Raw genomic sequence first — 54,761 nt, forward strand, 5'->3', positions numbered from 1 at the left:
CTCTGAACCCTGCCAGTAACAAGACTGGCGGAAAAAGGGTTCACCGAGACGTCGTTCACCGCACCGATAACGCTCCAGTTAGTGAGACTGGTCAAAGGGTGCACTCTGTCAAGATAATCTTGGTGGAAATGCCTTTCTGTGGCCGCGTCTATTCAGATATGCCCAGGACCTACTCTCTCTTGTGACAAGGCTAATCCTTTATGCAAGTCACCCGACTGAGATGAGATCGTCATGCCCAAGTTCCACATCCCCGCGAATACTGACCTGACCGTGCAGCGAGATCGCATCTACGCTCCACTTGCCCGACCTAAGGCACCAAAGTCCTAAGGTACGATTGTCAGTAATTTCTCATGCCGATAAATGAATAGATCTGGCGCTTCGCGCGCAAGATCCGCATCTTCGCATGAAATACCCCCATCCAGAAAGTTCTGATCTGACAGCAGATTTGCGTCTGCACAGATAGATCTTCGCGCCTTCAGCTAAGCATTCGGCTGCTGAAAGGATATTCACATTCCGCTGATGAAAAAGGGAAAATCATCATGACTGATAACTCCGATAACTCCGATAACCCGCCCAAGACGTCTGGCCTCGGCCCGAGGCAGTCCACCGTCCTGCCCGGCAAGAGGCTGTTGGGTGACCATCTCCCCGGGGCAAAGCGCATTTTCGCCAAGGACCTTCCGCCGATTGGTCTCCCCAATGCTTCGCGCCTTCAGTCGCCGATGGTCTCCCCCGGAATCGGTCTGTCGCGGCATGATCGCGTCACCGTTACCCAGGAGCCCAAGTCCAACGTTACCCAGGAGCCCAAGTCCAACGAGGACTTGGCCATGACGCAGCTTTCCGGACCGAAGAAAATCCCCCCCAGGAACCCGCCGCGCAAGCACGTCGACGCGGAGAAGGAACGGGAGAGGAAGTTCCTTGAGCTCCTGGGCTTGGAAACGCTTCCGGAAGAGTTCACCCGGCCCGCTTACCACACTAAGTATCTTGATGATCCGACGCCGCACGTCGCACCGAAGGACAACCCTGCTGCCACTTCCGCTAAGGAGGCTCCGGGGAAGCGCATCGTGAAGGAGAACCGGGAACTTAAAGGGGTTCAGCGCATTCCCCGCCCCAATACCCGGCTCCCCCTCCCGTCCCGTCAGAAGGAGGCTACCGCTAAAGCGCACCTCAAAACTGATCGATCCTTGCTTTGTGGCCCCGACAAGATCACGCCGTCGATGAATAAGAATGACTGGACGGAACTGTACAAGACGAGTCTGTGCACCTTGGCGGCGCGGGGGTGGCCGGCGTGGCTGATCCGCTGCGCGGCTGAGATGTGGGCATGCCACAGCTTTCCCCACGGGTTGCCGGGAGAGGACATCGACGCGCTTGTGGCACAAGCGATTGAAGTCGTTCGTATTGTCGATTGCCGCCAGATCACGGAACCCGACAGCGCTAATTTTAAGGCTCTGAGCCATCCCGAGCGCTTGGCCTCACTGGAACGGTTTGCCCAGGTGGCCTTGATGATGAAGTGTAAGCCGTGGATGGTCCGCGCCATGACCCGTGCCGAGGCTGTGTTTCGCTTTGACGATAGCACTCTGCGTGAAGACGTCGAGTTCATGCTCGACGAGGTACTGAACAGGCCCGCCTGACACCAGCACACCGCCGCCGACGATGTCGGCGGCGGTTGTCCGATCATGTTTGGCGCTAAGCCTTTGGCATGATCCGCAACTGCTTCTTCAAAACGCCTCGGATAATCATCAGGAATACGAAATTCAACTCTCCGGTTTGTAGTTGAGATTCTGATTTCAGATGAGGCGAGCGAGGCAAGAAAGAAAACTCAAAGAAAACTTTGAGTTTTCCTCGCCTCGTTCTCGAACTTACCGAGGCCATTTGAGGCAAGGCATCTCTACCAATCGCTAAATTGGAACGGAGAAATGGACGATCGTCGCAAAAACTACCTGTATGTCGTCATCCTCCACAGGTTCCTGCACCGGGTTACCGGTCAGCTCCTCCTTGCCCCTGCTGTCCTCAACGCGCATATGCGGAATCTCCCGAGGCGCATATCGGCGGCGGAGTTCTTCTTTGGGCCTGATAACCCGGTGGAAACGGTCGATGGAGTAACATTCAGCCCGGGCCAGGACGATATCGTGGAAGAAGACGGTCTGCGGAAGGCGAATCTCTGGGTGCGGCCCGCCATCAGACCGACGGAGGGAAGTGCCCGACCATTCCTTGATCACATCAGCTACTTGTTCGAGTGCGGCAAGGTGATCGACGCCGTGTTGAACTTCCTGGCCTTCCTCGTCCAGCACCCAGGCGAGAAGCCGGCATGGGCCGTACTGCTGATTGGTGGCCAGGGCATCGGCAAAAGCCTCCTCGGCGGCATGCTGGCCAAGTTGTTTGGTGAGCGGAACGTCCAGGTCATAACCGCCGAACAGTTGCGCTCAAGCTTCAACCCCTGGATCTCCAAAGCGCATCTCGTCGTGGTGAATGAAATCCCCGGCCCCGGGGACCGTCAGGCTGCCGCCCAGCTGAAGTCCTACATCACCGATCCCACCATCACGGTGAACGAGAAGAACATTCCCACCTATTCGATCCGAAATCGCGCCAGCTTCTTCCTCATTTCCAATGAGGATGATGCCGCGCGTCTGGACCCGGATGACCGGCGCTTCCTGGTCTGGAAGAGCAAGGCGCAGAAGAAGCCCGGCAGCTACTACAAGTGGCTGATGCGCTGGTTCAATCAGGGTGGCGCCGAGCGGGTTCTTCACTTTCTCATGACCCGCGACCTGGCGGATTTCAATCCACACGCTGCGCCACCCCGTACGCGTGCCCGTGGCGAACTGGCGATGGACAGCAGGGATGATGTGCAAGCGTATCTGCAGAATGCGTTCGACGCCGGAGAGCCGCCGTTCAAGCATGACCTTGTAGTGGGCAACCATGTGATCAACCACCTGAACGAGGTGCGCAGGATGAAGGTCACTCCCAAGGCGCTGAGCAAATTTTTCCGCAGCATCGATGCGGTCGAAGTCGGCCAGAAGCGGATGCTGGATGGCACCAAGCCCAGGGTCTGGGCAATCCGCCAGCATGAAAGGTGGAAGGCTGCCAGTGAGGAAGAGATCGCCGAGGCTTACCGCACGCCAGATGGGCTCAGTCTGGGTCCCCCGCGCGGCCCAGCCGGCCGGATAGGCATCGCTGGTCGGCGGCCCAGGCCCTAGCGGTGCCCAGGACACGACGAACCACCCCCACCCCTCACTCCGCGATCAGCCAAAGACATCATGACAATCGCCAAGATCACGCTTGAACTGATGAATAACCCGCCGGCCATTCCTGTCGGCAAGCGTCGGGTCCGTGTGTACGACTCTGAGATCAAGGGACTGTCGGTGGAATTCCGGCCCAAGAAAAAGGCCAGTTTCCGCTTCCGGTATTTCGATCAGTACCACAGGGAGCAGATGATCGGTCTCGGCCGCTTCGGTGCCGTAACTATCACCCAGGTCCGTGAACGGGCGCAGGCCCTGCGGGCAGGCGTCTCGCTAGGCCAGGACCCGGCGGCGGAGAAGCGTCAGCGCCGTGCCATTCCCACCGTCGCCAAAATGATTGAGGAGACTGTCCTGCCCGAGTTGGCGCATCAGCGTGGGGCCGGGAACCACCGTGCCTATGCTGCCCGCATCGTCCAGGCATTCGGGAAGCTGCGCCTGGACGAACTGACGCCGACCGACATCATCAGTTGGAGGCTGCGGTTGGTGAAGGAAGGGTTGGCCAATGCCACGGCCAACCGTCACATCGCCTTTCTTAGGATGGCATTCAACAGGGCGATTGAGCGGGGGCTGTTTTCCGGCTCGAACCCGGCGAAAACTCCCAGGGCACTGCCTGAAAACAATCGCGAACAGTACCTGACCGTGAAGCAGGTCCAGGCCCTCGTCGGGGCGTTGGACCTGGAACCGAACCGCGATGCCGCCGGTGCCATCCTGCTGCTTCTGCTGACGGGGGCACGGCGCAACGAGGTCACCCAGGCGCGCTGGAGCGACGTCAATTTCGAACTGAACCTGTTGACGGTTCAGCGCTCGAAAAGCGGCCGACGGCATCACATCCCGTTGTCATCGCCCGCCGTGTCGTTGCTTCGGATGCAGCAGCAGCGGACCGGCCAGCTGGAGCACGTTTTTCCGGGGCGTGTCCCGGGCAAGCCCATCACCAGCCTGCGCGGCGCCTGGAGCCGGGCGAGGCAGATGGCGGGCCTGTCTGACGACTTCGTCCTGCATTCGCTCCGGCATACTTATGCGAGCTGTCTGGTCAACCGTGGTCGGTCGTTGGATGAGGTCGCCGTCGTCTTGGGCCACAGCCAGCTCTCGACCACCCGCCGCTACGCCCATCACGCCCCGGACCGCCTGGTCTCTACCGCGACGCTCGCCGCCGAGACGTGGGGTTTCCTGCCGGCCATGGAGCCGCGCACCAACATCAACTGAGGAGGTAATATCTTGCGGGGAGAGTGTCCCACCGTTGCCACTGCGTCGGGCCAGCACATCAGGTTGATGACGCCCGCCGAGGTTGCCAGCCTGCTGGACGTGTCGAAAAAGACGCTCGAACGTTGGCGCATGACGGGTAAGGGGCCGAAGTTCTGCCGGGTGTCGAAGAAGACCATTCGATATCCGGCCGATCTGTTGGCGACCTACCTGACTGCGCATACCGTGTCCAGCACCGCCGCCTGACCAGCAGCACGAGAACGCCCCCTTCGCGACTACCATCCGAACTGCGCCACCCGATGGCCTGATCCGCGCGCAGTTCGGAACGACCCTTCGAGACTCAGGCCATACATGTCGCGTCACACCCGGTAGATGGCGCGAGTTCCTTCTACGGCCCTTCCCCGATCCAAAGGGGAAGGGCCGTTTTCGTTCACCGAGGGGCACCCCGAACCTATGTCGGGTTGCTCGTCCCGCTGGAGGAAACTGCTAAAGTCGCCAGATCGGTCTCCGCGTTGACAGGCGCCCCCGCTTCCCGGCGCTCCGAATAGCGGTCCACCAGCATGCCGGCATGCGGGCGCAGCAGCACCGTGAAGCGCACCAGTTCCTCCATGACATCGACGATGCGGTCGTAATAGGCTGAGGGCTTCATACGGCCGGCTTCGTCGAATTCCTGGAATGCCTTGGCGACACTGGATTGGTTCGGGATGGTGACCATCCGCATCCAGCGGCCCAGGACGCGCAGCGTGTTCACAGCATTGAAGCTCTGCGATCCGCCGGACACCTGCATCACGGCCAGGGTGCGGCCCTGGGTGGGGCGGATGCCGCCCATAGCCAGCGGGAGATGGTCGATCTGGGCCTTCATGATGCCGGTGATCTGGCCATGGCGTTCAGGACTGCACCAGACCTGGCCCTCCGACCAGATGGAATGCTCCCGCAACTCGCGCACGGCCGGATGGTCGTCTCCCTTCACCTGGTCGGGCAATGGCAGGTCGGATGGATCGAAAATCCGCGTCTCAGCCCCGAAATATTCCAGCAACCGGGCCGCCTCCTCCACCGCCAGGCGAGAGAAGGAGCGCTCCCGCAGCGAGCCGTAGAGCAACAGGATGCGCGGCTTGTGGTCCAACGGCCCCAGACCCAATGCTGGCTGTTGGTGGGCATAGGCGGGATCAAGGGCCGGCAGATGAGCCGGATCAGCGAGGGGGCGCAGGCGCAACATGCTTCACCCCTTGGCCGGTGCAGTGGCCGGATACCAGCGCCGGCCCAGCCACAGCGCCAGTTGCACCATCAGGATCAGCACCGGCACCTCCACCAGCGGCCCGATGACGGCGGCGAAGGCCACGGGAGAGGCCAGCCCGAAGGCGGCGATGGCGACCGCGATGGCCAGTTCAAAGTTATTGCCCGCCGCCGTAAAGGCGACGGAGGTGGCGCGGGGATAGTCCGCATCGATCAGCCTGCCCATGGCGAAGCTGACCAGGAACATGATGAAGAAATAGAGCGTCAGCGGCACGGCGATGGAAAGCGCATCCAGGGGCAGCCGGACGACGTCGCCCCCCTTCAGGCTGAACATGGCGACGATGGTGAACAACAGGGCCGCCAGCGTAATCGGGGAAATACGTGGCAGGAAACGGTTCTCGTACCAGCCCTCGCCCTTGGCGCGGATCAGCACCCGGCGGGTCAGGAAGCCGGCCAGGAAGGGCACGCCCAGATAGATCAGCACCGCCTCGGCGATGGTCCAGAACGACACGTCGATGACGCTGCCCTCCAGCCCCAACAACGGGGGCAGGAAACCCAGGAAGAACCAGGCGTAGACGCTGAAGAACAGGATCTGGAAGATGGAGTTGAACGCCACCAGCCCCGCCACATACTGGTTCGACCCGCAGGCGAGCTGGTTCCAGACCAGCACCATGGCGATGCAGCGGGCCAGCCCGATCAGGATCAGGCCCGTCATGTAGTCCGGCTGGTCGGCCAGGAAGATCACCGCCAGCGCGAACATCAGCACGGGCCCGATGATCCAGTTCTGGACCAGCGACAGGGCCAGGATGCGCTTGTCGGCGAAGACCTGGTGCAGTTCCTCGTACCGGACCTTGGCCAGCGGCGGGTACATCATCAGGATCAGGCCGATGGCGATGGGGATGTTGGTCGTGCCCACCGACAGCCGGTCCAACGCCGCCGGCAACCCCTCGAACAGGCTGCCCAGGCTCACGCCCAGGGCCATGGCGGCGAAAATCCACAGGGTCAGGTAGCGGTCGAGGAAGGACAGGCGGCGCGGCGCCACCACAGCCTGGTCGGTCATGGGAGGGTCTTTCCGGGCGGGATCAGGAGGCGGGGCGGGCGACGCGGTTGCCGGCGGCGTCCACGACGGCCTCGCCGTCTTCCTTGGCAAAGGCGGCCTTCTGCGCGTCGGGCAGGATGTCCAGCACCAGCTCCGACGGCCGGCACAGGCGCACGCCCAGCGGCGTGACCACGATCGGCCGGTTGATCAGGATCGGGTGGGCCATCATCGCGTCCAGCAGCGCCTCGTCCGTCAGGGCCGGATCGTCCAGCCCCAGTTCGGCATAGGGCGTGCCCTTCTCGCGCAGCAGGTCACGCACCGGCATGCCCATGCGGGCGATCAGATCGAACAGCGTCTCCCGCGTGGGCGGGGTCTTCAGGTACTCGATGATCGTGGGCTCCACCCCGCTGTTGCGGATCATGGCCAGGGTGTTGCGGGAGGTGCCGCAGTCGGGGTTGTGGTAGATGGTGATGTCGGTCACGACAGGGCTCCCTGCTGCGCCATCTCCAGCAGCTTGCGCTTCAAGGCCAGCTTGTCCAACGATGCGAAAGGCAGGCTCGTGAACAGTTGCAGGCGGCGCTGAATCTGGCGGTAGATGTCGGCGGTGAAGGCGGCCTTCTCGGCATCGCTGCCCGTGGCCGAGGAAGGGTCGGCGAAGCCCCAATGCGCCGTCATCGGATGGCCGGGCCAGATGGGGCATACCTCGCCGGCCGCGTTGTCGCAGACTGTGAAGATGAAATCCATCTGCGGGGCATCCGGGCCGGCGAACTCGTCCCAGGTCTTGGAGCGCAAGTCCGCCGTGTCGTGGCCCAGATGGTCCAGCAGGTCCTTCACATAGGGGTTGATGCGACCCGAAGGCTGGCTGCCGGCGCTATGGGCGCGGAAATGCCCCTTGCCTTCCTGGTTCAGGATGCATTCGGCCATGACGCTGCGGGCACTGTTGTGCGTGCAGAGGAATAGCACATTGAAAACGCGCTCGGACATGATCGCTCCTTCAGCGGGCGTCGGTTGGGTCAATCCAGGCAATCGCCCGTACAGGCCGGGACCTGGATGCCACCGCAGATCTCCGGTCGGCCCTGGCAGCAATCCTCCATCAGGAAGGCCACCAGCTTGCGCGTGCCCTCATAGTCGGTCGCGTAGAAGATCTGCCGCTGCACCCGCCAGGATCGCAGCAGGCCCGCCCGCTCCATGATGCCCAGGTGATGGGAAAGCGTGGAGGCGGGAACGCCGACCTGGCCGGCGATTTCGCTGGCATGCAGGCCGTTGGGTCCCGTCTGCACCAGCAGGCGGAAGATGGAGAGCCGAGTTTCCTGGGCAAGGGCCGCGAAGGCCTCGATGGCGTGTTTTGATTCCATGATTCGATAATTATAGAATTGACTCTGGGTGTCAAGTGATGTCACAAGCCACGGCGTGGGCGGCATGCTGGGTATTTGCAAAATAATGGCCGCTCATGTGTCACGTAAGTGAAACATAAAGTGCCTCCTTCCCTGTGGGGTGGTGAGAGCTGGGTCAATCCACCCCACTACTTTCCCCAGTATCGATGCCAATGCACGGATTTTCTATTCAACGGCAGATCGGAGCGTGAAAATGAAAACGAAGCAGATTCTCCTTTCGACCATGATCGGCATGGCCTGCGTCATGGGCGTCGCTGGCGCGGCGGCTGCCCGCGACCAAATCCGCATCGTCGGCTCGTCCACGGTGTTTCCCTTCACGTCCACGGTGGTCGAGCGCTTCAGCCAGACGAGCAAGTTCGGCGCGCCGATCCTTGAAGGCACTGGTACCGGCGGCGGCATGAAGCTGTTCTGCTCGGGTGTGGGCACCGACTTCCCCGATGCCACGGGCGCCTCGCGTGCCATGAAGGCGTCGGAGTTCGACACATGCCAGAAGAACGGCGTGACCCAGGTCACCGAACTGATCATCGGCTATGACGGCCTGACCTTCTCGCAGTCGAAGAAGGGCACGGCGATCAGCCTCAGCAAGGCCCAACTGTTCCAGGCCCTGGCCAAGGAGGTCGAGGTCAACGGCCAGATCGTCGCCAACCCTTATAAGAAGTGGTCGGATATCGACAAGTCGTTCCCGGCGACGGAGATCGAGGTGATGGGGCCGCCGCCGACTTCAGGCACGCGCGACGCCTGGGTCGAACTGGTCATGGAGACGGGTTGCAAGGAGTTCCCCACCATCAAGAACCTGGACAAGGCCCGTCACGATACGGTCTGCAAGACCATGCGCGAGGACGGCCTGTTCATTGAGGCGGGCGAGAACGACAACGTCATCGTCCAGCGCCTGGAAACCAACCCGAAGGCCTTCGGCATCTTCGGCTACAGCTTCCTGGAAGAGAACATCGACAAGCTGCGCGGCGTGCCCGTCAATGGTGTGGAGCCGACCTATGACACCATCGCCGGCCAGACTTACCCGGTCGCCCGCCCCCTGTTCATGTATTTCAAGAACCAGCATGTCGGCGTCGTTCCCGGCCTGAAGGAATTCCTGGCCGAATACGCTTCCGAGCGTGCCATGGGTGACGAGGGCTACCTGGCCGACAAGGGCCTAGTGCCGCTGCCGGACGCCAAGCGCAAGGCCTCCGAGGCCGCAGCGCTGAAGCTGACCCCGATGGCCAAGCCGGCTTCCTGATCCGAGTCACAGCATTGGGCAAGACCCTTCAGGTGTTTTGGAAAGCACCTGAAGGGTTCGGGCCGTGGCGTAGTGCCACGCGCCCGAATTGCCCAATTGCCCCGGGTGCTGCAATTCACTAGCTTTTCGCCATGCTGATCCAACGTCGAGCATATAGGTCCCAGCGCGGGCTCCGAGGTAGTGATCGCCGTCCCCGGCGGTTGCTGACGCTTGTGATGCTATTCGTGCTTGGGCTTTCCATGTGGAGTGCGCCCGTCGCCTCTGCCCGGTTCGCGTTGGAAGACGGCATAGCCTCCCGGTCGATGGCAGCGTCCCATCAAGATGGCTGCGACGATGATTGCTGCGGCCCGATGCCGATGCGGTGCGCGGCCCCTTGCGCGCTGCTCTGCCTGATGCTGCCGGCGCGCACGGTTGCCGGCCTGCTGGTAGAACCGCTCCAGGGGGAATGGGACGGGCCGATGGCAGACCTTCGGACCGGCCGGGAGATTGAAGTTGATGATCCCCCTCCCCGTGGGTGAGGCGGCCTGATCGTTTACGACTTCAATGCTTGAAACTGGAGAATGAAGATGAAGCGTTTTGCCCTTCTCGTGGCGGCCACCTTGCTGGTCGCCACGGCGACCGCCTATGCCGCGGCCCCGGACGTCATTGTGCAGGCGGTGGAAACCTGCTGCGACCTGGTCCTGGCCTGTTGCGGTGCCGGCGGGGATTGCTGCTAACCAGCCGATGACGGCCTGAATAGCTGGGGGCGTCCATCCGCGAGGGTGGGCGCCCCTTTTTCATGAAGCCCCACGTTCCTTCGACATTTCTGGAAATCGCAAAGCGTCGGCCCCATATTCCGATACATCGCCTTGGCCCCGAGAGCATCCCATGGACCTGGAAACCGCATCCCGCTGCTTTGCCGAACTGGGGCACCCGTCGCGCCTAGCCGTCTATCAGCGGCTGGTGCAGGCGGGGGATGACGGCATGCCGGTGGGGGCGATCGCCGAGGAACTGGGGATCGTGCTGTCCACGCTCTCCCACCACATCAAGCAACTAGTCCATGCCGGTCTGGTGGAGCAGGTCCGCGACGGGCGGACCCTGATCTGCCGCCCACTCTATCCCCGCATGGATGCCCTGGTGGCCTTCCTGACGGAGCAGTGCTGCGCCCGGCCGGTGGCCCAGGTGTCCGCCGAGACGTCCTGCTGCTAGTGCCGCCACATCTTGTAGGCGGATATCATCAGGATGGCCGCCAGCGCCGGCAGGAGGATGCTATCCGGCACGATGCCCAGCATCCTGCTGCCGATGAATGCGCCGGCGATTGAGCCGAGCGCCATGATGGCGACGAATGCGCGGTTCCTGCCGATCACCGCGAAGCTGTCATCACGGGCATAGCGGGCGAACCCGACCAGCATGGTGGGCAGGCTGATCACCAGTGACAGACTGCCCGCCAGCTTCACGTCGATGCCGAACAGCAGCACCAACGTCGGGATCAGCAGTTCACCGCCCGCCACGCCCAGCAGGGAGGCGACCACGCCGATGCCAAATCCGGCGACAAGCCCCGCGGCGATCAGCCCGATGCCGGTCAGCAGGGGCTCCCCGCCCGTGAACCCATGGCCCAGCAGCAGCACCAGGGCGATGGCCATCAGCAGGATGGCGATCACGCGATGCAGCGCCGCCCGGTCAAGCCGTAGGGCCAGGCCGGCGCCGACATAGGCGCCAACCAGGCTGCCTGCCAGCAGGTTGGCGACGACGGGGATATTCGCGCCGATCTCCGTCCAGGGAACCGTGCTCGCCCGCATGGGCAGCGCCGCCGTGACCACGATCAGGCTCATGGCCTTATTGAGGATGACGGCTTCCAGCGCCTGGAAGCGGAACCAGCCCACCAGCAGCGGCAGGCGGAACTCAGCACCGCCGAGCCCGATCAGGCCACCCAGCGTGCCGATGATCGTGCCGGCACCGAAGGTCGGGATCGGGCCACGGGCATGATGGGTTGTGCGTGATGACATCAGGGGAGCGTGTCCAGGGATCGAGGCCCGGATTGTGATCGGCAGCCCCTGTCCAAGTCAAACCCGCTGGTGCGGATCATCATGCGGGTCGGTGGGGCGCATGAAGGCCGCCAGCAGGAAGCCGCCCAGGACCGGCAGGCAGACGGCGATGCCCAGCCACAGGACGAGCTGATAGGAGCCGGAGACTTCCCACATCAGCGCCACCATCATCGGTGCCAGCGCCCGGACGATGGAGCCCGGCAGGCTCATCAAGCCGTTGACGGCGCCGTAGGCGCGCGGGGTCAGCATCTCCGGCACGGCGGAGCCGCGGATGATGGTCATGATGCCGTTGGCGGCGCCATAGACCAGGGCGAAAAGCACCATCGGTGCCATGCCCGAGGCCGGAACCAGCAGCAGGCCGAGCGCCAGCGGCAGGGTCAGGATGGTGGCGATGCCGACCTGCCGGATCGGCGCCTTCTCCGCCACGGCGGCCACGATGATCCGTCCCGCGACCTGGGCGGGGCCGATCAGGGTCATGACCGTCACCACCTCCATCACCGATAGGCCTTGTTCGGTCAGCAGCGGGTACATGTGGAAGGAGATGCCGGAGAACAGGGCGTAGTAGAGGGTGAACGTCACCAGCAGCCCCCAGAAGGCGGGCTGGTGCAGCGCCCACCGGACGATGCCCGCATCTGGATCGGTGACCGCGCTTGACACCCGAGCGGTGGCACCAGCCTCGACGACCCACAGATGCAGGGGCAGGCAGACGATCAGGTTGACCAGGGCCAGCACCTCCAGCGTGCCACGCCAGCCCAGCCGGTCCAGCAGGAACTGCGTCACCGGCACGAAGACGGTACTGGCGAAGCCGCCCCACAGGGTCAGGGCGGTGATCCCGCGCCGGGCTTCCGGACCGTACCGCCGGGAGATCACCGCGAAGCCGGCCTCGTACAGGGTCATGGCCTGGGCCACGCCGACCAGCACGAAGACCGGCACCAGCAACCAGGCGTCACCGGCCCAGGCCCAGCCCAGCAGCGACAGGGCAGCCAGTGTCGATCCGCCGGCCATCACCACCCGGCCGTGTCCGCGGTCGATGGCATGGCCCACGGGGTAGGCGGACAGCCCCGCTATGGCCAGGGCCAACGACGCCAGCCCGAAGATCTCCGTCCGCCCCCAGCCGAACGTCGCCGCCATGGGCGAGGCCAGCAGGGGGAAGGCGTAGATCAGGGTGCCCCAGGACACGATCTAGGCCACGCCGAGCCCGGCGGTGAAGCCGGACTGCCCGGCAGTGGCCCGGAACAGCATCAGGCCGCTCCGCAGCATTTCTTGGCCGGTGTGGGGGTGGACGGCTTGCAGCTTGATACGACCACGGCAGGCGCCGGGCTGTCGCAGCAACCGCCATCGTCGCTGGCGGTCAGGTTGGAACTGCACACACCGGTCTCGGGCAATTCCAACTGCACCTCCGCCGCAGCGGCAAGGTCACCGGCCAGGAAGGCCGCGACGGAGCGCACCTGCTCATATCCCGTGGCCATCAGGAAGGTTGGCGCTCGGCCATAGCTCTTAATGCCGACCGTGTAGAAGCCCGGCTCCGGGTGGCTCAGCTCCCGCGCGCCATGCGGGCGCACCGTGCCGCAGCTATGCAGGTTGGGATCGATCAGCGGCCCCAGTGTCGCGGTGCTTTCCAGCCAGGGATCAAGGCCAAGGCGCAGTTCACGCAGCATGCCCAGGTCCGGCCGCTGGCCGGTGACGGCGATGACCTCGTCCACGCCGGTCACAGCCCGGCCATCACGCGCGGTGGCCGTCAGGCCGGACGGCGCATCCTGGAAGGCTGCAACCTTGAAGCCGGTGAACAGCTCCATCCGGCCGCTGTCGGCCAGCCGGCGCAGGGCACTGCCCAGGGCACCACGCGCCGCCAGGGCATCGCCGTCACCACCGCCGAAGGTACGGCGCAGGTCGGTGCCACGCACGGCCCAACTGATCCGCGTCTCCGGCACTTGTTCGGCCAGCCGCGCCAGGTCCAGCAAGGCGTTGGCGGCGGAATGGCCGGCACCGATGACCAGCACATGCCGGCCGGCATAGCGCGCCCGGTCGCGGTCCAGGACATCGGGGATGCGGTAGGCGATCCGGTCCGCCGCCGCGACTTCACCCAGGGCTGGCAGACCGTCGGCGCCTGCCGGGTTCGGCTGCGACCAGGTGCCGGAGGCGTCCAGGACGGCCGAGGCCAGGATCTCCGCCTCGCCCGCTGGTGTGGTCACGCGCAAAAGGAACGGGGCCTGTTCGCGTCCAGCCGTCTTGACCTTGTCGAAGCCGGCCCGGCTGATCGCCGTGACCCGGTGGCCGAGACGCAGACGGCTGGCGATGGCGGGAAGCTGCGCCAAGGGCTGCAGGTACCGCTCCACGATCTCGGCACCGGTCGGCAGGTGGTCGGCTGGCGGTGCCTGCCATCCGGACTGTTCGAGGAGGGCGCGGGCCGCCTTGTCGACGTTGTACTGCCAGGGAGAGAAGACCCGGACATGGCCCCAGTCGCGGATATGGGCGGCGACATCGTCGGAGGCTTCAAGGACAAGGGGTTCAAGCCCACGGGCCAGCAGGTGGGCTGCCGCGGCCAGCCCGACAGGGCCAGCGCCGATGACGGCGACGGGAAGGGCGCTCATGGATGGCTCCATTCATTTTGATGAACGGAGGTTAGGTTGCCTCGATTCTAGAGTCAACGATATTTCCAAGATTATCAAAATATAGAGTGCGACTTAGGTTGAGAGGGCTCGAAAGCAGCGAGCCTCACCTTGATGAGATCGCACCAGCCCCACGCCCCACACGAGTCGAGGGGCGGGCCGACAGCCATGCAAACCATGTAAAGCGGTGCCCCGTGGGACGTGGGGCCATCGGGGCACTACGGGGACGGAGGGGTGATATAAGCCCCCTCTTTCGCCGCTGGCCGCCGCGAGGGCACACGACGGCCGGCACTTGGCCACCAGTGTGACCCAGGTTTTGCCCGGCTTTCGTCGTGTCGGGTGCACGAACGTGGGGATGGCGTGGGGCAGGCTTGGCAGCTTGCCTGGGGGCATTGCCCAATGAGGGGAAAACCCCAATGATATCAAAGAGTTGGCTGGCGCGCCCGAAAGGATTCGAACCTCTGACCCCCAGATTCGTAGTCTGGTGCTCTATCCAGCTGAGCTACGGGCGCATCGCCATGATTGACCGGTCTGGATGGGGAAACTCGGAATGGCGCGCCCGAAAGGATTCGAACCTCTGACCCCCAGATTCGTAGTCTGGTGCTCTATCCAGCTGAGCTACGGGCGCACTGTATCCGACTTATCCCGATTTCCGTTCCCCCGTGAGGGGTACCGGCCGGTGAGGTGGCGCTTGTATCCGATGGCGCCGGGGATTGCAACGGGATTTTGTTGGCTTTGCGCACAATGCCGATCTCCCGTGATTGCCGAGCGCGCCCGCATCGGCTATTCCTGCGCCAACCCCATGAAAGCAGGCCCACCTTGAGCAATAAGATCCAGAACCCCGACAAGAACTTCCCCGTCACCTGGGAAGAGCTGCACCGCAATGCCAAGGCCCTGGCCTGGCGTCTGGCCGACCATACAAAGTGGAAGGGCATCATCGCCATCACCCGTGGCGGTCTGGTCCCGGCGGCCATCATCGCCCGTGAACTGGATCTGCGCGTGGTGGAGACCATTTCGGTCAAGAGCTACGACCATCAGACCCAGGGCGAAATCCGCGTGCTGAAGGCCGCCGATGCCGTCACCGATGGCGGCAAGGACTGGCTGCTGATCGACGATCTGGTCGATACCGGCAAGACGGCCGCCTATGTGCGCAAGCTGCTGCCCAACGCGCATTTCGCCACCATCTATGCCAAGCCCGCCGGTCGCCCCCTGGTCGATACCTTCATCACCGAGGTCAGCCAGGATACCTGGATCCATTTCCCCTGGGATCTGCTGCCCGTCAGTTACTTGCAGATCGAACGCTGACCCGCATTTCCAGGGTACCGCCGGGAGTGGGGCTACTGCGCAAGGGCAGTTCCACCCCGGCCAGGGACAGGCTGGTCGCCAGCGCCAGCAGCGGCCCCGCCAGATCGCGCTGACGGGCCGGCGGCAACAGATGCGCCAGCAGCAGCGAGGCCGACAGCCGCGCCCTCGGCCCCCGCTGCAACACCCCCACCAGCGTCAGCAGCGTCCGTTCATCCGTGGACAGGGAGGAACGGCAGCCATTGCCGATATCCGGCCGCCCGGCCGGATAGACATGCAGTTGCTCCATCACCTCTTCCCAGGCAATCAGGGCATCGGGCCAGCAGCCTGGCAGCAGCCGGCGGAATTCCATCTCCACCTGGTCCCAGCGGAAGCGCCCATGGCGCCAGCGCCGCGCCGACCAGAGCAGCAGCTGTTCCCCCCGTGACAGGGTGAAGACCGTCCCGCCATCCTGGAAAACGGCCAGCAGGCGCGCCCGCTCCGCATGGGCCATCTCCTCGGCCTGCCCATCCCGGGCGGCCGCCGCGCCCAGGTCGGGCCACCACAGGGCCATCTCGCTCATCACCGCCTCCGGCGTCCATTTACTCCCGATGCGATGATGCTATTGCGAATGGTTCTCAATAGCAAGATGGGAAATGTGCGTAGCGCTGGGGCGAGCGCATGCGAAAAGGGGGTAGCCGTTGCCAGCTACCCCCTTTCTACGAAACAGGCTCGCGTACCTGGTTACAGGCTGCGCACGTCGGTCAGGTGGCCCTTGATGGCGGCGGCGGCGGCCATGGCAGGGCTGACCAGATGGGTACGGCCCCCGGGACCCTGCCGGCTTTCGAAATTGCGGTTGGACGTGCTGGCGCAGCGCTCACCCGGCTTCAGCTTGTCATCATTCATGGCCAGGCACATGGAGCAGCCGGGCTCGCGCCAGTCGAAACCGGCTTCGGTGAAGATCGTGTGCAGACCTTCGCTTTCCGCCTGCTCCTTCACCAGACCGGAACCGGGGACGACCATGGCGTACACGCCGTCGGCTACCTTGCGGCCCTTGGCCACCACGGCGGCGGCGCGCAGGTCTTCGATGCGGCTGTTGGTGCAGGAACCGATGAACACCTTCTGCACGACCACTTCCGACAGGGGCGTGCCCGGCGTCAGGCCCATATAGGCGAGCGAGCGCTCCACTGCTTTCGCCTTGTGCGGATCCTTGAAGTCGGACGGGCTGGGCACAGCGGACGTGATCGGGGCCACATCCTCCGGGCTGGTGCCCCAGGTGACCTGCGGGATGATGTCGGCGGCGTTCAGTTCCACGACCTTGTCATAGACCGCACCCTCATCGCTGGGCAGGGTCTGCCAGTATTCGACGGCGCGGTCGAAATCGGCACCTTGGGGGGCGCGGGGACGGCTGCGCAGATAGTCGAAGGTCTTGTCGTCGGGCGCAATCAGGCCCGCGCGGGCGCCGGCTTCGATGGCCATATTGCAGACCGTCATGCGGCCTTCCATGGACAGGTCGCGGAACGCCTTGCCAGCATATTCGATGACATAGCCGGTGCCACCGGCCGTGCCCAGCACGCCGATGACGGCAAGCGTCAGGTCCTTGGCGGTCACACCCGGCGGCAGGTCGCCATCGACCTTGACCAGCATGTTCTTCGACTTCTTGATCAGCAGCGTCTGGGTGGCCAGCACATGCTCCACGTCCGAGGTGCCGATGCCGAAGGCCAGCGCGCCGAAGGCGCCATGGGTGGCCGTATGGCTGTCACCGCAGACGATGGTCATGCCCGGCTGGGTCACACCCTGCTCCGGACCCACCACATGCACGATGCCCTGGCGGATATCGGCCATGTCGAAATATTCGATGCCGAATTCCTTGGTGTTGACGCCCAGCTGCGCCACCTGGATGCGGCCTTCCTCGTTCTTGATACCCTGGAGCCGGTCCTTGGACGTCGGCACGTTATGGTCGGCCACGGCCAGGGTCTTGCCCGGCTGGCGCACCTTGCGCCCGGCGATGCGCAGACCTTCAAAGGCCTGCGGGCTCGTCACCTCATGCACCAGATGCAGATCGATATACAGCACGGCGGTGCCGTCCTCCTGCCGATGGACGGTATGGCTGTCGAAGATCTTGTCATAAAGGGTGCGGGCCATGTCACTCACCTGGGGGTCAAGGATCGAACCGCAAAGACGGGGGTTGCTTTACGGTCACTTTGTTACGTTGGCCGAGCATAGCGGCACATCAAGGCCGCCACAAGCGGGTGACGGGCCTTGGCTGGGCGCCTGGATGCAAACCAGCACCCAGGACGGCGCATGATTGGTAGGAATAGTACCAGCCTTGGGCACGGCCCCCGCCGATGGTCAAATGTTTCATTATGCCACCAATAGGCGTCAGCACCCGTTTGGATTAGTCGCGCTGGGAGACATACATCGGTGGCCATGCTATGAAACAGCTTGCCCGTGCGTCCCGCGCCGACGGAAATTCCAATGTTCCCGCTGGATATTGTCACTATCCTGGTATTGTACAAATCCTCGCTGATCGCGGGTGCGTTGGCATTTATGCACATGCGCCGACAAACGCGCGGACAGTCCGGCTTGCGGACCCTGATCGTCGGCTTTGTACTGTTGATCCTGGGTTCCACCCTGGCCGGTTGGGGGGCCGCCGGTCGCCTGCCCCTTGGTTTCTGGACCTTGACCAGCCTGCTTGTCGGTACATTGGGTTATGGCATGGTCTATCTGGGCATTCACGCGCTCAGCCAGCAACGACGGGTGAAGCAGGGGTGGCTGATCCTGATGCCGCCGGCTCTGTTCACCCTGGCAGCGCTGATCACGGGCTTCCACATCGACGACCGTATGCGGTCCTGCCTGTTCCACCTGCAGGCCGCCGGATTCCTGGCCGCTGCCGCCTGGCCGGTCTGGCGCGATCGGCGGGTGGACCCACTGCCCTCGCGCCTGCCGCTGGCCATGGTGCTGGCCGCCTGCGCGCTGATCTTTGGCCTGGGGGCCTGGGCGATTCTGGAAAGGGCAGATTATGTCGACTGGATCGCGCACGGCTTCGCGTTCCAGATACTGGGCAATTTCGGCATCGCGGTGCTGGTCTGCGGCTTTGCCACCGACCGGGCCGAACGCGGTCTGCGACAGGTGGCGGAGATGGACAGCCTGACAGGCATCGGCAACCGTCGCTGGCTGGAGGCACGGCTGCCGACCACCATCAAGGCGGGGGACACGCTGATCGTGCTGGACCTGGACCATTTCAAGCAGGTGAACGACCGTTACGGACACGCCGGCGGTGACGCAGCCCTTGTCGCCACCGCTTGCACCCTGCGCGAAACCTTGCGAACAGAGGATTTGCCCGCCCGGATGGGAGGTGAGGAGTTCCTGCTGTTCCTGCCGGGCCTGGGCATACAGGCGTGCGTCATCGCGGAAGACCTGCGCCGCCGTATCGAACAGCAGATGGTCCGCCACCAGGACAGCATCATCCGCGTCACCGCCAGCCTGGGCGTCGCCATGGCTGCGCGCGACAATGTCGGCTGGGAACAGCTCTACCAAACGGCCGACAGCGCCCTGTATGAGGCGAAGCGGCGCGGCCGCAACCGGGTGGTAGACCACACTGCGGCTTCTATCCCCGCGGCAGCCGCGCCTCCGGCGTCGGCGGGTCCAGGTCCTCGTAAAGCGCCTGGGCTTCGGGGGCCGGTCCGCGCCGGGCGGCCAGGGCCTTCACCTTGATCACCCTTACATAGGCGCCCAGCGGAAAGGTCAGCACGTCGCCCACCTTAACCACCTGGCTGGGCTTGGACACCGGCACGCCGCCCAGACGCAAGCTGCCCGATCCCGCCAGCTTGGCCGCCTGGCTGCGCGTCTTCAGGAAGCGCGCGTACCAGAGCCATTTGTCCAGGCGCAGCCGGCCCTTGGCGATGTCGGCGGCATCGGATGGATCAAGGCTGGTGATGTCCTGGTCGGCCATGGGCTCAGCCGTTCAGGACGCGGACGAGATAAGGAAGGCTTTCATCCATCCGGTAATCGACCGACGAATGGTCGTCGGGGAATTCCTCATACCGGTGGTTGATGCCCAGCTGCTCCAGCCGGCGGTGCAGGCGGCGGGCGCCATGGACCAGATTATACTGGTCGCGGTCGCCGCAATCGATGAACAGGCCCTTCAGCCCGCGCAAGGCATCCCCATGGGTCTCCACCATGCGCGCCGGGTCCCATGCCAGCCAGTTGGCCCAGCGTTCCTCGATCACCTCGCACGTATCCGGCGTCACCGGCAGGCGGATGCCCAGATGCTGCGACGGGTCGGGATCATAGGTGGCGGCCATGCACAGGATCATCAGGACATGGGTATCCTTGCCGTCGGTCTTGCGCGCCGTCTCGAACGCGTTCATGAACCGCTCGATGGAGCCGCCATGGCGCGACAGGGCGCGCAGCACGCCCGGCATGTCGGGCAGATAGCACAGTTCGAACCCCATGTCGCCGGAATGGCAGGCCGCCGCCGACCAGACATCCGGGCGCAGGAAGGCATGGGCCATGGCGCCATAGCCGCCGCTGCTTTTGCCGAAAATCCCCCGCCGTCCGGCACCGCCACAGCCGAAGCGGCCTTCGACGAAGGGCACGACCTCGTCACACAGGAAATCCATCCACCGGCCCATGGCGGCGGAATTGATATACTGGTTGCCGCCCAGGCGGGTGAAGCAGTCGGGGAAGACCACGGTTGCCGGGGCCATGGCGCCGCTATCGATCAGCCGGTCCAGCCGTTCGGGCAGATTCTCCCCGAAATTCTTCCAATTCGTATGGGCCGGGCCGCCGGCGGTGTAACCCACGATATCGACCAGCAGCGGCAGGTCCGCGCCATCATGGCCGGCCGGCACATAGACATGCACCTCGCGCCGTGGGCTGTCGCCCAGCAGGTTGCCGGCAAGGACCTGGCTGTCCAGCATCAGGCGGTGGATGGTGCCCGGGGCGGCGGTGTGGGAACGGCGCATGCTGCTTGTCGTCCGGCTTGTTTGTTGCTCTTGAGAGCCCGACTTTGCCCCCGCGGGGCGCCGGTTACAAGCCTTCCACGGGTGGCGGCGGATTGGTGCCGGGAGCAAAGCCCACCTGCCCCGCCCGGTCGCGCCATTCATGCAGGGCCCAGACGACGGAGGGGAAGGCCAGCTCGTCCCAGGGAATGTCAGCCCAGGCAAACATCCCTACCTCCAGGCTTTCGGGGCCTGCCGCGATGGCAGGGTCGGAAAGGGTGGCGCGGTAGATCAGCTGCACCTGGCTGAGACGCGGAATGTTGTAGATGGCCAGCAGCGTGTCGATGGCGATGCTGGCCCCCGCTTCCTCCATCGCCTCGCGCGCGGCCCCCTGCTCCGTCGTTTCCGACAGTTCCATATAGCCGGCGGGCAGGGTCCAGAAACCCTTGCGCGGCTGGATGGCGCGACGGCACAGCAAAAATCGCCCCTCGGCATCCGTTACCACGGCGCCGACGACGATCTTCGGGTTCTCATAGGCGATGTAGGAACAGTCGGGACAGACCAGCCGCTCCCGATCCTCCCCCGGCGGCACCATGCGCACGCGCGGGCCGCTAGTGGGCGGCGGTGGGTACAGGCGGGGAGTGTCGGCGGGGGGCAGGCTCATGGGTCAACCATGACGCCAAGCCCCCGCCGGGGCAAGAACCGCCAGCGTTAATTCTTGGCGTCCTGCGCGGTGTTCTCGATGGCCTTGCCGCCGGATTTCACATCCTTGCCCACACCTTCGACCGTATTGCAGGCCGACAGGGCGAACATCGACAGCAGCAGGGCTGCGGGAATGGCAATGGAGCGCTTGTTCATGATGTCCTCTCGCGTTGGAACCGGCTTCCTGCCGGCGGTTGATGCGGGAAGAACAACGAGAGGCGGCGTTTGTTCCATCAACCTTCCGTCAGCCACGGCCAGCGGGCGCGATAGCTGTCCACCTTCAGCCGGTATTGGGGCGGATTGTCGGTGCGGGGATTGGGGCGCAGGATGCCGGACGCCAGTTCATCCAGCCCATAGGGCGCCACCACCTCCCCATCCGCCGCCATGCCCACACAGGTGCAGCGGACCAGGAAGCCGGCAATGCCGTCACGGCTGCTGGCCAGGGGCGGGATCAGCTTGCCGAATCGCTGCGGATACCAGAGATGGACGCGCGCCTGGTTGCGCAATTCCACCTCCACACCCAGATCGGCATAGAGGCTGGTGGCGGCGCGTATCGCCGCATCCTCCGCCGCCCAACTGATATCCGGGTCGTAATAGAACAGGTCGTAATCCTTCACGCCCCAGCCGGGCTCCCGCCCGTCACGGGCATTCCACACGGCCTGATACAGGCACCCGGCCACCAGGAAGGCCTGGCTCAGGCCCAGGGTGGGCAGCCGGTCCAGAATGGCGGCGTTGACGGGGTTCGACAGGGCGAGGGCGCGGAAGGTGTCGGGGGTCATGCAGCCCTATTCAGCGGCCGCCGGCACCAGGATCAGGCGCGCCATCAAATCCGCCTTGGTCGACGCATGCTGTATGTCATACCCGACGGGCTCACCATCGGCGCCATAATCGACCATGACATCCGTCTCCACCTCCACCGTCCGTTTCGACGGCAAAGGGCGGACCTCGATATAAAGACTGTCGGTCGACCGATCGTAGCTGGTTTTCATGGCCCGAAAGCTTCATCCGGGAAGGCGTTATGCACGGTTACGCCATCGGACAATAACACGATCCGCAGGTAACAGCCGAGCGTTTCAGAGTATCCGTAGAGTCGGAGACGACCGTCCGGCTGTCGCAACCGAACCTTGGACTTGTCGATGATCCGACGGATATCGATGGGATCGAGATCCGGGCGCCTGACCATCACATCAAAGGCAAAATAACGCGTCCGCCGGAAAGGCGGTGGAGGAAGTCGTTCAGGTTCCTCATCGGTACCCATGCGGCTTCCCCCGACCGATCCTTACTCCAGCCCCTCGAACAGGGCTGTGGACAGGTAGCGTTCGGCGAAGCTGGGCAGGATCACGACGATCAGCTTGCCCTTGTTCTCCGCCCGCGCACCAACCTCGAACGCCGCGGCCAGGGCGGCACCGGACGAGATGCCCACCGTCACGCCCTCGGTCTTGGCGGCGTCACGGGCCAGTTCGAAGGCGCGGACGTTGGAGATGCGCAGCACCTCGTCGATCAGGTCCTTGGCCAGGATGTCGGGCACGAAGCCGGCACCGATGCCCTGGATCTTGTGCGGACCGGGCAGGCCGCCGGACAGGACGGGGCTGTCCTCCGGCTCCACCGCCACGACCTTGAAGCCGGGCTTGCGGGCCTTCAGCACCTCGGCCACGCCGGTCAGCGTGCCGCCGGTGCCCACACCGGAAATCAGGATGTCGGCCTTGCCCGCCGTGTCGTTCCAGATCTCTTCCGCCGTGGTGGCACGGTGGACGGCCGGGTTGGCGGGGTTCTTGAACTGCTGGAGGATATAGGCGTCGGGCGTGCTGGCCAGCAGCTCCTCCGCCTTGGCGATGGCGCCCTTCATGCCCTGCGGGGCGGGCGTCAGCACCAGTTCCGCGCCCAGCAGCTTCAGCATCTTGCGACGCTCGATCGACATGCTTTCCGGCATGGTCAGGATCAGGCGATAGCCCTTGGCGGCAGCCACGAAGGCCAGCGCGATGCCGGTATTGCCCGAGGTCGGCTCGATCAGCACGGTGCGGTCGGGCGCGATCTTGCCCTCTGCCTCCGCCGCTTCGATCATGGCCTTGCCGATACGGTCCTTGACGCTGGACAGCGGGTTGAAGAATTCCAGCTTGGCCACGATGTCGGCCACGACGCCATGCTTGGCCGCCAGCCGGTTCAGGCGCACCAGCGGCGTCGCCCCCACGGTGTCCAGGATGCTGTCATAGATCTTGCCACGGAATTCGGCGGACATTTCACATCTCCATTCTGGTATTCTTTGGAAATACCGGGTCGACGTTGTGTATATAACTACGCCACTGGGCTGTCAAAGCAGTCTACCAACCTGCAAGGTTGGTTGGCGCATTGAGCGCCCGCGACCACGTGGTCGCGTAAGCCAAGCCGCCGGATGGCGGCGCCCGGCGCCTGAGGGAACACGAAAGCAGCATTTGATCGGCACGATCAAATGCTGAAATCCAGCTTCGAGGCGGCTTCGCTGGCCACGCCGGCCTGATGGGCGCGCACGCAGAGGTCTTCGATGCTGGTCTGTTCGAGCCGCGCCATCACCTCCTCCTGCAACTCGGCCCAGAGGGGGCGCACCACCTGGCGGCCCAGTTCGGCCCCCACCTCCTCCTCGATCGGGTCGGTGGCCTGTTCCAGGGCGCGGACGACGCGCACGATCTCCGCCACCGTGATGCGGCGGCGTTCCTTGGCCAGGCGATAGCCGCCCTTGGGCCCGCGCACGCCGGCCAGCACGCCGGCCCGCACCAGGGCCTGGAGCACCTGTTCCAGATAGCGCTTGGGAATGCCCTGGCGCTGGGTGATCTCGGCCGACTGCACGGGGGCGGAACCGGCATTATAGGCGATGTCCAACACCGTCTCGATGGCGAACATCAATTTCTTGGATATGCGCAGCATGCCGGTGCCTCACCCTTTCGTGCCGGTGGATTTCACGCCTGTGGAACCGAAACCGCCGGCGCCACGCTCCGTCTCGTCCAGATCGTCCACTTCGGTCCAGACGGCCCGCTCATGCCGGGCGATCACCATCTGGGCGATGCGCATACCGCGCTCCACCGTGAAGGGGACATCGGAATGGTTGATGACGATCACCCCGATCTCGCCGCGATAATCGGCATCGATGGTGCCGGGGCTGTTGACCAGGCTGATGCCATTCTTCAGCGCCAGGCCGGAACGCGGGCGGATCTGCGCCTCGAAGCCCGCCGGCAGGGCGATGGCGATACCCGTGGCGATCAGCTTGCGCTGACCCGGCTCCAGCGTCACCGGATCGGCAATGGCCGCCAGCAGGTCCATGCCGGCGGACAAGGCCGTGGCATAGGCCGGCAGGGCCAGGTCGGCACCATGCGGAAGGCGGCGGATGGAGATGCTGATATCCGACATTCTTAATTCTTTCCGTTCACGAAATGAGTGGCGATGGCGGCGGCGAGGCGGCTTGCCACCTCCGCCTTGGGCAGGTCGGTCCAGGCATCCTCCGTGCCGTCGGCGCGGATGACATGCACGGAATTGCGGTCGCCGCCGAAGGTGCCGGTGGCCGGCGACACATCATTGGCGACGATCCAGTCGCAGCCCTTGCGCGCCCGCTTGGCGCGGGCATAGGCGACGACGTCGTTGGTTTCCGCCGCGAATCCGACGACCAAGGCCGGGCGCTGCGGCCCCGGGGCCGACAGGGTGGCCAGGATGTCGGGGTTTTCGGTCAGGCGCAGGGCGGGCGGGCGGGACCCGTCTTTCTTCATCTTCTGATCCGCCGCCCCATCGACGCGCCAGTCGGCCACGGCGGCGGCGGCCACGAAGATGTCCGCCGGCAACGCTGCCCGGCAGGCATCAAGCATCTGTGCCGCCGTTTCCACCGGCACGACCTTCACGCCCGTCGGGTCGGGCAGGCGCACCGGGCCGCTGACCAGCGTCACGCGCGCACCCAATGCCGCCAGCGCCGCCGCCACGGCATGGCCCTGCTTGCCGCTGGACCGGTTGGCGATATAGCGCACGGGGTCGATGGGCTCATGCGTCGGGCCGCTGGTGACCAGGGCATGGCGCCCGGCCAGGTGCCTGGGGGCGTCCTGTGCCGCGAACCAGTTGATCAGATGGTCGACAATGGACAGCGGTTCCACCAGCCGGCCCGGCCCGTACTCACCACAGGCCATGGGCCCCTCATCCGGCCCGAAGATCCCCACGCCACGCGTGGCCAGCAGGGCCAGGTTGGCGCGGGTGGCGGGATGCTCATACATCCGGACATTCATCGCAGGCGCCACCAGCACCGGCTTGTCGGTGGCCAGCAGCACGGTGGTGGCCAGATCATCGGCCAGCCCATGCGCCATGCGCGCCAGGATATTGGCCGTGGCCGGCACCACCAGCACCACATCGGCCTGCCGCGACAGCTGGATATGGCCCATGGACGATTCGTCGGTCAGCGACCAGAGATCGCGATAGACCGTATCCTCCGACACGGCCTGCAGCGTCAGCGGCGTCACGAACTGCGCACCGCCATCGGTCAGCACCACGCGCACCGCCGCCCCCCGCTCCCGCAGGCGGCGTACGAGGTCCGGGGTCTTGTAGGCGGCGATCCCCCCCGCCACGATCAGCAGGACGCGGCGGCCGGCGAGCGAAAGCACAGGCTTGGGCGTGTTGGGCAAGGGGCGATATCCCTTCGGCGCGGACGCCGGACAAGATTGTTTACCGGTAAATGCAGACAATCATCGGCGCCAATGAACGCCGGTTGCGCTGTGAAATCAGGGATATTCCCAAACCGGCCCGGATGCAAGCGCCTCGCAATGCGCGGGCGCGGGGACCGCAATGCGCCCACGCGGGGAACGCGATGCACGGGTGCGGCGGCACGGATGACAAGGGGCGCCGGGCAGCGCGACAGATTGTCCAGAAGCGCGCGCTTCCCAACCGTTGGCGGGCCATGTATATCGAACATCCGCGACCGGGGGAGCCTCCGGCCGCTCCGTTCGTGCTGGCCTTTCCCGGCTGTCCCGCCGCATCCCCCCGGATGCGTGTGTGGATGCCAGAAATGGGGGTGGAAAGGCCGTGCGGCAAGTCCAATTCGGCCCGGTCAACGCCGGGTCCCAACAGTTGTTCCAGTAAGCGGGTGGCGGCCCGCAATCGGTGGCCGCGCCCAATTCGCCGAGGAGATGAGAGGTATGGCGGACACCATCCATGCGGGCGACGGCCAGACCCGCCGCGACTTCATCTATCTGGCTGGCGCCGCCATGGGCGGTGTGGGTGCCGCTGCCGCTTTGTGGCCCTTCATCAGCAGCCTGAATCCAGCCGCCGACACGCTGGCCCTGGCCACGATCGAGGTCGATCTGGCGCCGATCCAGCCGGGTCAGGCCATCAAGGCCATGTGGCGCGGCAAGCCGGTCTTCATCCGCAACCGCACGCAGGAGGAGATCGACAAGGCCCGCGCCGTGCCGACCGCCGAGCTGATCGACCCGCAGGCCGACCAGGCCCGCGTCAAGGAAGGCAAGGACAACTGGCTGGTGCTGGTCGGCGTCTGCACCCATCTGGGCTGCATTCCGCTGGGCACGTCCTCGGGCGAATCGCGTGGCGACTATGGTGGGTGGTTCTGCCCCTGCCACGGCTCGCACTACGACACGTCGGGCCGTATCCGCAAGGGTCCCGCCCCGCAGAACCTGCACGTGCCGGAATACGCGTTCCTGACCGACACCCGCGTCAAGATCGGCTAAAAGACAGATCCAGTCAGGGAGTGCCAGATGGCCCACGCCCCACAGTCCAATTATGAGAACCCGGTGGTGAACTGGATCGACCAGCGCCTGCCGATCTTCACGATGATGAGCAAGGAGTACGGGGTTTTCCCGACTCCGCGCAATTTCAACTATTTCTGGAATTTCGGCGCCATCGCCATGGTGGTGCTGATTACCATGATCCTGTCCGGTATCGTGCTGGCGATGCACTATACCAACAACACGTTGCTGGCCTTCGACAGCGTCGAGCGCATCATGCGCGACGTGAACTGGGGCTGGATGATCCGCTATATCCACGCCAATGGCGCGTCGATGTTCTTCATCGCCGTGTTCATCCATATCTTCCGCGGCATCTATTACGGCTCCTACAAGGCCCCGCGTGAACTGGTGTGGATCTTCGGCGTCGTCATCCTGTTGCTGATGATGGCCACGGCGTTCATGGGCTATGTGCTGCCCTGGGGCCAGATGTCCTTCTGGGGCGCCACGGTGATCACCAACCTGTTCTCGGCCATCCCGGTGGTGGGTGAGAGCGTGGTGACCCTGCTGTGGGGCGGCTTCTCGGTCGACAACCCGACCCTGAACCGCTTCTTCGCGCTGCATTTCCTGCTGCCGTTCGTGCTGCTGGGCGTGGTCGTGCTGCATGTCGCGGCCTTCCACATGACCGGTTCGAACAACCCGCTGGGCATCGAGCCCAAGGGCCCGCAGGACACGCTGCCGTTCCACCCCTACTACACGACGAAGGATTTCTTCGGCATCACGGTCTTCCTGATCGTCTTCGCCGCCTTCGTGTTCTTTGCGCCGAACTATATGGGCCATCCGGACAATTACATCCCGGCCGACCCGCTGGTGACGCCGGCGCATATCGTGCCGGAATGGTACTTCCTGCCGTTCTACGCGATCCTGCGCTCCATCACCTTCTCCATCGGCCTGCCGTTCACCGACGTCGTGCTGATCCCGGCGAAGCTGGGCGGCGTGCTCGCCATGTTCGGCTCGATCGCCATCCTGTTCGTGCTGCCCTGGCTGGACACCTCCCCGGTCCGCTCGGCCCGCTTCCGCCCGATCTTCAAGTGGTGGGTGCTGCTCTGTCTGGTCCCGGCCTTCTTCATGCTGGGCTATGCCGGCGGCAAGCCTGCCGAGCAGCCCTATGTGCTGATCGGCCAGCTGGGCACGGTGATGTATTTCGCGTTCTTCCTGCTCCTGCCGATCATCGGCCGGATCGAGAAGCCGCTGCCGCTGCCGGCCAGCATCGCCAATCCGGTCCTGGGCGGCAACGCCCCCACCACCAAGTGATGGAGAAGGCCTGATGCGTCGTCTTCGTACCCTCATCGCCGCTGGCGCCCTGAGCATTGCTGGCCTGACCAGCACGGCCCTGGCCTCCGGCGACGCCCCCCTGCCGCCGGCCCAGACCTGGGCCCATGGCGGGGTGAACAGCTTCCTGTCCTTCTTCAAGGGCTATGATTACGCTTCCGTGCAGCGCGGCTTCCAGATCTACAAGGAAGTCTGCTCCGCCTGCCATTCGCTGCATCTGGTGTCGTACCGCAACCTGCACGACATCGGCTTCAACGAAGAGGAAGTGAAGGCCATCGCGGCCTCGGTGGAAATCACCGACGGCCCCAATGACCAGGGCGAAATGTTCACCCGGCCGGGCCTGCCGTCCGACCGGTTCAAGAACCCGTTCCCCAACAAGAACGCCGCGGCTGCCGCCAATGGTGGCAAGGCCCCGCCGGACTTGTCGCTGATCGTGAAGGCCCGCGCCCATCACGAGGATTACATCTACGCCCTGCTGACGGGCTATGGCGAGGCTCCGGCCGGCCATGAACTGTCGGCTGGCAGCAACTACAACAAGTACTTCCCCGGCAACGCCATCGCCATGGCGCAGCCGCTGTACGAAAACGGTGTGACCTACACCGATGGCACCAAGGCCACGCTGGACCAGCAGGCCCATGACGTCACCTCCTTCCTGGCCTGGGCCGCCGAGCCCAAGCTGGAAGAACGCCGTCGCGTCGGCCTGATGGTCATCCTGTTCCTGGTGTTCTTCGCCGGCATCATGTACGCCGCCAAGCGTCGTCTGTGGTCGGAAGTGCACTGATCGTCTGATCATTATTGATGGATGGGGTGGTCTCCACCCTTTCCATGGCAGCGGGGCGCCCCTTACCGGGCGCCCCGTTTGGTTTTGCGCCGGCCCCGCTTGCAAGAGGGTGGGGACGGGGGCTATACAGAGATGCGCTTGCCCCAAACGCAAGACGTCGTAAGCGTTTACGTCAGCCAACGTACCAACAGGACCCCGCCCGACAGCGTGGTCCCTGCCGGTGCATGTGCGACAGCTACGGCGGGGCGGGGGAAGGAGAGCGTAAAATGACAAACGATAGCATCAGGATCGACCATTCCGGCATGGGGCGGCGTTTCGGGTTTCGCAAGCTGCCGGCCCGTTATGCCGGTATCGTGATGCCCTTCATCCTGTCGGTCTTCATGACCTGCATCGTATCCGCCATCGCCACCCTGCGCAGTGTCGGCATCGCCGATGGCGTCCATTGGCTGTGGTTCCAGAACTGGGCCTTGTCCTGGGTCGTAGCCTTCCCGACCCTGCTGGTGATACTGCCGCTGGTTCGACGGGTGGTGGGCCTGCTGGTGGCGTCCCCGCAGACATGATATCGCCGTTCCCCCATCCGGCCCCGGCCGGATGGGGGATTCCATCTCTCACCCGCTTTTCCCGGCCCATTCCATGAATGCTGACGATCTCCTTGCCCGCCTGCTCTATCGCGACGGGCTGATGCTGGTGCTGGACAAGCCGGCCGGTATCGCCGTGCATGCGGGACCGGACAGTGCCAAGGGCAAGGGCGACAATCTGGAACGGCATTTCGATGCCCTGCGCTTCGGCTTCCCGAAAGCCCCGTCGCTGGCCCACCGGCTGGATCGCGACACCTCGGGCTGCCTGATCCTGGGCCGCCATCCCAAGGCGCTGCGCCGGCTGGGCATCCTGTTCCAGGAAGGCAAGGTGGCAAAGACCTATTGGGCCATCGTCCTGGGCCATCCCACCGACAATACCGGCAAGGTCGATGCCGGCCTGACCAAGGTCAGCGATGCGCGCCGTGGCTGGCGCATGGTCATCGACAAGGAAAACGGCCAGGCCTCCGTCACGCTCTGGCGCGTGCGCGGACGCGGTGAGTTGCCGGGCATCGGCCCCGTTGCCTTCATGGAGCTGAACCCCAAGACCGGCCGCACCCACCAGATCCGGGTGCATATGCAGCATCTGGGGCACCCGCTGCTGGGCGACCCGATCTATCTGCCCGCCGGGGCCGGGGCCCGCGTGGGCGACATGCTGCACCTGCATTCGCGTGCCGTCACCGTGCCCATCCAGGCCACCAAACCGCCGGTGACCATCACCGCCCCCGTGCCGCCGCACATGCGCGCCGCCCTGGTCGCCTGCGGCTGGGAAGGCGAACCGGCACCGCTGCCCCCCGCCCCCATGGCCTAGGGGTACCTCTCCGCCCGATCGACCGGGCCGATATGCGGCGGGCCGCCGCACGACCTTGGTCGCCTTCCCATCCTCTCCCCGCCTTGGCAAGCCTGACATCGATATCAACGCCAAGGTGCTGGCCATTATCCGTTTCCAGGCGTTTCATGGAACGTGTGGAAGGATAAGACCGCGGCCACGCGGTGACGCCTGGGGAGAGATGAATGCCCAAAATTGCCCAAAACCTGATCTGGATCGTGATCGGGGTGTTCGGTGCCGCCTGCCTGGGTGGCATCGCGCTGCACCGGGGGGAGACGATCAACGCCATCTGGTTTATCGCCGCCGCCTTCGGCATCTATGCCGTCGCCTACCGGCTCTATGCCGGCTGGATCGTCACCAAGGTGCTGGTCGCCGATCCCAGCCGCGCCACGCCGGCGCTGCGCATCAATGATGGTCGGGATTATGTGCCCACCCATCGCTGGATCACCTTCGGCCACCATTTCGCGGCCATCGCCGGCGCCGGCCCCCTGGTCGGCCCGACCCTGGCGGCACAGTTCGGTTATCTGCCGGGCACCTTGTGGCTGCTGACCGGTGCGGTCATCGGCGGCTGCGTCCAGGACATGGTGGTGCTGTGGGCCTCGACCCGCCGCGATGGCCGCACGCTGGGCCAGATGGCGCGGGATGAGCTGGGGCCGGTGGCCGGCGGTGCCGCCCTGGTCGGCACACTGCTGATCATGGTGCTGATCGTCGCCGTGCTGGGCCTGGTCGTCGTGAACGCCATGAAGCACAGCCCCTGGGGCACCTTCACCGTGGCCATGACCATTCCCATCGCCATCCTGGTCGGCATCTATATGCGCAATATCCGGCCGGGCCGGGTGCTGGAAGGCTCGCTGATCGGCCTGGCTTTGCTGCTGCTGGCCACGGTCGGCGGCGGCTGGGTCGCGGCCGACCCGGTCCTGGGGCCGGCCTTCAACTTCGAAGGCCCGACGCTGGCCCTGATGGTCATCTTCTATGGCTTCTTCGCGGCGATCATGCCGGTCTGGCTGCTGCTGGCCCCGCGCGATTATATCTCCACCTTCATCAAGATCGGCGCCATCCTGCTGCTGGCCTTCGCGGTGGTGATCCTGCGGCCGGAACTGCACATGCCGGCCCTGACCCAGTTCACCGACGGCACCGGACCGGTGGTGGCGGGCGGGCTCTATCCGTTCCTGTTCATCACCATCGCCTGCGGTGCCGTGTCCGGCTTCCACGCCCTGATCAGTGCCGGCACCACGCCCAAGCTGATCATGTCGGAGAAGGACCTGAAGCTGGTCGGCTATGGCTCCATGGCCATGGAAAGCTTTGTCGGCGTCATGGCGCTGATCGCCGCCTGCGTGCTGGATCCCGGCGTCTATTTCGCCATCAACAGCTCCGCCGGTATGGTCGGCGCGACCCTGGAGACGGCGACGGCCACCATCACCGGCTGGGGCTTCCCCGTCACCGTCGAACATATGCAGGAACTGGCCACGGCGATGGGGGAGACGACGCTGCTGGCCCGCACGGGTGGCGCGCCGTCGCTGGCCGTGGGCATGGCGCAGATCTTCGCCGGCGCCTTCGGGCAGAGCATGCTGGCGCTCTGGTACCATTTCGCCATCATGTTCGAGGCCCTGTTCATCCTGACGGCCGTGGATGCCGGCACCCGCGTGGGCCGCTTCATGCTGCAGGACCTGCTGGGCAATATCTGGAAGCCGCTGGGCGATACCTCGGCCCGCTGGCCCACCATCGTCTGTTCCGCCCTGTTCGTGGCCAGCTGGGGCTATTTCCTTTATATCGGTGTCATCGATCCGTTCGGCGGCATCAACATCCTCTGGCCCTTGTTCGGCATCTCCAACCAGATGCTGGCCGCCATCGCGCTGGCCATCGCCACGGTGATCCTGGTGAAGAAGGGCAAGGCGCAGTATGCCTGGGTGACAGGCCTGCCCATGGCCTTCCTGGCCATCACCACCACCTACGCCTCCTGGCTGAAACTGTTCTCGCCCGACCCGCGCATCGGCTTCCTGGCCGGGGCCGACAGTCTGGCCGGCAAGCTGGCCTCGGGTTCGCTTTCCGGCAAGGCCCTGGAATCGGCCCCGCAGCTGATCTTCAACCAGCGGCTGGATGCCGGCCTGACGGTGTTCTTCATCATCGTGCTGTGGGTGACGATCATCGAGATGGCCCGCATCTCGCTGCGCCATATCCAGGGCAAGCCGGTGCCGCCTTTGTGGGAGGCGCCCTATGTCGATGTGGCCACCCTGCCGCAGCCCACGGGTTCGGGAGGGCACTGAGCATGATGGCGGGACCCGCCCAGTTCCTGCGCACGGCCTGGACCGTGCTGCGGGAAGTGTCCGGCGACGCGGCGTATGAGAATTACGCCGCCCGCCACCGCGAGCGCCACCCGGACCAGCCGCTGCTGGACCGGGAGGCCTTCTACCTGTCGGAACTGGACCGGCGGTGGAGCGGGGTGAACAGGTGCTGTTGACCCAAAATGAAGAGGGCGCCTTCGTGAGGAGGCGCCCTTTCCATGCGGTACCTGCGGATGCGGGCGCCCGGCGCCTGAGGGGCATGCCTATGCGTCGTTCGCTGCCGGCAATTCCCCCAGCGATATCGGTTCATGGTCCGGAAACCGGTCCAGCAGGGCATCGGTCTCCGCCGCCACAGGACCCCGGTCGGTGACGAAGCCATCGATCAGGGTCAGGGGCAGGATGTCCATGCCGGGGGCGGCGATGGTGGTGGAGCCCAGCGCCTGCCAATTGATGGCGGCAGCCGGCAGGCAGACATGCACCGGCACCCCCGCCTCCTTCGCGGCGCGGACCAGATCGGCCGTACCGGCGGGCACCAGCACGTCGCCACGTGAACTGGCCCGCAATGCCGCCACGAACAGCCGCTCCACCACGCCCCGGCGCACAAGATCCAGGGCCTCCTCCTGGTCGCAAGGACTGTGTGGAAGGCCGGCCTCGACCATTTCCCAGGCGGCCAGGGTGCCGATGGTCACCACCTGCGGCGGGGCGATATCCTCTCCCAGCACGCCGCCCGTGGCCCGGCGCAAATCCACCTGTTCCTGTGCCAGGAACAGCCCCGCCGACGCCGCCCCCCAGCCCACGCCCGACAGCCAGCCCGGTTCCGCCGCCAGCAGCACGGTCTGCGGCCTGCCATCGCCGCCACCGGCGCCGACTCGGCGCAGCAGCGCCATGGCGTGGCGGCCGATGGCCAGGTTGCCGGCCAGTTCCTCCGTGGCGATGGCATCGGCTTCCATATAGGCGCGCAGGGCCCGTTCCGAAGGCGGGGTGACATCCAGCACCTCCCGCATCCGGTCCAGCACGCCACGCAGGCGCGGGCAGCGCGGATCGGTAGCGGCCAAGGCGTGCCAGGCCGTCATCACCGGTACCATGTCGGGATCGCGCCGCGCCGCCAGCGCCAGGCCATAGCCCGCCGTCACGGAAATCAGCCCCGGGCCGCGCACAATGCCGTTTATGATGGCGCCCAGCACCTCCCCCACACTGGACAGGCGGCGCACCGTGCATTGCGCGGGCAAGGCCGTCTGGTCGATCACCTCAACGCCCCAGCCATCGTCCGCCAGCCATATCGACTGGTGTCGCATGTAGCGGCGTGAAGGGGGGGCAGCGGGCATGGGGTCCCTGTTTCCGGTTGCAGGCCCACCATGGCCCGCCCGCCTCCCGCGGGTCAAGCCGCCTTGGCCGGGCCGTTAACCGGTGTGGCATATTTATCGGCGTTAGGCGGCCGCCAGTTGCTCAACGAAACCGCTAACATTGCGGCGCAGACTGCCGGCTTGTCCGGCCACGCCGTTGGCGGTGCTGGTCACCTGGCGGGAGGTCGCGCCCGTCTCGCCCGCGATGCCGCACAGACCGTCCAGATCCTGGCGGATATCCTCTGTCCCCACCGCCGCCGCCTGGACATTGCGGGTAATCTCCGTCGTGGCCGCCGACTGTTCCTCCACCGCCGCGGCAATGGCGCCCGTCATGCTGCGGATCTGGTCGATGGCGGCGACGATACTGTCGATGGCCCCCACCGACCCGCGCGTGGCGGTCTGCACCCCTTCCACGCGGCGGCGGATATCCTCCGTGGCCGTGGCCGTCTGGGTAGCCAGGGCCTTCACCTCTTGCGCCACGATGGCGAAGCCGCGACCCGCGTCGCCGGCCCGTGCCGCCTCGATCGTGGCGTTCAGCGCCAGCAGGTTGGTCTGGGCGGCGATGCCGTCGATCAGGTCGACGATCTGGCCGATCTGCCCCACCGTGTCGGCCAGATCGGCAATGTCGCGGGCCGTGCGCTGGGCGCCGTCGGCGCCATCACCGGCCAGGGCCGCCACCTGAGTGGCCTGCCGGCTGATCTCCCGGATGCTGGCCGCCAGTTCCTCCGTCGCTGCCGCCACGGTCTGCACATTGGCGGATGTGCGGTTGGAGGCATCGGCGGCGGCACTGGTGCGGTCGGCGGCGTTGGTGGCCGCGCGCTGCAGGCCGCCGGCCTGATTCTGCAACCCGTCCGCCTCCCCCGCCAGTTCGGCGACGATCGCCTCCATCCGGCCCACGAATTCGCCGACCAGCCGGTCGCGGGCGGCACGGCGGGTGGCATCGGCCGCTTCCGCCTCCCGCTGTTCATGGGCCAGCCGTTCGGCACGTTCCATCCCGTCGCGGAACACGGCGACGGCGCGGGCCATCTCCCCGATCTCATCCGCGCGGTCGCTGTCCGCCAGCTTCACCGTGAAGTCATTGGCCGCCAGCCGGCCCATCACCCCGATCAGCCGGTTCAGAGGTGAGGTGACGCCCTTTAGTGCCACCACCAGCGACAGGGCGATGCCACCGACAGTACCCAGCAGCGCCGTCAGGGCCAGGATCCAGGTGGTCAGCCGCTCCATCGCATGCAGTTCGTCGGTCAGGCCGGCAACCGCCTTTTCCAGCTGTGTGATATAGGGATCGGTCTGTTCCGACGCCGCCCGTTCGGCGGCACGCAGCTTGTCGCGGAACAGGGCATGCGCGTCGGCCGCCTTGCCGGCCAGCGCCAGGGTCCGCGTCTCACGCAGGGCCGCGACCACGGGTTCCTGGCCGGTGGCGATGATGGCGGGATTGCTGCCCGGTACGGGCGGTGCCATGCCGCGCAGGGCCGCGACAGCCGTTTCCATGCCTTCCAGACGCTTGTCGAATCGCCCGGCGATGGCAGCCCGCCCCTCCGCCGGCTCGAAAATCAGGTTCAGCGCATCGCGCTGCAGCGCCCGGCTGGTGGAGCGCAGTTCCGCCGCCGCCAAGGCAGCCTGATTGGCCTGGTTCAGTGCCTCCGTGGCACCGGTGACGCGGGCCTTGGACCACAGCGCCGTGGCCGTAACGGCCAGGGCCACGATAGACAGGATGGCCACCGGGGCCAGAATCTTCACGGACAGGCGCATGGCTCCGCTCCCTTGACTTCAGGGGCGATGCCGGCTGGAACCGGGTTACGCCCGGAAAACAAGTATTGGCTTCACATCAGCATACAGTCGTGCCGAAGTGATGAAAGCGGCCATCACGGTGCAAACGGATGGGTTCCAAAGATTTCCCCGCGTTTTCCGGATCGGCATCCGGGCGGGCAGCCGGCCAGCCCGAAAAGGCAAAAGGCCGCGCCCCAATGGGACGCGGCCTTTCACCTCATGATCAGAAACCGGCAGCCGATCAGCGCGGCGCCAACACCATGATCATCTGCTTGCCTTCCAGCTTCGGCATCTGTTCGACCTTGCCCAGGTCTTCCAGCGCCTCGCGCACCTTGACGAGGACGGCCATGCCGATGTCCTGGTGGGCCATTTCACGACCGCGGAACCGCATGGTGACCTTGACCTTGTCGCCTTCTTCCAGGAAGCGGCGCATGGCCTTCATCTTGATGTCGTAATCATGCTCGTCGATGTTCGGACGGAGCTTGATCTCCTTGACCTCGATGATCTTCTGCTTCTTGCGGGCCTCGTTGGCCTTCTTCTGCGCCTCGTACTTGTACTTGCCATAGTCGAGGATCTTGCAGACCGGCGGATCGGCATTGGGGCTGACCTCGACCAGGTCGAGGCCGGCATCTTCCGCGGCGATCAAGGCATCGCGCAGGCTGACCACGCCCACCATCTCACCTTCCGCATCGACGAGGCGGACGGAGCGGACATTGATTTCACGATTGATGCGGGGACCGTCGCGTTGAGGTTCGCGGTCTTGGGAGGTAGGCCTGGCTATGGAAACTTCTCCTGTCTTCCTGGGATCACCGCCCGGCGGCAGCTTGGGCGCGCGGGCGGGCGGTGGTCCGTTATCACATGTTTCTGGTGGTCTTAGAACGCTGAATCGGTGGAGTCCACGTCCGCAGGGGGACGCGCCTCTTCCGACAGATTAGCAATGGCAGCGTCAAGGGCAAGGATTTCCTGCGCATTGGAGCCAAGACGACGGATGGCCACCGTCCCCTGCTCCGCCTCGCGGGCGCCAACGACCAGCATGACCGGCACCTTCTGGAGCGAATGTTCGCGGACCTTCAGGTTGATCTTCTCGTTGCGGACATCCAGCTCGACCCGCAAACCGGCCTTCCGCAGCGCTGCCGCCACCTTCTCGGCATAGGGGTCTGCTTCCGACACGATGGTGGCCACGGTCACCTGGGTCGGGGCCAGCCAGAGCGGGAACTTACCGGCATAATGTTCGATCATCATGCCGATGAAACGTTCCAGGCTGCCCAGGATGGCCCGGTGCAGCATGACGGGCCGGTGCTTGGCGCCGTCCTGGCCGATATAGGAGGCATCCAGACGTTCCGGCAGCTGGAAGTCCAGCTGCAAGGTGCCGCACTGCCAGGAACGGCCGATGGCGTCGGTCAGGTGGAACTCCACCTTGGGGCCGTAGAAGGCGCCCTCACCCGGCAGTTCCTCGAACGCCAGGTCATTGGCGCGCAGGGCGACCCGCAGGCTTTCCTCGGCCTTGTCCCAGGTGCTGTCCTCACCCAGACGCACATCGGGACGAAGCGCCAGCTTCACGGCGATCTTGTCGAAACCCAGATCCTTGTAAACGCCCAGCTGCAGGGCGAAATAGTCCTTCGCCTCGTCACCGACCTGATCCTCGGTGCAGAAGATATGGGCATCGTCCTGGGTGAAGTTGCGCACGCGCAGGATGCCATGCAGCGCGCCCGAGGGTTCGTTGCGGTGGCAATTGCCGAATTCGGCCATGCGCAGCGGCAGGTCGCGATAGCTCTTCAGGCCCTGGCGGAAAATCTGCACATGGGCCGGGCAGTTCATCGGCTTCACGCCCAGGAACTTCTCCACCCCATCTTCGGTCACCGACTCGCGGATCTTGAACATGTTGTCGCCATACATGTCCCAGTGGCCCGACGCCTTGAACAGGCTGCTGTCATAGAGCTGCGGCGTGCGCACCTCGACATAGCCGGCCGTGACCAGCTTGGCGCGGATATAATTCTCCAGCGACCGGTACAAAGCCCAGCCCTTGGGGTGCCAGAAGACGGACCCGACCGCCTCTTCCTGCACATGGAACAGGTCCATCTCGCGGCCCAACTTGCGATGGTCGCGCTTCTCGGCCTCTTCGATCTGGTGCAGGTAATCGGCCAGTTCCTTCTCGGTCCGCCAGGCCGTGCCGTAGATGCGCTGGAGCATGGCGTTGCGATGGTCGCCGCGCCAATAGGCACCGGCCACCTTCATCAGCTTGAAGGCATGACCGACCCGCCCCGTGCTGGGCAGGTGCGGACCACGGCACAGATCGTACCATTCGCCCTGGCGATAGATGGTGATGACCTGATCGGCGGCCAGATCGCCGATGATCTCCGCCTTGTACTTCTCCCCGATCGACAGGAAATGGGCGATGGCGTCGTCACGCGTCCATACCTCGCGCGTGAACGGCGCGTTGGCGTTGACGATGTCGTGCATCTTCGCCTCGATCTTCACCAGATCGTCGGGCGTGAACGGCGTCTCGCGGGCGAAGTCGTAATAGAAGCCGTTGGCGATGGCAGGGCCGATCGTCACCTGCGTATCGGGATACAGCGCCTGCACCGCCTCCGCCATGACATGGGCGGCGTCGTGGCGGATCAGTTCCAGGGCTTCCACCTCGTTCTTGTCCGTGATGATGGCCAGGTTGCAATCCGCCTCGATGGGCAGGGCCAGGTCACGGACGGCGCCGTCGATCTTCACGGCCATGGCGGCCTTGGCGAGCGACTTGGCGATGGAGGCGGCCACGTCGGCCCCGGTCGTGCCCTGCGCATAGGTCCGCACACTGCCGTCGGGCAGCGTAATGGCAACCTGGGCGCTGGAAACGGGCACTTCAGCCGAAGACATGGCTTTCCCCTGGAAATGGAGTTGGACAAGGTTTGGAACCGCGACTTTTGACCGGGCACAGCCGCCGGGTCAAGCGCGGGAGATGGGCGAATTTCACATGGAAGGGAAGGGGTTTCGGTGGGGGAAGGGCGATTTCGCCCTTCGTTTGCCCGCCCGTTTCCGGTAAAGGGGAAAAGGTCACCATGCGAGCCACCCCATAAAGCACAACAGGGCCCATGCGCGCACAGCCACGGCGGATGTTCAGGCACTTAACCGCGACCCTGCCCCTGCTGCTGGCCGCCTTGCTGCCGGCTGGCGGACCGGCGCGGGGCGCGGAACCCAGGCTGATCGGCGTTTTCCGCGACTGGAACGCGTTTGCGCTGGAGGAGGCGTCAGGACCGGTCTGCTGGATGGTGTCGCGGCCCAAGAAGATGGAAGGCGACTTCACCAAGCGCGGCGACGTCTTCCTGCTGATCACCCATCGGCCCAACGAACGCAGCTTCGACGTGGTGAATTTCATCGCCGGCTATCCGTTCGCCGACCATGCCGAGGTGACGGTGCAGATCGGCAAGCAGAGCTTCAAGCTGTTCAGCAAGGATGAGCAGGCCTGGGCGCGGGACGCCGATACCGACCACGCCATCGCCCAATCCCTGCGCCAGGGATCGACCCTGGTGGTGCGCGGCACCAGCCTGCGTGGCAGCCGCACCACCGACACGTTCAGCCTGTCCGGCAGCGGCGGCGCCTATCAGGCCATCGGCCAGGCCTGCGCGGAACGGGCGGCGGCACCGGTGGAGCCGTAATCAGGGTTTGGCCGCCGCTTTCTCCTCCTGCTGGCAGATGCCCTTCAGGGCCTGCCATTCCTGCGCACTCAGCAACTCGCCCTCCGTCCGGCCGCCGGCCTGTTCCAGCGTGTCGATACGCTCCGACAGTCTTGGATGGCTGCCGATCCATTCGGCCAGCGTGCCATCGGCCTCCGGATGCTCTTCCCGGATCGTCGCGAAAAGCCGGGCCAGACCCAGCGTGGAGACGCGGGCATCCGACAAGGCCTGGATCGCGAAGCTGTCGGCCTGGCGTTCCTGATCCTGGCTGAAATCCGATTCGACCATCTGGCTGACACCGACGGCCAGGGTACCGCCGCCGACATCGCCCACCACCATGGAGATCACGGCCGAGGTCAGGCCATAGCGGATGACCCGTTCCATGGAATGGCCATGGTGCAGATGGCCCATCTCATGCCCGATGACGCCCAGCACCGCATCCGGTCCGTCGGCCTTGTCGATCAGGCTGTTGGTCACGGTGACATGCCCGCCCGGCAGGGCGAAGGCGTTGGGCAATTCGCTGTCGATGATACGCAGTTTCGCCGTGCCCGCTTCCGGCAGGCGGGCCGCCAGCTTGACCAGCGCCGCCCGCCCCGCCGGTGCGGCGCAGTAGGGATTGCCCCCCTTGCGGGTCAGCAGGGCCGTGGCGATGGTCTGCACCTGGTCGCCGATGCGTGCCTGCCAGGAGGAAGGGACGAGAGGCGCCAGTATCCCGGCCATGGCCGGGATCACGAACTGTACCAGCACAATCACCGACGCCAGCGCCCCGCCGATCCAGATGAACAGCGGCAGTTCCCGCCGTTTCCCATGCCCCCGATGATCCGGCTGCGCCATGCCGGCGGCATGGGCGCGGTTCAGCAGCATATCCGCATCTTCCAGCGCCAGCACGGCATGCGCGTCGGCGGCCAGGCCCACGCGCATGCGTCCATCGGCGAAGGGGCCGGGAACCGGCGCCACCAATTTCCATTCCCAGCGATCCAGTTCCCGCCCGTCGGCGCGGCCGACCACCAGCCATTGCCCGTCGAATGACAGGCGCACGGGCAGGCTGCGGCCCGTGCGCCGATCCTCGTAAACGGCGTCGATGCCCGTCATGCGCCGATGCCGATATCGCCGATGGCATCGGCCAGCCCCTCACCCCGGGTCGGGGCCGGCTGGCCGCGGTTCAGCAATCCGTCCAGGACGCCGATATTGTGCAGCCGCAGGTGACGGCCGATGAGGCGAAGCACCTCAACCTGCGTCCAGGCAATGGAGAGGATGGAGATACCGGCCAGGATGACGAATATCGAGAGCAGCGGTGCCAGCAGCATCCACAGGCTCTGCGGCCCTCCAAGCCATTGCAGCAGCGCGAAACTGCCAAAACCCAGCCCCAGGGCGACAACATAGATCAGCACACCCACAACCGGGATGTAGATCAGCTCGCGGAAACCCACCGTCAGCTCGAACCGCATGTCACCAAGGCGCGTCGCCCCGAGAAATGAGAGAATGCGGCGCACGGTGTAGAGGAAGTACAGCGCGCTGGCCAGCATCAGAAGCCCGGCCGGCAACAGCCACGCCATCACGGGTATATCTTGCGGCGGACCCGGCGGCGGTTCGCCCGCCGCCTGGGCGGCCTGCACCTGCGCCGACCAGTCGAGGAAGGGCATCATCACGATGATCAGGCTGATATAGCCGACGATGAGCAGAAACCAGGTGGGCACCCACAGCAGCCACAGGGGACGATGTTCGGCCTGCGCGCTGAACTTCTCCGTCCCGAACCAGACGATGCCGGTACGGTAGTTGTAAAGCCGCGCATCGGCCCAGGGCAGGACAAGGCCCGCCGTCAGGGCAAGCCGCGCGTAGACCACAAGATGCTGGGCGATGTAGGCACCCAGCACCCGGTCCTGACTGCCATGGATGCCGCGCCAGCGGGTCCGCGTCAGCAGGTACCGGCGCGCGAAGTAGAGGGCGACGATACCCAGCATGCCCACGCTGAGGGCGATGGCGATCTGTACCAGGACGTTCAAGAAGATTTCCGTCGGGGGCACCAAGCTGTTGATCAGCGCGACGATGCCGGTAAAGGGCAGCAGCGCGACCAGAGCCACCAGGAAACCAATGAACAGCTCCTTGCCGGTGCCCGTATAGGCAAACGCCTCCCCCTGCAGGGACACGCCCGTCCACAGGCGCTGGCGCACCTTGGTGCGGGCCCAGAACCGGTAGAAACCCAGGGTCACGATGTTCAGCAGCGTGTTCAACAGCAACAGCCCGATCAGTGGGCCGCGCGGAACCGATACCTCGATCCCCCCATCGCGGGGTGGCATGCCATCGGTAGCGGGTTCATGGATCAGTGGCTCGCTGGTCAATTGGTCCCCCCGGTTGAAATTGCCCGCCGATTATGCGGTTCCGGTCCGGCGCGGTAAAGGGTCGCGGGTCAGGCTTGTGGCAAATTTACCCATGACATTCAAATACATACAGGCGTGTGGGAGAGGCGATTCCATCGCCACAGGATATCCGATTTGCGAATAGCTCTCAATGGCACCTTGACAGGAGCCGGGGCCGGTCCGACATATCGGGCAACCTTCCGGCCGCGCCTCAATCGGCCCACGCTTAGCAGGAGCATAGAATGAAGATGTTCGCCCGCCGCACCCTTCTTCGCAACCTCGCCCGCCGCGCCACCGGCATCGGCCTGGGCGTGGCGATGCTGTCGCTGCCGGCCCTGGCGGCGGGTGCGGCCGAGGTGAACATCTATTCCTCGCGCCATTACGATGCCGACAAGCTGCTGTTCGCCGCCTTCGAGAAGGAGACGGGCATCCAGGTCAATGTCATCGAGGGCAAGGATGACGAGTTGATCGAGCGCCTGAAGGCCGAAGGCCGCAACAGCCCGGCCGACGTGCTGCTGGCCGTCGATGCCGGCCGCCTGTGGCGCGCGCAGGATGCGGGCGTGCTGCAGCCGGTGAAGAGTGCGGCCCTGGAAAAGGCCGTGCCCGCCGCCTATCGCGAGGCGGAAGGCTATTGGTTCGGCCTGTCGGCCCGTGCCCGCGTCATCATCTACAACAAGGAGACGGTGAAGGTATCGGACCTGTCCACCTATGAGGATCTGGCCGATCCCAAGTGGAAGGGCCGCCTGCTGGTCCGCAGTTCCACCAATGTCTACAACCAGTCGCTGACCGGATCGATCCTGGCGGCACACGGGCATGACAAGACGGAAGCCTGGGCCAAGGGCCTGGCCGCCAATTTCGCCCGCAAGCCGCAGGGCGGCGATATCGACCAGATCAAGGCGGTGGCCGCCGGCGAAGGCGACGTCGCCATCTCCAACACCTATTATTTCGCCCGCATGCTGAATTCCAGCAACGCGGCGGAGAAGGCGGCGGCCCAGAAGGTAGGCGTGTTCTTCCCCAACCAGGGCGACCGTGGCGCGCATGTGAACATCTCCGGCGCCGGCGTCGCCAAGTTCGCGCCCAACCGCGACAATGCCGTGAAGTTCCTGGAATTCCTGGCCAAGCCGGAAGCCCAGAAGATCTTCGCCGAAGCCAATTATGAGTTCCCGGTGGTGGCCGGCATCCCCTCCCATCCGGTGGTGGCCGCCTGGGGCGACTTCAAGCGCGACAGCCTGAATGCCAGCATCTATGGCAAGAATAACGCCGAGGCGCTGAAGATCATGGACCGCGCCGGCTGGCAGTGAGTTTTTTCGGTCGAAGAAAGGGCCCGCCGGTCAGCACCGGCGGGCCTTTTTCATTTCAGAAGCCCGCTTCAATCCCGCCGACCTTAAGCCCCGCCCGGTTGCGGATGGCGGGCTGCACCAACCCTTCCAACGCCGCCCATTCCGGGTCGGTCAGCAGGCCCAGGCGGCGCAGGACGGCCGCCATGGCGGGACCGGCGGCCCGTTTGGCGCCGTCATCGATCTTCACGGCGATGGCGATGCCCTCATCCGGGATGATACCGACGCTGACGCCCTCCGCCCCTGCCTTGGACAGGATGCGGCTGTTCAGCGCCTGCATGAACAGGGTGTCGAAGCCTTCGGTGCCGCTGACCAGTTCTGGATGCGCACCCCAGGCGGCCAGCAGGCGCTGGGCCGCGTCGGCACGGGCCGAGGGCAGATCCTGCGGATCGGCCATCCGCGCCATGCCGAAGGCCAGCGCCTCCAAAGGCAGGCCGATGGTGGGGATGGAACAGCCGTCGGTGCCCCAGGGGGCCGAGGTCAAATCGTGGGCCGTCACCTGTTCCATGACGCCCAGGATGCGCTGCTGCACCCGGTGCTGGTAGTTCACGTACCCCCGGATCGCCTCCCCCCGGTGCAGGGCGGTGGTCAGCATGCCGGTATGTTTGCCGGAACAGTTATTATGCAGGGTCGTCGGCGCCTCGCCCCTTCGCAGCATCGCCTCCCAAGTGGGCACCGAATAGGGCGCGTGGCTGCCGCATTCCAGATGCGCCGGGCTCAGGCCGATGCGCGACAGCCAGGCGGCCACGCGTTCGGTATGCATGGGTTCGCCATCATGGCTGGAACAGGCCAGCGCCAGTTCCGCCGTCTCCAGGCCGAAGGCATCGGCCGCCCCGGTTTCGACCAGCGGCAAAGCCTGCAACGCCTTGTTGGCCGAACGCGGATAGGTGATGGCCTTCACGTCGCCAAAGGCGGCCAGCACATGGCCATCGGCCCCCACCACCACGGCCCGGCCGCGATGGGTGCTTTCCACCAGCCCGCCGCGCGTCACCCGGATCAGGATGGGATTGGCGCTGTCATCGGGCAGGTCGACCATGACCCCGCCGGCGGGGCCGGCATCATGCTGGTGGTGGCCGCAGCCGGGGCCATGGATGTGGAGCGGATTGGGATCGGGCATGATCGGGGCGCACATGTGGAATGGGGGGACGAAACTTGCCCCGGCCGGCCTTTCCATGCAAGGAATCGCCGCAATCCCCCTCACCGCTTCATCGGTTTCATCATGCGCGGCTATTTCGCCCTGGGTGCTGAAGGCATCAGCAAGTCCGGCAATCTCGGCACCATCATGCGCACCGGCCATGCCTTCGGCGCCAGCTTCGTCTTCTCCGTCAATGCCGTCGTCGACATGGACGAACTGCGCGTCACCGACACGTCGGGCGGGGTGGATCATGTACCCTATTATGGCTGGCGTTCCATCGATGACATGGCCCTGCCCGCCGGCTGCCAACTGGTCGGGTGCGAGTTGACCGACGATGCCGCGGAACTGCCAAGCTTCCGCCACCCGCTGCGCGCGGCCTATGTGTTCGGGCCGGAGCGGGGCAACCTGTCGGCCACCATGCTGGCCCGGTGCGACCATGTCGTGAAGATCCCCACCAAGTTCTGCGTCAATGTCTCGGTGGCCGCGGCCATCGTCACCTATGACCGCATGATCTCGCTGGGCCGCTTCGCCGAACGGCCGGTGCGCGTGGGTGGTCCCCGCGATGCCATACCCGACCATGTGCATGGCAAGGTGCGGGTCCGTAACAAGGAAAGCCTGCGCATGCGGCCGCTCCTGGGCGGCTGGGAGTCCTGAAGTCCGAATAACTTCAATGTATTGATGCCCGTAACGATGATGCCGATACCCGTTAAGGAGTAAGGCATCTTCTGGACGGCTGGGAACAAGGGCGCGCCGACACCATTTATGTTATAAGGGTTTATCGATCATGAGGCCCACCATGTTTGCTTGTACGCGTGTCCCCATGCTGTCCCTGGTGCTGCTGGCCCTGGCTTGGCCGGCCGCGGCCCAGCAGCAGCAGACCAAGCCTGAGACCATGGACGAGGTGATCGTCACCGCCCCGCGCAATGGCGAGCCCGATTTCCAGGAAGCCCAGGAATTCCACCAGAAGGAATATCAGCGCCTGCACGCCATGTTCGGCAAGGAGCCGCCGGCCCCGCCGCGCGGCGACAATGTCTTCGGCATGGCCTCCATGGCCGGCCCCAACGACCGCTCCACGGCCGGCGTGCGCGAACAGATACAGGGCGCCACGCCCCTGCGCGAAACCTTCGCCGGCAACTGACCCGTCAGCCGACCTTCGGCTCCGGGTTTTCCATGTCGATGACGGCGATATTGCCCAGGGTGCGCGTCGACAGGATGCGCAGCCGGTTGTCGGCCCCGTGCGGATAGAAGGCGGGGCCGGCCAGCCGCGGCGCCCCCGCCCGGCCCAGCAGGAAGGGGGCGACGGCCACCCGCAGCCGATGGAAGGCTCCGGCGGCCAGGAACTGCGTCAGCACCTGGCACCCGCCCTCTACCATCAACCGGCGCACACCCAGGCCGTCCAGCCGGGACAGGATGCCGGCCACCCCATCCGCCCCACCCAGGCCGATCACGGTGGCCACATCACCCAACCGCGTGCGCGCCGTGGGCAGCGCCTCCTCGTCGCACAGGACCACCGCCGGACCGCCCTGGCTGAAGAAGGCCGATGCCGGGTCCAGATCGCCGGAGAAGGTCACCACCACCTTGATCGGATGATCAGGCAGGCCGCGCGCCCGCCGGGCCGCCAGCAATTCCGGATAGCGTACGGTCAGGCGCGGCTGGTCGCGGCGCACGGTGGCGGCCCCCACCAGGATGGCGTCGCAATCGGCCCGCACCCGATGCATGTCGTGGCAATCCTCCTCGCTGGACAGGACCAGCCGGCGACCGCAATCATTGTCGATATGCCCGTCCAGGGACATGCAAACGGACAGGTGCACCCATTCCATGCGTCGTTTCCCTTGGCCTGCGGACAATCCCGGTCCAAGAAGGTGGGGCGGGGCGGCCGCGCTGTCCAGCGTCAGTCTGACGGGAAACGGTCCCAAAAGGGAAATGTGACCATTCCCAAAGGCCGTGCCCCATAATTGACATGCCGCGCACAGGTGATTACCACGCTTGCCCGGTAATCAGGGGTTCCCAAGGTGATGGAGGTTCGGATGCGGCGGATGATCGGACGTTGGGGGATCGGCACCATGCTGGCCCTGGCGGTGGCGGCGACGGCCGGCGCGGCGGAAGTGAAGCTGCGCGCCGACAGCTGGTGCCCCTACAATTGCGAACCGGGGGAACGGCCGGGTTACCTGATCGAGATCGCCAAGGCGGCGCTGGAGCCTGCCGGCCACAAGGTTGATTACGCGCTGATGACCTGGACCGACGTGCTGGCCGCCACGGCCGCCGGCACCGTCACCGGTGCGGTGGGCGCCATCCGGGACGAGGCACCGGATCTGGTCTATCCCACCATCAATCTGGGCCTGTCGCGCCCCACCCTGGTCATCCGCAAGGGCAAGGAGACCAAGGATTTCAAGGTCACGAACCTGGATTCGCTGAAGACGATCCGCTTCGGCTCCATCAAGGACTATTTCTACAGCACGGAAGTGAACGCCTTCATCGACGCCAACAAGGGCTCGCCCAACCTGGTGCAGGTGTCGGGTGACAATGTCACCGAAGACCTGATCAATATGCTGATCGACGGCAAGATCGACGCCATGGTCGAGGATAGCAACGTCGTCGATTTCCTGCTGGAATCGAAGGGCTACCGCAACCTGTTCAACTACCATTCCCTGGGTCAACAGAGCGGGGTGTCCATCGGCTTCTCGCCCACGGACCCGAACAGCGCCACCTATGTGAAGCTGATCGATGCCAAGCTGCTGGAACTGCGCAAGGGCGGCAAGCTGGCCGGTATCCTGGCCAAATATGGCGTCAAGGACTGGCAGCCGTAAGGGCTTCGCGGGCCGGCGGGAAGGACATGTGCCACCCGTCGGCCCGCAGACGGATCAGAGCGGCCCGGTCATCAGGAAGGCATTCAGCTTGTTGCCGTCCGGATCGCGGAAATAGGCGGCATAGAAATTCTCGCTGCGCGGGCCCGGCGGGCCTTCACAGGTGCCGCCATGGGCCAGCGCGATCTCGTACAGGCGATGGACCTGTTCCTTGTCCTTCGCCTCGAACGCCACCATGACACCATTGCCGACCGTGGCGACATTGCCGTCATAGGGTTTGGTGGCCGCGATGCCGGCGGCACCGCCGGGATCGCCCCAGCCGATGAAGGTGGGATAATCCATCATCCGGCCCGTGCCCATTTCCTTGGCGATGGCATCATAGAATACGGCCGCACGCGCCAGGTCGTTCGTGCCGACCGTCACATATCCGATCATCATGTCCCCCGATCATTCCCGCGCCGACATCGGCGAAGAGACAGGAACAATACAGGAACATTGACCGAATTCCGACTCCTTTTCAGCTGCCCGTGAAGCAGCGCGCCTTCAGTTTGGCAAAGGCGTTGGACCGGTGGCTGATGGCATGTTTCAGGGCCGGATCCATCTCCCCGCAGGTGATGTCGTACCCGTCGGCGATGAAGATCGGATCATAGCCGAAGCCGTTCGTCCCCCGTGCCGGAAAGCTCACCTTGCCCTCAAGCCGCCCCTCCACCGCCTCCACATGCCCGTCGGGCCAGGCCAGCGCCAGGGCGCAGATGAAGGCGGCCCGGTCGCCCTTGCGGTCGGGTGATGCCTCCAGCCCCAGCCGCACCCGTTCCATGGCGACGGTGAAATCCTTGCCCGGCCCGGCCCAGCGCGCGGAATAGACGCCGGGATCGCCGCCCAGCCCCTCCACCGACACGCCGCTGTCATCGGCCAGCGCCGGCAGGCCCGACGCCAGAGCCGCCGCCCGCGCCTTCAGCACGGCATTGCCGATATAGGTGGTCTCCGTCTCCTCCGGCTCCCCCAGGCCCAGTTCGCCAGCGCTGGGAAAGTTCTGGACATGGTCTTTCAGCAGGGCCGCGATCTCCGGCACCTTGCCCTTGTTGTGCGTGGCGATCACCAGCGTATCGCCGGTGAACTGACGGGGTTGGGTCATGGTGGCTCCGGGTGGGGGAGGAGAGGTCGGCGAAGGGGTCCAGCACGTGCGCTTACCCCGCCAGCGCGCCGACAACCGCTTCGGGATTGTTGGCGATGACCTTCAGGTAGGATTGTGCGGCCTTATCAGGTCGGCGACGCCCCTGTTCCCAGTCCTGTACGGTGCGGGCATCCAGCCCGAACCGTTCCGCAAACTGGGGGCGGGACAGGCCAAGCCGGTTACGGATGGCGCGGACATCCACAGTATCGACCATGACCACATGCTTAACGGCACCGGTTTCGGTCCCCTTCGCATGCTGGATCGCCTCTTCCAGCGCTTCGGTCAGGTCGGTGGCAAAGGTCGCTTTCGTCATCATGAGGGCTCCCTTGCTGTGGCGTGCAGCACATCGACCAGCTTGGACACCATCCGCCGCTGATCGGGCGAAAGCGCCGTCCGCTCCCCCTTGCCATAGATCAGCAACGCATAGAGGGGCATGGTGTCATTGTAGAATTAGTAGATCACACGGGCGCCACCGGACTTGCCCTTGGCGCCCATGGCGAAACGCACTTTGCGCACACCGCCCGTCCCCTTGATCTCGTCACCAGCCAGGGGATTGACGGCCAGGAAGTCGATAACAGCCTTATGCTCTTCAGCCGACAGGATTTTCTCCGCCCGGCGCTGGAAGCTTGTCAGTTCGACAACGGTTATGGCGCGTTCAACCATCTACAGATACTGCGGCAATGCCGCAGCATCTGTCAATGCGGGTACGACTCACGCCATGTCTCGGTGATCGTAACCGATCACCGGCCTCAGTCGCCGGCGAACCAATTCCCGATGAGTCCAACTCATCGGGAATTGGTATCAAAGCCCCAGCGCCGAACGCTGCAAAGCCGCCAGTTCGCCCACGCCCTTGCGGGCCAGCGCCATCAGCGCCATGAACTCGGCTTCCTCGAACGGCTTGTCCTCGGCCGTACCCTGGATTTCCACGATGCCGCCGCGGCCGGTCAGCACGAAATTGGCATCGGCGCCGGCATTGCTGTCCTCGTCATAATCCAGGTCCAGCACCGGCACGCCCTTGTAAAGGCCACAGGAAATGGCCGCGACCTGGTCGATCAGCGGAATGGTGGACAGCGTGCCGACGCGCACCAGATGCTGGAAAGCCAGATACAGCGCCACATAGGCACCGGTGATGCTGGCCGTGCGGGTGCCGCCATCGGCCTGGATCACGTCGCAATCCACCTTCACCTGCACCTCGCCCATGGCCTTCAGGTCGGTCACGGCGCGAAGGGAACGGCCGATCAGGCGCTGGATTTCCTGCGTGCGGCCGGACTGCTTGCCCTTGGCGGCCTCGCGGTCGGTGCGGGTATGGGTGGAGCGGGGCAGCATGCCATATTCCGCCGTCACCCAGCCCTGGCCCTTGCCACGCAGGAAGGGCGGTACCTTCTCATCGACGCTGGCCGTGCACAGCACATGCGTATGCCCGAACTTGATGAGGCACGACCCCTCGGCATGGCGGGAGAAGTTGGTCTCCAGGCTGACGGTGCGGAGCTGGTCGGCCAGGCGGCCGGACGGACGGGTCATGATCTCAAGGTCCATGGTCTGGTGGAATTCGCCCGCCCGTCATAGCAATGGCCCGGCATCCCCGTCCAGCCATGCCATCACACCCCCCGCCATTGATTTGGCAAGGGCCCGCCACTAATCTCCCCTTCAGAGGCATCACAAAGGACAGCCGGCGCCAGGATGATCAGCGAGCTGAACCAGCGGTCGCGGGAGATTTTCCGCCATATCGTGGAAGCCTATGTCCAGACCGGGGAACCGGTGGGATCGCGGACCCTGTCGCGGCGCCTGTCCACCACCCTGTCGCCCGCCACCATCCGCAACACCATGGCGGACCTGGAGGAGCTGGGTCTGCTGATGGCCCCGCACACATCCGCCGGACGTGTGCCCACCGAGGCCGGCCTGCGCCTGTTCGTCAACGGGCTGCTGGAGGTCGGTGACCTGACGGAGCGGGAGCGGGAGGATATCGAGGTCACCTGTTCCGCCAAGGGCCGGTCGGTGCCGGAGGTGCTGGAGGAGGCGACGAACCTGCTGTCGGGCCTGTCGTCCTGCGCCGGTCTGGTGCTGGCACCCAAGACCGACCGGCCGCTGAAACATATCGAGTTCGTGAACCTGTCACCGGGCCGCGCGCTGGTCGTGCTGGTGACGGAGGATGGGCTGGTGGAGAACCGGGTGGTGGAGGTGCCGACGGGCCTGCCGCCATCGGCCCTGCAGATGGCCAGCAATTACCTGAACGCCCGCGTCGTGGGCCGCACCCTGGCGGAGGCGCGCGGCTTCATCCAGAAGGAGCTGGAGGAACAGCGCAGCCAGTTGGACAGCCTGACGCAGAAGGTGGTGCAGACAGGTCTGGCCACCTGGTCGGGTGCGCGGGGCAGCCAGGGCTATCTGATCGTGCGCGGCCAGGCCAAGCTGCTGGAGGATGTCACCGCCATCTCCGACCTGGAGCGTATCCGCACCCTGTTCGAGGCGCTGGAAACGCGCGAGCAGATGCTGCGCATGCTGGATGCCACAGGCAAGGCGGAGGGGGTGCAGATCTTCATCGGGGCGGAGAACAACCTGTTCTCCCATGCCGGCTGTTCGATGATCGTCAGCCCCTATGCCAACACTAAGGACCAGATCGTCGGCGCCATCGGCGTGATCGGCCCCACCCGCATAAACTATGCCCGCATCATCCCCATGGTCGACTATACCGCCAAGCTGATCGGACGGTTGATGGGTTGATACTTTGTTTCGATGATCGTGACCGATCATCGGCCTCAGGCGCCGGCGCCCCCATCCGGGGGCTTGGCTTCGCGCCGCACGAGCGGCGCGGCGGCAGTCGCCGCCGAACCAAACCCGATGAGTGGAACTCACCAGGTTTGGTTATCCCCTTGCGGGTCCGGGCATGGAACCCCAAATTCCGGGTTGCGGCATCTCGACAGGCGGCGCATTCCCGCCTAAACCAGAGGCCATCCTTATCCGTACGATCCCAAGGGCAAGTTCCGCGATGACCGACACGATCAACACCCATGACAGCGACCCGACGCCCGAGCCCGCCGCCCAGGCCGGCACGACAGAGGCCGGTGCCGATGCGGCCCGCGTTGCCCAGCTTGAGGCGGAAGTCGCGTCCCTGAAGGACCAGCTGCTGCGCAATCTGGCCGAGGCAGAGAATGTCCGCCGCCGGGCCGAGCGCGAGCGTGAGGACACCGCCAAATACGCCGTGGCCAAGTTCGCCAAGGACCTGCTGTCGGCCGCCGACAATATGCGCCGCGCCGTTGAAGCGGTGAGCGAGGATGTGCGCGCGGAGAATCAGGCCGTGGGCAACCTGCTGACCGGCGTGGAAGCCACCGAGCGTCAGCTGACCGCCGCATTCGAGCGGGCCGGCATCGCCAAGGTCGAGGCGCTGGGTGCCCCCGCCGACCCGAACTTCCATCAGATCATGATGGAGATCGAGAATACCGGTAAGCCCGCCGGCACGGTCGTGCAGGTGCTGCAGGCCGGCTACACCATCCATGGCCGCCTGCTGCGCGAAGCCATTGTCGGTGTGGCCAAGGGCGATGTTGCCCCGCATGTGAACACCAGCGCGTAATATTTTTGTGTTCCCTCAGGCGCCGGGCGCCGCCATCCGGCGGCTTGGCTTACGCGCCCATGGGGGCGCGCGGGCGCTCGTACCGGCGGCGACTGCCGCCGCGCGGCACGTGCCGCGTAGCCAAGCCCACGGATGTGGGTGCCGACGGTATGAGGCCCTGCTTCCGATCCGGCCGGGAAGCTGGTTACAGCAGGCCAGAATACAAAAAGGCCGGCACCATCTCTGGTGCCGGCCTTTTTGCTGAACGCTCCGACCCTGGATTACAGGACGCGGGCGATCTCCTCCATCTCGAAGGCTTCGATGATATCGCCTTCGCGGATATCGTCGTAATTCTCGAAGGCCATGCCGCATTCGAACCCTTCACGCACTTCGCGGACTTCGTCCTTCATGCGCTTCAGGGTCTTCAGCGTGCCCTCATGGATCACCACATTGTCACGCAGCAGGCGGACCTTGGCGCCGCGCTTGACGATGCCTTCCGACACACGGCAACCGGCGACCTTGCCGACCTTGGTGATGTTGAAGACCTGCAGGATCTGCGCGTTGCCCAGGAACTTCTCCCGCAGCGTCGGCGACAGCATGCCGGTCAGCATCAGCTTCACGTCATCGATGATGTTGTAGATGATCGAGTAGTAACGGATTTCCACGCCATCGCGCTTGGCCATGTCGCGGGCCTGCGGATTGGCGCGGACATTGAAGCCCACGACCAGACCCTTGGACGCGTTGGCCAGCGTGATGTCGCTTTCGGTGATGGCGCCCACACCGGACGTCAGCACGCGCACCTTCACTTCCGTATGCTCGGCCGTCAGCTTCTCCAGCGCACCGGAGATGGCTTCCACCGAACCCTGCACGTCACCCTTGATGACGATCGGCAGTTCCTTGGCCTCGCCGGCCTGGATCTGCTTGAACATCTGCTCCAGGGAGCCGCGGCCGGACTTGGCGCTCTCGGCCTCGCGCTTCTTGCGGGCACGGTACTCGGTGATCTCGCGGGCGCGGCTCTCGCTGTCGACCACGACCATTTCCTCACCGGCCAGCGGCACGCCACCCAGGCCCAGCACCTCCACCGGCATGGCCGGCGGGGCATCGGGCACGTTGATGCCGCGGTCGTTGACCAGCGCGCGGACACGGCCCCATTCGGAACCGGCCACGACGATGTCGCCCACCTTCACGGTGCCGCGCTTGACCAGCACGGTGGCGACCGGACCACGACCCTTGTCCAGCTTGGCCTCGACCACCACGCCTTCGGCGGTGCGATTCGGGTTGGCCTTCAGCTCCAGGATTTCGGCCTGCAGCAGGATGGCTTCTTCCAGCTTGTCCAGGTTCAGACCGGCCTTGGCCGACACTTCCACATCCAGGACGTCGCCGCCCATGCCTTCCACCACCAACTCGTGCTGGAGCAGTTCCTGGCGGACGCGGTCCGGCTTGGCGGCCGGCAGGTCGCACTTGTTGATGGCGACGATGATCGGCACGCCCGCCGCCTTGGCATGGCGGATGGCCTCGATCGTCTGCGGCATGACGCCGTCATCGGCGGCCACGACCAGCACCACGACGTCGGTGACGTTGGCACCACGGGCACGCATCTCGGTGAAGGCCGCGTGGCCCGGCGTATCGACGAAGGTGATCTTCGCGCCGGACTTCAGCTGCACCTGATAGGCGCCGATATGCTGCGTGATGCCACCGGCCTCGCGGGCCGCGACGTCGGTCTTGCGCAGGGCGTCCAGCAGCGAGGTCTTGCCGTGGTCGACATGGCCCATGACCGTGACGACCGGCGGACGCGCCACCAGATCCTCGGAGCGATCCACATCGCCCTTCACGCCGATTTCCACGTCGCTCTCCGCGACGCGCACCGGACGGTGACCCAGCTCCTGCACCACCAGCTCGGCCGTGTCGGCGTCGATGGTCTGGGTGATGGTGGCCATCACGCCCATGCGCATCAGGGTCTTAACGACATCGGCACCGCGTTCGGCCATACGGTTGGCAAGATCGCCGACCGTGATGACTTCCGGGATGATGACGTCGCGGGTGACCTTCTGGGTCTCCTGCCGGCCAAACATGCGCAGACGCTCACGTTCGCGGGCACGCTTGGCGGCGGCCATTGAACGGCCGCGGCGGCCTTCCTCGTCCGACAGGGCCTGGGAAATGGTCATCTTGCCGCCGCGACGCTTGTCGTCGACCTTGGCCTTGACCGGGGCGGCGGGCACCTTGGGGGCGACCTTGCCGGGACCGCCGGCCACCTTGGCGCGGCGGGGACCATCCTCTTCCTCGAAATCGCCGGGGCGCGGCGCCACGCCGCCGATGGGCGGACGGGCTGCGGGCTGCTCCTGCGTCGTGGAGGCAGGTCGATTGCCGGCCGGACGGGCCGAACGGTCGTCATCGCCGGCCGCCGGGGCGGCATGGCGGGAGCGGCTGGTTTCGGCACGGGCGGCGGTTTCGGCCTTGCGGGCGTCCTCGGCGTCCTTGCGGCGGCGCTCGGCCTCCGCGGCGGCAGCCTTCTCGGCGTCCTGGATGGCGCGCAGCTCTTCCATCTCGCGACGGCGGACCGTGTCCTCGTCCAGCGGCTCGGAAGCGCGGGCAGCGGCATCGGCCTCAGCGCGGGCGATGGCCTCGGCGCGGGCACGGGCGGCAATTTCGGCCGCAACGGCGGCTTCCGCCTCAGCGATGACGCGCGCTTCGGCTTCGGCAGCCTCCAGAACCGCGCGTTCCTCCGCCTCCTCGGCCGCATTGCGCAGGACGCGCAGACGGGTCTCGCGCTCGGCATCGCTCAACTGGCGGGGCGCATTGCCACGCAACTGCGGACCACGGCCACCGGCCGCACCCTCAGCCGCACGACGGGCCGCAGCGCCGCCATCGGCAACACCAGGAACGGCGCCCTTCTCGATGATCTTCTTGCGCTTGACCTCGACCGCCACTTCCTTGCCGCGTCCATGCGAGAAGCTCTGGCGCACGGTGCCGGAAGCACCGGCACCGGCACCTGCGCCACCGCTTGCAGCTGGCTGTGCCGGGGCCGCCGGCTTCGGCTTGTTGGCCCCACCCAGTCCAAGCGTCGGGCGACCACCCAGGGTCAGCACCTTCTTGTCGCGGTTCTGGTCGTTGGTATCGCTCATCCCTAATCCGACAGTAAGCCGTTGAAACCCAATACGTCCGCCCAAAGACTCAGGCGGCCGTTCCGCCGAGTGCGGAAAGCCGTGCAACTTCGCGGCGGACCTGCTTCGCCAGCGGACCCGCCGCCAGCACCACATGCACCGCCT

60 protein-coding genes and 2 tRNA genes (1 of these 62 running past the window's edge) are annotated in these 54,761 nt (G+C 65.3%); 23 read left to right on the forward strand and 39 right to left on the reverse strand.

Annotated elements, in window-relative coordinates:
• Positions 1 to 539: 539 nt before the first annotated feature.
• The 4 genes from ACM9HJ_RS26040 (at position 540) to ACM9HJ_RS26055 (ending at position 4,679) form a co-directional block, all read left to right on the forward strand.
• A complete protein-coding gene (locus ACM9HJ_RS26040) occupies positions 540 to 1,628 on the forward strand; it encodes a hypothetical protein (protein ID WP_416574713.1) in 1,089 nt (362 codons plus the stop codon).
• 285 nt (positions 1,629 to 1,913) lie between these two features.
• On the forward strand, positions 1,914 to 3,191 hold the full coding sequence (locus ACM9HJ_RS26045; protein ID WP_416574714.1) for a primase-helicase family protein: 1,278 nt from the start codon (positions 1,914 to 1,916) through the stop codon (positions 3,189 to 3,191).
• A 60-nt stretch (positions 3,192 to 3,251) separates the two neighbouring features.
• Entirely contained in the window at positions 3,252 to 4,436 is a 1,185-nt protein-coding gene (locus ACM9HJ_RS26050; protein ID WP_416574715.1) for a tyrosine-type recombinase/integrase, read from the forward strand.
• A gap of 66 nt (positions 4,437 to 4,502) precedes the next feature.
• Positions 4,503 to 4,679: a helix-turn-helix transcriptional regulator gene (locus tag ACM9HJ_RS26055; RefSeq protein WP_416574716.1), complete on the forward strand. Its 177-nt coding sequence runs from the start codon at positions 4,503 to 4,505 to the stop codon at positions 4,677 to 4,679.
• A 205-nt stretch (positions 4,680 to 4,884) separates the two neighbouring features.
• Here ACM9HJ_RS26055 and arsH read toward each other — a convergent pair whose 3' ends face one another.
• The 5 genes from arsH to ACM9HJ_RS26080 are packed head-to-tail and all read right to left on the reverse strand — an operon-like array spanning position 4,885 to position 8,060.
• Positions 4,885 to 5,646, reverse strand: a complete 762-nt coding sequence (gene arsH, locus ACM9HJ_RS26060; RefSeq protein ID WP_416574813.1) for an arsenical resistance protein ArsH — start codon at positions 5,644 to 5,646, stop codon at positions 4,885 to 4,887.
• Positions 5,647 to 5,652: 6 nt separating this feature from the next.
• Entirely contained in the window at positions 5,653 to 6,708 is a 1,056-nt protein-coding gene (gene arsB, locus ACM9HJ_RS26065) for an ACR3 family arsenite efflux transporter (protein WP_416574814.1), read from the reverse strand.
• Between the two features lie 40 nt (positions 6,709 to 6,748).
• Positions 6,749 to 7,186, reverse strand: coding sequence for an arsenate reductase (glutaredoxin) (arsC, locus tag ACM9HJ_RS26070; RefSeq protein ID WP_416574717.1), 438 nt, complete (start codon positions 7,184 to 7,186; stop codon positions 6,749 to 6,751).
• Positions 7,183 to 7,689 carry an arsenate reductase ArsC gene (locus ACM9HJ_RS26075; protein WP_416574718.1) on the reverse strand — a complete coding sequence of 169 codons (507 nt, stop codon included), beginning with the start codon at positions 7,687 to 7,689 and terminating at the stop codon, positions 7,183 to 7,185. The genes arsC and ACM9HJ_RS26075 overlap by 4 nt, the downstream gene beginning before the upstream one ends.
• 29 nt (positions 7,690 to 7,718) lie before the next feature.
• Positions 7,719 to 8,060, reverse strand: coding sequence for an ArsR/SmtB family transcription factor (locus ACM9HJ_RS26080; protein ID WP_416574719.1), 342 nt, complete (start codon positions 8,058 to 8,060; stop codon positions 7,719 to 7,721).
• Positions 8,061 to 8,292: 232 nt separating this feature from the next.
• Here ACM9HJ_RS26080 and ACM9HJ_RS26085 point away from each other — a divergent pair, with 232 nt between their 5' ends.
• The 3 genes from ACM9HJ_RS26085 to ACM9HJ_RS26095 all read left to right on the forward strand — a co-directional run bounded on the left by ACM9HJ_RS26085 (position 8,293) and on the right by ACM9HJ_RS26095 (position 10,521).
• Entirely contained in the window at positions 8,293 to 9,333 is a 1,041-nt protein-coding gene (locus ACM9HJ_RS26085) for a substrate-binding domain-containing protein (RefSeq protein ID WP_416574720.1), read from the forward strand.
• 566 nt (positions 9,334 to 9,899) lie between these two features.
• The gene (locus tag ACM9HJ_RS26090; protein WP_416574721.1) at positions 9,900 to 10,049 is read left to right on the forward strand and encodes a hypothetical protein; all 150 of its coding nucleotides are present in this window, start codon (positions 9,900 to 9,902) and stop codon (positions 10,047 to 10,049) included.
• A 151-nt stretch (positions 10,050 to 10,200) separates the two neighbouring features.
• Positions 10,201 to 10,521 carry an ArsR/SmtB family transcription factor gene (locus ACM9HJ_RS26095; protein WP_416574722.1) on the forward strand — a complete coding sequence of 107 codons (321 nt, stop codon included), beginning with the start codon at positions 10,201 to 10,203 and terminating at the stop codon, positions 10,519 to 10,521.
• Here the strand turns inward: ACM9HJ_RS26095 and ACM9HJ_RS26100 are convergent.
• The 5 genes from ACM9HJ_RS26100 to ACM9HJ_RS26120 all read right to left on the reverse strand — a co-directional run bounded on the left by ACM9HJ_RS26100 (position 10,518) and on the right by ACM9HJ_RS26120 (position 14,594).
• Positions 10,518 to 11,318: a sulfite exporter TauE/SafE family protein gene (locus ACM9HJ_RS26100; RefSeq protein ID WP_416574723.1), complete on the reverse strand. Its 801-nt coding sequence runs from the start codon at positions 11,316 to 11,318 to the stop codon at positions 10,518 to 10,520. The genes ACM9HJ_RS26095 and ACM9HJ_RS26100 overlap by 4 nt on opposite strands.
• Before the next feature lie 57 nt (positions 11,319 to 11,375).
• The gene (locus ACM9HJ_RS26105; RefSeq protein WP_416574724.1) at positions 11,376 to 12,536 is read right to left on the reverse strand and encodes an MFS transporter; all 1,161 of its coding nucleotides are present in this window, start codon (positions 12,534 to 12,536) and stop codon (positions 11,376 to 11,378) included.
• 62 nt (positions 12,537 to 12,598) lie between these two features.
• Positions 12,599 to 13,948 (reverse strand): FAD-dependent oxidoreductase, encoded by a 1,350-nt coding sequence (locus ACM9HJ_RS26110; protein WP_416574725.1) that lies wholly within the window; start codon positions 13,946 to 13,948, stop codon positions 12,599 to 12,601.
• Positions 13,949 to 14,401: 453 nt separating this feature from the next.
• Positions 14,402 to 14,478: transfer RNA gene (locus ACM9HJ_RS26115), tRNA-Arg, on the reverse strand.
• Positions 14,479 to 14,517: 39 nt separating this feature from the next.
• A tRNA-Arg gene (locus tag ACM9HJ_RS26120) sits at positions 14,518 to 14,594 on the reverse strand.
• 191 nt (positions 14,595 to 14,785) lie between these two features.
• On the opposite strand from ACM9HJ_RS26120, the gene gpt reads away from it, so the two are divergent.
• Entirely contained in the window at positions 14,786 to 15,271 is a 486-nt protein-coding gene (gene gpt, locus ACM9HJ_RS26125; protein WP_416574726.1) for a xanthine phosphoribosyltransferase, read from the forward strand.
• On the opposite strand, the gene ACM9HJ_RS26130 is transcribed toward gpt, so the two are convergent.
• Together ACM9HJ_RS26130 and leuC are read right to left on the reverse strand one after the other, a co-directional pair.
• Positions 15,246 to 15,830: a hypothetical protein gene (locus ACM9HJ_RS26130; RefSeq protein WP_416574727.1), complete on the reverse strand. Its 585-nt coding sequence runs from the start codon at positions 15,828 to 15,830 to the stop codon at positions 15,246 to 15,248. The genes gpt and ACM9HJ_RS26130 overlap by 26 nt on opposite strands.
• A gap of 161 nt (positions 15,831 to 15,991) precedes the next feature.
• A complete protein-coding gene (gene leuC / locus ACM9HJ_RS26135; RefSeq protein ID WP_416574728.1) occupies positions 15,992 to 17,392 on the reverse strand; it encodes a 3-isopropylmalate dehydratase large subunit in 1,401 nt (466 codons plus the stop codon).
• 441 nt (positions 17,393 to 17,833) lie between these two features.
• Here leuC and ACM9HJ_RS26140 point away from each other — a divergent pair, with 441 nt between their 5' ends.
• Complete coding sequence (locus ACM9HJ_RS26140; RefSeq protein WP_416574729.1) at positions 17,834 to 18,964, forward strand: GGDEF domain-containing protein; 1,131 nt, start codon at positions 17,834 to 17,836, stop codon at positions 18,962 to 18,964.
• Here ACM9HJ_RS26140 and ACM9HJ_RS26145 read toward each other — a convergent pair.
• The 11 genes from ACM9HJ_RS26145 to coaBC form a co-directional block, all read right to left on the reverse strand.
• Entirely contained in the window at positions 18,858 to 19,202 is a 345-nt protein-coding gene (locus ACM9HJ_RS26145; protein ID WP_416574730.1) for an RNA-binding S4 domain-containing protein, read from the reverse strand. The genes ACM9HJ_RS26140 and ACM9HJ_RS26145 overlap by 107 nt on opposite strands.
• Before the next feature lie 4 nt (positions 19,203 to 19,206).
• A complete protein-coding gene (locus tag ACM9HJ_RS26150) occupies positions 19,207 to 20,217 on the reverse strand; it encodes an alpha/beta hydrolase (protein ID WP_416574731.1) in 1,011 nt (336 codons plus the stop codon).
• Positions 20,218 to 20,281: 64 nt separating this feature from the next.
• A complete protein-coding gene (locus ACM9HJ_RS26155; RefSeq protein WP_416574732.1) occupies positions 20,282 to 20,857 on the reverse strand; it encodes an NUDIX domain-containing protein in 576 nt (191 codons plus the stop codon).
• A gap of 47 nt (positions 20,858 to 20,904) precedes the next feature.
• Positions 20,905 to 21,051, reverse strand: coding sequence for an entericidin A/B family lipoprotein (locus tag ACM9HJ_RS26160; protein ID WP_416574733.1), 147 nt, complete (start codon positions 21,049 to 21,051; stop codon positions 20,905 to 20,907).
• 77 nt (positions 21,052 to 21,128) lie between these two features.
• On the reverse strand, positions 21,129 to 21,674 hold the full coding sequence (locus tag ACM9HJ_RS26165; RefSeq protein ID WP_416574734.1) for a nucleotidyltransferase family protein: 546 nt from the start codon (positions 21,672 to 21,674) through the stop codon (positions 21,129 to 21,131).
• 6 nt (positions 21,675 to 21,680) lie between these two features.
• The gene (locus ACM9HJ_RS26170; RefSeq protein WP_416574735.1) at positions 21,681 to 21,884 is read right to left on the reverse strand and encodes a DUF2283 domain-containing protein; all 204 of its coding nucleotides are present in this window, start codon (positions 21,882 to 21,884) and stop codon (positions 21,681 to 21,683) included.
• Positions 21,881 to 22,153 (reverse strand): hypothetical protein, encoded by a 273-nt coding sequence (locus tag ACM9HJ_RS26175; RefSeq protein ID WP_416574736.1) that lies wholly within the window; start codon positions 22,151 to 22,153, stop codon positions 21,881 to 21,883. Before ACM9HJ_RS26175 ends, ACM9HJ_RS26170 begins: the two co-directional genes overlap by 4 nt.
• Before the next feature lie 21 nt (positions 22,154 to 22,174).
• Complete coding sequence (gene cysK, locus ACM9HJ_RS26180) at positions 22,175 to 23,131, reverse strand: cysteine synthase A (protein ID WP_416574737.1); 957 nt, start codon at positions 23,129 to 23,131, stop codon at positions 22,175 to 22,177.
• Positions 23,132 to 23,337: 206 nt separating this feature from the next.
• Positions 23,338 to 23,793: an RrF2 family transcriptional regulator gene (locus ACM9HJ_RS26185; RefSeq protein WP_416574738.1), complete on the reverse strand. Its 456-nt coding sequence runs from the start codon at positions 23,791 to 23,793 to the stop codon at positions 23,338 to 23,340.
• A gap of 9 nt (positions 23,794 to 23,802) precedes the next feature.
• Complete coding sequence (gene dut, locus ACM9HJ_RS26190; protein ID WP_416574739.1) at positions 23,803 to 24,273, reverse strand: dUTP diphosphatase; 471 nt, start codon at positions 24,271 to 24,273, stop codon at positions 23,803 to 23,805.
• A 2-nt stretch (positions 24,274 to 24,275) separates the two neighbouring features.
• Positions 24,276 to 25,523 carry a bifunctional phosphopantothenoylcysteine decarboxylase/phosphopantothenate--cysteine ligase CoaBC gene (coaBC, locus tag ACM9HJ_RS26195; RefSeq protein WP_416574740.1) on the reverse strand — a complete coding sequence of 416 codons (1,248 nt, stop codon included), beginning with the start codon at positions 25,521 to 25,523 and terminating at the stop codon, positions 24,276 to 24,278.
• Between the two features lie 510 nt (positions 25,524 to 26,033).
• Between coaBC and petA the strand changes: the two genes are divergently transcribed.
• The 7 genes from petA (at position 26,034) to ACM9HJ_RS26230 (ending at position 32,548) form a co-directional block, all read left to right on the forward strand.
• Entirely contained in the window at positions 26,034 to 26,579 is a 546-nt protein-coding gene (petA, locus tag ACM9HJ_RS26200; protein WP_416574741.1) for a ubiquinol-cytochrome c reductase iron-sulfur subunit, read from the forward strand.
• Between the two features lie 27 nt (positions 26,580 to 26,606).
• Entirely contained in the window at positions 26,607 to 27,887 is a 1,281-nt protein-coding gene (locus tag ACM9HJ_RS26205) for a cytochrome b (protein WP_416574742.1), read from the forward strand.
• A gap of 13 nt (positions 27,888 to 27,900) precedes the next feature.
• On the forward strand, positions 27,901 to 28,686 hold the full coding sequence (locus ACM9HJ_RS26210) for a cytochrome c1 (protein ID WP_416574743.1): 786 nt from the start codon (positions 27,901 to 27,903) through the stop codon (positions 28,684 to 28,686).
• Between the two features lie 266 nt (positions 28,687 to 28,952).
• Complete coding sequence (locus ACM9HJ_RS26215) at positions 28,953 to 29,246, forward strand: DUF2798 domain-containing protein (RefSeq protein WP_416574744.1); 294 nt, start codon at positions 28,953 to 28,955, stop codon at positions 29,244 to 29,246.
• Positions 29,247 to 29,319: 73 nt separating this feature from the next.
• Positions 29,320 to 30,072 (forward strand): RluA family pseudouridine synthase, encoded by a 753-nt coding sequence (locus tag ACM9HJ_RS26220; RefSeq protein ID WP_416574745.1) that lies wholly within the window; start codon positions 29,320 to 29,322, stop codon positions 30,070 to 30,072.
• Positions 30,073 to 30,275: 203 nt separating this feature from the next.
• On the forward strand, positions 30,276 to 32,354 hold the full coding sequence (locus ACM9HJ_RS26225; RefSeq protein ID WP_416574746.1) for a carbon starvation CstA family protein: 2,079 nt from the start codon (positions 30,276 to 30,278) through the stop codon (positions 32,352 to 32,354).
• Positions 32,355 to 32,356: 2 nt separating this feature from the next.
• Positions 32,357 to 32,548 carry a YbdD/YjiX family protein gene (locus ACM9HJ_RS26230; protein ID WP_416574747.1) on the forward strand — a complete coding sequence of 64 codons (192 nt, stop codon included), beginning with the start codon at positions 32,357 to 32,359 and terminating at the stop codon, positions 32,546 to 32,548.
• Between the two features lie 87 nt (positions 32,549 to 32,635).
• On the opposite strand, the gene ACM9HJ_RS26235 is transcribed toward ACM9HJ_RS26230, so the two are convergent.
• The 4 genes from ACM9HJ_RS26235 to thrS form a co-directional block, all read right to left on the reverse strand.
• Positions 32,636 to 33,697 (reverse strand): hypothetical protein, encoded by a 1,062-nt coding sequence (locus tag ACM9HJ_RS26235; RefSeq protein ID WP_416574748.1) that lies wholly within the window; start codon positions 33,695 to 33,697, stop codon positions 32,636 to 32,638.
• A gap of 102 nt (positions 33,698 to 33,799) precedes the next feature.
• Positions 33,800 to 35,464: a methyl-accepting chemotaxis protein gene (locus tag ACM9HJ_RS26240; protein WP_416574749.1), complete on the reverse strand. Its 1,665-nt coding sequence runs from the start codon at positions 35,462 to 35,464 to the stop codon at positions 33,800 to 33,802.
• Positions 35,465 to 35,723: 259 nt separating this feature from the next.
• On the reverse strand, positions 35,724 to 36,263 hold the full coding sequence (gene infC, locus ACM9HJ_RS26245; protein WP_416574815.1) for a translation initiation factor IF-3: 540 nt from the start codon (positions 36,261 to 36,263) through the stop codon (positions 35,724 to 35,726).
• A 92-nt stretch (positions 36,264 to 36,355) separates the two neighbouring features.
• Positions 36,356 to 38,347, reverse strand: coding sequence for a threonine--tRNA ligase (gene thrS, locus ACM9HJ_RS26250; protein WP_416574750.1), 1,992 nt, complete (start codon positions 38,345 to 38,347; stop codon positions 36,356 to 36,358).
• 215 nt (positions 38,348 to 38,562) lie between these two features.
• Between thrS and ACM9HJ_RS26255 the strand changes: the two genes are divergently transcribed.
• Entirely contained in the window at positions 38,563 to 39,126 is a 564-nt protein-coding gene (locus ACM9HJ_RS26255; RefSeq protein ID WP_416574751.1) for an invasion associated locus B family protein, read from the forward strand.
• Here the strand turns inward: ACM9HJ_RS26255 and ACM9HJ_RS26260 are convergent, their stop codons facing one another.
• Positions 39,127 to 40,236, reverse strand: a complete 1,110-nt coding sequence (locus ACM9HJ_RS26260) for a M48 family metallopeptidase (RefSeq protein ID WP_416574752.1) — start codon at positions 40,234 to 40,236, stop codon at positions 39,127 to 39,129. It lies immediately after the preceding gene.
• Positions 40,233 to 41,483, reverse strand: a complete 1,251-nt coding sequence (locus ACM9HJ_RS26265) for a DUF898 family protein (protein WP_416574753.1) — start codon at positions 41,481 to 41,483, stop codon at positions 40,233 to 40,235. Before ACM9HJ_RS26265 ends, ACM9HJ_RS26260 begins: the two co-directional genes overlap by 4 nt.
• A gap of 260 nt (positions 41,484 to 41,743) precedes the next feature.
• Here ACM9HJ_RS26265 and ACM9HJ_RS26270 point away from each other — a divergent pair, with 260 nt between their 5' ends.
• Complete coding sequence (locus ACM9HJ_RS26270; protein ID WP_416574754.1) at positions 41,744 to 42,802, forward strand: Fe(3+) ABC transporter substrate-binding protein; 1,059 nt, start codon at positions 41,744 to 41,746, stop codon at positions 42,800 to 42,802.
• A gap of 55 nt (positions 42,803 to 42,857) precedes the next feature.
• Here ACM9HJ_RS26270 and ACM9HJ_RS26275 read toward each other — a convergent pair whose 3' ends face one another.
• A complete protein-coding gene (locus ACM9HJ_RS26275) occupies positions 42,858 to 43,955 on the reverse strand; it encodes an asparaginase (RefSeq protein ID WP_416574755.1) in 1,098 nt (365 codons plus the stop codon).
• Positions 43,956 to 44,057: 102 nt separating this feature from the next.
• Here ACM9HJ_RS26275 and ACM9HJ_RS26280 point away from each other — a divergent pair, with 102 nt between their 5' ends.
• Both ACM9HJ_RS26280 and ACM9HJ_RS26285 read left to right on the forward strand, forming a co-directional pair.
• Positions 44,058 to 44,627 (forward strand): TrmH family RNA methyltransferase, encoded by a 570-nt coding sequence (locus tag ACM9HJ_RS26280; protein ID WP_416574756.1) that lies wholly within the window; start codon positions 44,058 to 44,060, stop codon positions 44,625 to 44,627.
• A gap of 142 nt (positions 44,628 to 44,769) precedes the next feature.
• Positions 44,770 to 45,111, forward strand: a complete 342-nt coding sequence (locus tag ACM9HJ_RS26285) for a hypothetical protein (protein WP_416574757.1) — start codon at positions 44,770 to 44,772, stop codon at positions 45,109 to 45,111.
• A gap of 4 nt (positions 45,112 to 45,115) precedes the next feature.
• Here ACM9HJ_RS26285 and ACM9HJ_RS26290 read toward each other — a convergent pair whose 3' ends face one another.
• Entirely contained in the window at positions 45,116 to 45,793 is a 678-nt protein-coding gene (locus tag ACM9HJ_RS26290) for a RibD family protein (protein WP_416574758.1), read from the reverse strand.
• A gap of 216 nt (positions 45,794 to 46,009) precedes the next feature.
• Here ACM9HJ_RS26290 and ACM9HJ_RS26295 point away from each other — a divergent pair, with 216 nt between their 5' ends.
• Positions 46,010 to 46,780: a substrate-binding periplasmic protein gene (locus tag ACM9HJ_RS26295; RefSeq protein ID WP_416574759.1), complete on the forward strand. Its 771-nt coding sequence runs from the start codon at positions 46,010 to 46,012 to the stop codon at positions 46,778 to 46,780.
• Between the two features lie 54 nt (positions 46,781 to 46,834).
• Here ACM9HJ_RS26295 and ACM9HJ_RS26300 read toward each other — a convergent pair whose 3' ends face one another.
• The 6 genes from ACM9HJ_RS26300 to rph form a co-directional block, all read right to left on the reverse strand.
• Positions 46,835 to 47,215 (reverse strand): VOC family protein, encoded by a 381-nt coding sequence (locus ACM9HJ_RS26300; RefSeq protein ID WP_416574760.1) that lies wholly within the window; start codon positions 47,213 to 47,215, stop codon positions 46,835 to 46,837.
• 79 nt (positions 47,216 to 47,294) lie between these two features.
• Positions 47,295 to 47,912 (reverse strand): RdgB/HAM1 family non-canonical purine NTP pyrophosphatase, encoded by a 618-nt coding sequence (rdgB, locus tag ACM9HJ_RS26305; protein ID WP_416574761.1) that lies wholly within the window; start codon positions 47,910 to 47,912, stop codon positions 47,295 to 47,297.
• Positions 47,913 to 47,964: 52 nt separating this feature from the next.
• Positions 47,965 to 48,267, reverse strand: coding sequence for a helix-turn-helix domain-containing protein (locus tag ACM9HJ_RS26310; RefSeq protein ID WP_416574762.1), 303 nt, complete (start codon positions 48,265 to 48,267; stop codon positions 47,965 to 47,967).
• Positions 48,264 to 48,386: a hypothetical protein gene (locus ACM9HJ_RS26315; RefSeq protein WP_416574763.1), complete on the reverse strand. Its 123-nt coding sequence runs from the start codon at positions 48,384 to 48,386 to the stop codon at positions 48,264 to 48,266. The genes ACM9HJ_RS26310 and ACM9HJ_RS26315 overlap by 4 nt, the downstream gene beginning before the upstream one ends.
• 15 nt (positions 48,387 to 48,401) lie before the next feature.
• The gene (locus tag ACM9HJ_RS26320) at positions 48,402 to 48,614 is read right to left on the reverse strand and encodes a hypothetical protein (RefSeq protein ID WP_416574764.1); all 213 of its coding nucleotides are present in this window, start codon (positions 48,612 to 48,614) and stop codon (positions 48,402 to 48,404) included.
• Between the two features lie 138 nt (positions 48,615 to 48,752).
• Positions 48,753 to 49,472, reverse strand: coding sequence for a ribonuclease PH (rph, locus tag ACM9HJ_RS26325; protein ID WP_416574765.1), 720 nt, complete (start codon positions 49,470 to 49,472; stop codon positions 48,753 to 48,755).
• Between the two features lie 159 nt (positions 49,473 to 49,631).
• Here rph and hrcA point away from each other — a divergent pair, with 159 nt between their 5' ends.
• Positions 49,632 to 50,669 carry a heat-inducible transcriptional repressor HrcA gene (gene hrcA, locus ACM9HJ_RS26330; protein WP_416574766.1) on the forward strand — a complete coding sequence of 346 codons (1,038 nt, stop codon included), beginning with the start codon at positions 49,632 to 49,634 and terminating at the stop codon, positions 50,667 to 50,669.
• Positions 50,670 to 50,934: 265 nt separating this feature from the next.
• Positions 50,935 to 51,516, forward strand: coding sequence for a nucleotide exchange factor GrpE (gene grpE / locus ACM9HJ_RS26335; protein WP_416574767.1), 582 nt, complete (start codon positions 50,935 to 50,937; stop codon positions 51,514 to 51,516).
• A gap of 260 nt (positions 51,517 to 51,776) precedes the next feature.
• Here the strand turns inward: grpE and infB are convergent, their stop codons facing one another.
• Together infB and ACM9HJ_RS26345 are read right to left on the reverse strand one after the other, a co-directional pair.
• Positions 51,777 to 54,617, reverse strand: a complete 2,841-nt coding sequence (gene infB / locus ACM9HJ_RS26340; RefSeq protein ID WP_416574768.1) for a translation initiation factor IF-2 — start codon at positions 54,615 to 54,617, stop codon at positions 51,777 to 51,779.
• A gap of 49 nt (positions 54,618 to 54,666) precedes the next feature.
• Positions 54,667 to 54,761: the 3' end of an RNA-binding protein gene (locus ACM9HJ_RS26345; protein WP_416574769.1), read on the reverse strand. It continues 604 nt past the right edge of the window; only the last 95 of its 699 coding nucleotides appear in the window; its start codon lies off the right edge, out of view; its stop codon occupies positions 54,667 to 54,669.

Source organism: Niveispirillum sp. KHB5.9 (assembly GCF_048066115.1).
Lineage (GTDB): Bacteria > Pseudomonadota > Alphaproteobacteria > Azospirillales > Azospirillaceae > Niveispirillum.

Coding starts and splice junctions, on each gene's coding strand:
- ACM9HJ_RS26040 (WP_416574713.1), top strand. CDS start 540: ATGACTGATAACTCCGATAACTCCGATAACCCGCCCAAGACGTCTGGC.
- ACM9HJ_RS26045 (WP_416574714.1), top strand. CDS start 1,914: ATGGACGATCGTCGCAAAAACTACCTGTATGTCGTCATCCTCCACAGG.
- ACM9HJ_RS26050 (WP_416574715.1), top strand. CDS start 3,252: ATGACAATCGCCAAGATCACGCTTGAACTGATGAATAACCCGCCGGCC.
- ACM9HJ_RS26055 (WP_416574716.1), top strand. CDS start 4,503: ATGACGCCCGCCGAGGTTGCCAGCCTGCTGGACGTGTCGAAAAAGACG.
- ACM9HJ_RS26075 (WP_416574718.1), bottom strand. CDS start 7,689: ATGTCCGAGCGCGTTTTCAATGTGCTATTCCTCTGCACGCACAACAGT.
- ACM9HJ_RS26080 (WP_416574719.1), bottom strand. CDS start 8,060: ATGGAATCAAAACACGCCATCGAGGCCTTCGCGGCCCTTGCCCAGGAA.
- ACM9HJ_RS26085 (WP_416574720.1), top strand. CDS start 8,293: ATGAAAACGAAGCAGATTCTCCTTTCGACCATGATCGGCATGGCCTGC.
- ACM9HJ_RS26090 (WP_416574721.1), top strand. CDS start 9,900: ATGAAGCGTTTTGCCCTTCTCGTGGCGGCCACCTTGCTGGTCGCCACG.
- ACM9HJ_RS26095 (WP_416574722.1), top strand. CDS start 10,201: ATGGACCTGGAAACCGCATCCCGCTGCTTTGCCGAACTGGGGCACCCG.
- ACM9HJ_RS26100 (WP_416574723.1), bottom strand. CDS start 11,318: ATGTCATCACGCACAACCCATCATGCCCGTGGCCCGATCCCGACCTTC.
- ACM9HJ_RS26110 (WP_416574725.1), bottom strand. CDS start 13,948: ATGAGCGCCCTTCCCGTCGCCGTCATCGGCGCTGGCCCTGTCGGGCTG.
- ACM9HJ_RS26130 (WP_416574727.1), bottom strand. CDS start 15,830: ATGAGCGAGATGGCCCTGTGGTGGCCCGACCTGGGCGCGGCGGCCGCC.
- leuC (WP_416574728.1), bottom strand. CDS start 17,392: ATGGCCCGCACCCTTTATGACAAGATCTTCGACAGCCATACCGTCCAT.
- ACM9HJ_RS26145 (WP_416574730.1), bottom strand. CDS start 19,202: ATGGCCGACCAGGACATCACCAGCCTTGATCCATCCGATGCCGCCGAC.
- ACM9HJ_RS26150 (WP_416574731.1), bottom strand. CDS start 20,217: ATGCGCCGTTCCCACACCGCCGCCCCGGGCACCATCCACCGCCTGATG.
- ACM9HJ_RS26155 (WP_416574732.1), bottom strand. CDS start 20,857: ATGAGCCTGCCCCCCGCCGACACTCCCCGCCTGTACCCACCGCCGCCC.
- ACM9HJ_RS26160 (WP_416574733.1), bottom strand. CDS start 21,051: ATGAACAAGCGCTCCATTGCCATTCCCGCAGCCCTGCTGCTGTCGATG.
- ACM9HJ_RS26165 (WP_416574734.1), bottom strand. CDS start 21,674: ATGACCCCCGACACCTTCCGCGCCCTCGCCCTGTCGAACCCCGTCAAC.
- ACM9HJ_RS26170 (WP_416574735.1), bottom strand. CDS start 21,884: ATGAAAACCAGCTACGATCGGTCGACCGACAGTCTTTATATCGAGGTC.
- ACM9HJ_RS26175 (WP_416574736.1), bottom strand. CDS start 22,153: ATGGGTACCGATGAGGAACCTGAACGACTTCCTCCACCGCCTTTCCGG.
- cysK (WP_416574737.1), bottom strand. CDS start 23,131: ATGTCCGCCGAATTCCGTGGCAAGATCTATGACAGCATCCTGGACACC.
- ACM9HJ_RS26185 (WP_416574738.1), bottom strand. CDS start 23,793: ATGCTGCGCATATCCAAGAAATTGATGTTCGCCATCGAGACGGTGTTG.
- dut (WP_416574739.1), bottom strand. CDS start 24,273: ATGTCGGATATCAGCATCTCCATCCGCCGCCTTCCGCATGGTGCCGAC.
- petA (WP_416574741.1), top strand. CDS start 26,034: ATGGCGGACACCATCCATGCGGGCGACGGCCAGACCCGCCGCGACTTC.
- ACM9HJ_RS26205 (WP_416574742.1), top strand. CDS start 26,607: ATGGCCCACGCCCCACAGTCCAATTATGAGAACCCGGTGGTGAACTGG.
- ACM9HJ_RS26210 (WP_416574743.1), top strand. CDS start 27,901: ATGCGTCGTCTTCGTACCCTCATCGCCGCTGGCGCCCTGAGCATTGCT.
- ACM9HJ_RS26215 (WP_416574744.1), top strand. CDS start 28,953: ATGACAAACGATAGCATCAGGATCGACCATTCCGGCATGGGGCGGCGT.
- ACM9HJ_RS26220 (WP_416574745.1), top strand. CDS start 29,320: ATGAATGCTGACGATCTCCTTGCCCGCCTGCTCTATCGCGACGGGCTG.
- ACM9HJ_RS26225 (WP_416574746.1), top strand. CDS start 30,276: ATGCCCAAAATTGCCCAAAACCTGATCTGGATCGTGATCGGGGTGTTC.
- ACM9HJ_RS26230 (WP_416574747.1), top strand. CDS start 32,357: ATGATGGCGGGACCCGCCCAGTTCCTGCGCACGGCCTGGACCGTGCTG.
- ACM9HJ_RS26235 (WP_416574748.1), bottom strand. CDS start 33,697: ATGCCCGCTGCCCCCCCTTCACGCCGCTACATGCGACACCAGTCGATA.
- ACM9HJ_RS26240 (WP_416574749.1), bottom strand. CDS start 35,464: ATGCGCCTGTCCGTGAAGATTCTGGCCCCGGTGGCCATCCTGTCTATC.
- thrS (WP_416574750.1), bottom strand. CDS start 38,347: ATGTCTTCGGCTGAAGTGCCCGTTTCCAGCGCCCAGGTTGCCATTACG.
- ACM9HJ_RS26255 (WP_416574751.1), top strand. CDS start 38,563: ATGCGCGCACAGCCACGGCGGATGTTCAGGCACTTAACCGCGACCCTG.
- ACM9HJ_RS26260 (WP_416574752.1), bottom strand. CDS start 40,236: ATGACGGGCATCGACGCCGTTTACGAGGATCGGCGCACGGGCCGCAGC.
- ACM9HJ_RS26270 (WP_416574754.1), top strand. CDS start 41,744: ATGAAGATGTTCGCCCGCCGCACCCTTCTTCGCAACCTCGCCCGCCGC.
- ACM9HJ_RS26275 (WP_416574755.1), bottom strand. CDS start 43,955: ATGCCCGATCCCAATCCGCTCCACATCCATGGCCCCGGCTGCGGCCAC.
- ACM9HJ_RS26280 (WP_416574756.1), top strand. CDS start 44,058: ATGCGCGGCTATTTCGCCCTGGGTGCTGAAGGCATCAGCAAGTCCGGC.
- ACM9HJ_RS26285 (WP_416574757.1), top strand. CDS start 44,770: ATGTTTGCTTGTACGCGTGTCCCCATGCTGTCCCTGGTGCTGCTGGCC.
- ACM9HJ_RS26290 (WP_416574758.1), bottom strand. CDS start 45,793: ATGGAATGGGTGCACCTGTCCGTTTGCATGTCCCTGGACGGGCATATC.
- ACM9HJ_RS26295 (WP_416574759.1), top strand. CDS start 46,010: ATGATCGGACGTTGGGGGATCGGCACCATGCTGGCCCTGGCGGTGGCG.
- ACM9HJ_RS26300 (WP_416574760.1), bottom strand. CDS start 47,215: ATGATGATCGGATATGTGACGGTCGGCACGAACGACCTGGCGCGTGCG.
- rdgB (WP_416574761.1), bottom strand. CDS start 47,912: ATGACCCAACCCCGTCAGTTCACCGGCGATACGCTGGTGATCGCCACG.
- ACM9HJ_RS26310 (WP_416574762.1), bottom strand. CDS start 48,267: ATGATGACGAAAGCGACCTTTGCCACCGACCTGACCGAAGCGCTGGAA.
- ACM9HJ_RS26315 (WP_416574763.1), bottom strand. CDS start 48,386: ATGCCCCTCTATGCGTTGCTGATCTATGGCAAGGGGGAGCGGACGGCG.
- ACM9HJ_RS26320 (WP_416574764.1), bottom strand. CDS start 48,614: ATGGTTGAACGCGCCATAACCGTTGTCGAACTGACAAGCTTCCAGCGC.
- rph (WP_416574765.1), bottom strand. CDS start 49,472: ATGACCCGTCCGTCCGGCCGCCTGGCCGACCAGCTCCGCACCGTCAGC.
- hrcA (WP_416574766.1), top strand. CDS start 49,632: ATGATCAGCGAGCTGAACCAGCGGTCGCGGGAGATTTTCCGCCATATC.
- grpE (WP_416574767.1), top strand. CDS start 50,935: ATGACCGACACGATCAACACCCATGACAGCGACCCGACGCCCGAGCCC.
- infB (WP_416574768.1), bottom strand. CDS start 54,617: ATGAGCGATACCAACGACCAGAACCGCGACAAGAAGGTGCTGACCCTG.